Genomic DNA, 57,671 nt, shown 5'->3' with positions numbered 1-57,671 from the left:
TATTTTGCCCATCGAATGTACCGGTATGAAGGCGCCCGACATGCGCAACTGGTAGTGGGCGACATGTTCAGAGCGGAATCGATCAAGCTCGCTCTGACCGCCGTTTTTTTTACGGCCGTTTTCATCTTGATAGAGCCGGTACACGTATTGGCTCTGTTATTCACTTTTGCTGTGATGGTTGTAGTGAACCCGCTGATGCGCTGGTTCATTCGGCCAAGACCGCAGCGATGACTGGACGAGAGCAGTATGGCAGCTGGTACCCCAGTAGAGTATATAAAGCACCACCTCACTAACCTGACTTACGGCAAGTTGCCGGCAGGCTATGAGCGGGCCGACGGAACCGTCGTCGAGGAAGCAACCTGGACCATGGCCCGGACCGGGCAGGAAGCTATGGACATGGGTTTCATGGCGATCCACGTTGACACCATGGGCTGGTCTATAGCCATGGGCCTGCTATTTATCGGGTTGTTCCGGTATGTCGCCAAAAAGGCGACCACCGACACGCCCAGTGGTCTGCAGAACTTTGTCGAAATGTCGATCGAGTTTATCCAGGGCGTGGTGCGGGACGTTTTCCACGGTAAGAACCCGATCATTGCCCCGTTGGCTTTGACTATGTTCGTCTGGATCTTCCTGATGAACTCTCTCAAACTGATTCCGGTTGACTATATTCCGTCGATTGCACACGCAATGGGGCTGGAATATTTCAAGATCGTGCCTACCACCGATCCGAACGGAACCTTTGGTATCGCGCTTGGGGTTTTCCTCCTGATCCTCTTTTACAGCTTCAAGGTAAAAGGCCCGGTCGGCTTCGCCAAAGAGCTTTCATTTACACCTTTCAACCACTGGTCACTGGTGCCTTTCAACCTGGTGCTGGAACTGCTGGCATTGATCATCAAGCCGGTCAGCCTTGCACTGCGTCTGTTCGGCAACATGTATGCCGGTGAGGTCGTATTCATCCTGATTGCCTTGTTACCATTCTGGATCCAGTGGACGCTGAACGTGCCCTGGGCCATCTTCCACATCCTGGTAATAACACTACAGGCCTTTATCTTTACAACGCTGGCTGTGGTCTACCTCAGCGCCGCGCACGAAGATCACTGATAAACGATTTAGCAAACAAACCCTTAACTATCTGAGAAAACTGAGGAGTCTTCAATGGAAATGGTATTTATCGCAGCCGCACTGATCATCGGACTGGGCGCCCTGGGCGCTGGCATTGGTTTCGGTCTGCTCGGTGGCAAGCTGCTTGAATCTACTGCACGTCAGCCGGAACTGGGCAACCAGCTTCAGACCAAAGCCTTCATCATGGCCGGTCTGCTGGACGCCGTTCCCATGATCGGTGTTGGTATCGCGATGTACCTGATCTTCGTTGTTGCTGGCTAATTCGGTCGCAAGGCGGGCGTTACGCTTCCTGAGAGAAGGGCGCCCGGTTTTTCGGACACCGGGATGCAACAAATAGCAAGAGGTACATTGCCGTGAATATAAACCTTACGTTAATAGGGCAATCGATTGCCTTCGCTATTTTCGTCTGGTTCTGCGTCAAATATGTATGGCCTCCGATTACCGAGGCCATGGCAGCGCGCCAGAAGAAAATTGCTGACGGCCTTTCTGCCGCAGACCGTGCATCGCTTGATCTGGAGCTTGCGCAGGAAAAAGCCTCAAAGGAACTGCACAAAGCGAAAGAAGAAGCTGCGAGCCTGATTGACCAGGCCAACAAGCGTGCCGCCCAGATCGTGGAAGCCTCAAAGGATGATGCTCGCAAAGAAGGCGAGAAACTCATTGAGCAGGCACAGGCGGAAATTCAACAGGAGCGCGTTCAGGCTCGTGAAGCACTCAGGGCAGAAGTAGCGAGTATCGCTGTTGTCGGTGCCGAGAGAATTCTGGAACGCTCCGTCGACGCCAAAGCTCACAGCGAGATGCTGGACAAGCTGGCCGCAGAACTCTAAGCGAGGGTCATCATGGCAGAACTGATTACGTTAGCCCGACCCTACGCGAAAGCCGTATTTGATGCCGCGAAGGAACAGAACGCCGTTGATCTTTGGGATCAGGCTCTGGCTTTCACGGCAGCGGTCGCGGCTGACCAAGAGGTAAAGAAAATTCTGGCCAAACCGGGCCTGTCTGAGCAGCGCAAGGCGGAACTCTTCGCAGACTGCTTTGAAGAGCCGCTGCCGGAAGCACTCAGAAATTTCCTGTCGATTCTCGCTGAAAACAAGCGCCTGGCTCTTCTGCCTGCCGTTTCGGAGTTGTTCAGCCTTTACCGTGCCGATCTTGAGCGCACGGTCAGCCTGAAGGTCAGCAGTGCATTCGAACTGACCGCCGAACAGCAGCAGAAACTGATCGACGCGCTGTCCAAAAAGCTGGAGCGCAAGGTAGAGCTTGAAACTTCAGTTGATCAATCATTGATCGGCGGAGTCGTTATACGTTCAGGCGACCTGGTTATCGACGCTTCAGTTCGTGGCAAGCTGGCCAGAATGGCCAGAGCCATGGGCTCCTGATTTCAGCACAAGGTTTGAGGACAAAGGCATGCAGCAACTGAATCCATCCGAGATCAGTGACATCATCAAGAAGAGAATCGAAAAGCTCGACATCTCTTCCGAAGCAAAAAACGAAGGTACGATCCTTTCCGTTTCTGACGGTATCGTACGGATTCATGGTCTGGCCGACGTTATGTACGGCGAGATGATCGAATTCGCCAACGGTACTTACGGCATGGCACTGAACCTGGAGCGTGACTCCGTCGGTGCGGTGGTACTGGGTGAGTACGAGGAACTGGCCGAAGGCCAGAAAGTTCGTTGTACCGGCCGTATTCTGGAAGTTCCGGTCGGCCCGGAACTGCTGGGCCGTGTCGTTGACGGCCTGGGTAACGCGATCGACGGCAAGGGCGAACTGGGCAACACCCTGACCTCGCCGGTCGAAAAAGTCGCACCTGGCGTTATCGCACGTCAGTCGGTTGACGAGCCGGTCCAGACCGGTCTGAAAGCGATCGACACCATGGTACCGGTAGGCCGTGGCCAGCGTGAGCTGATCATCGGTGACCGCCAGATTGGTAAGACCGCCGTCGCCATCGACGCGATCATCAACCAGAAAAACACCGGCATCAAGTGTATCTACGTGGCTGTCGGCCAGAAGCAGTCGTCTATCGCCCAGGTTGTTCGCAAGCTGGAAGAGCACGGCGCTATGGATCACACCATCGTGGTCGCCGCCGGTGCCGCCGATCCGGCTGCCATGCAGTTCCTGGCACCCTACGCCGGTACTTCCATGGGTGAATACTTCCGTGACCGCGGCGAAGACGCTCTGATTGTTTACGATGACCTGTCCAAGCAGGCCGTCGCCTATCGTCAGATTTCCCTGCTGTTGCGTCGTCCGCCGGGCCGTGAAGCCTATCCCGGTGACGTTTTCTATCTGCACTCCCGTCTGCTGGAGCGTGCATCCCGGATCAACGCCGACGAAGTTGAAAAGCTGACCAACGGCGAAGTGAAGGGCAAGACTGGTTCCCTGACGGCATTGCCGATTATCGAAACCCAGGCTGGCGACGTATCTGCGTTCGTTCCGACCAACGTGATTTCCATCACCGACGGTCAGATCTTCCTGGAAACCAACCTGTTCAACTCCGGTATCCGTCCGGCAATGAACGCCGGTATTTCGGTTTCACGGGTGGGTGGTTCGGCCCAGACCAAGATCATGAAGAAGCTCGGCGGTAACATCCGTCTGGCGCTGGCCCAGTACCGTGAACTGGCGGCTTTCGCCCAGTTCGCATCGGACCTGGACGAAGCCACGCGGAACCAGCTCGAGCACGGTCAGCGGGTCACCGAACTGATGAAGCAGAACCAGTACAGCCCGATGTCCGTTGCCGAAATGGGTACCGTACTGTACGCAGCGAACGAAGGCTTCCTGGACGATGTTGAAGTCAATAATGTCGTCAAGTTCGAAGCACAGCTTCTGGACTGGATGCGCGCCGAGCAGAAAGACCTGCTCGATAAGATTGGCGCCGAAGGCAAGTATGATGACGACATCATGGCCGGCCTGAAAGCTGCTCTGGAGAAATTCAAGACCACTCAAAGCTGGTAACACGAGAAAGCCCGCAGGCGCGGGTTTTCTGGTCCACTTGAGTGTCTAACTTGAAAAGGCAGTGACATATGGCCGCAGGAAAAGAAATACGCAACCAGATCGGCAGCATCAAGAGCACGCAGAAGATCACCAGCGCCATGGAAATGGTGGCTGCGAGCAAAATGCGCAAGGCTCAGGAACGCATGAAGGCTACCCGCCCTTATGCGGAGAAGATGCGGCAGGTAATCGGACACATCGCGAAGTCCAACAAGGATTACGTGCATCCGTTCATGCGTGATCGCGAAGTGAAGCGCGTGGGTTACATCGTGGTCTCCTCTGACCGGGGATTGTGCGGTGGCCTGAACGGTAACGCCTTCAAACTGCTCGTACGTGAAATGAAGCAGTGGAAGGAACAGGGCGTTGAGACTGATCTCTGCGCCATCGGGCAAAAGGGTGCCTCGTTTTTCCGCAGTTACGGCGGAAACGTGGTGGCAGCCCTGACTCACCTGGGTGACAACCCGAACGCGGAAAAGCTCATCGGCAACGTCAAGGTCATGCTTGATGCATTCGAAGAAGGCAAGATTGACCGTCTTTTTGTGATTTACAACGAGTTTGTAAACACCATGACCCAGCAGCCGAAATCCGAGCAGCTTCTGCCATTGCCGGAAGGCCTGGACGAAGAAGTCGGTCACCAGTGGGATTACATCTACGAGCCTGATTCACGCCCCATCCTGGATGGGCTGCTGCCACGCTATATCGAATCCCAGGTGTATCAGGGAGTGGTAGAGAATCTGGCCTGCGAGCAGGCTGCGCGGATGATTGCCATGAAGAGCGCGACAGATAACGCGGGCAGCATCATTGACGAGCTCCAGTTGGCATACAACAAGGCCCGTCAGGCAGCTATTACGCAAGAAATTTCGGAGATTGTGAGCGGCGCGGCTTCGGTCTGATCCTGCCCACAATCCTACTGGTTTTATTGACTATCAAGATAACGAGGAACCGAGCATGAGTAGCGGACACATCGTTCAGATCATAGGCGCGGTTATCGACGTGGAATTTCCACGTGACTCCGTTCCGGGCGTTTACGACGCACTGCTGCTTGAAGGTGGTGAGACAACTCTGGAAGTCCAGCAGCAGCTGGGCGACGGCATTGTCCGTACTATCGCCATGGGCAGCACCGAAGGCCTCAAGCGTGGCCTGAAAGCCGATAACACCGGCAAGCCGATCTCCGTCCCTGTGGGCACCCAGACACTGGGCCGCATCATGGACGTACTGGGTCGCCCCATCGACGAGCAGGGCGACATTGGCGAAGAAGAGCGTTGGGCTATCCACCGCAAAGCACCGGGCTACGCAGACCAGGCAGCGTCTGCCGACCTGCTGGAAACCGGCATCAAGGTTATCGACCTGATCTGCCCGTTTGCCAAGGGCGGTAAAGTAGGCCTGTTCGGCGGCGCCGGCGTTGGTAAGACCGTCAACATGATGGAACTTATCAACAACATCGCCAAAGAGCACTCCGGTCTGTCGGTATTCGCCGGTGTTGGTGAGCGGACCCGTGAAGGTAACGACTTCTACTACGAAATGAAGGACTCCAACGTCCTTGATAAAGTAGCGATGGTTTACGGCCAGATGAACGAGCCCCCCGGAAACCGTCTGCGTGTGGCCCTGACCGGTCTCACCATGGCAGAGAAATTCCGTGACGAAGGTCGTGACGTTCTGCTGTTCGTCGACAATATCTACCGTTATACCCTGGCTGGTACTGAAGTATCCGCACTGCTGGGCCGTATGCCCTCTGCGGTAGGCTATCAGCCGACACTGGCCCAGGAGATGGGTGAGCTGCAGGAGCGTATTACCTCCACCAAAGACGGTTCCATCACCTCCATCCAGGCGGTATACGTACCGGCGGACGACCTGACTGACCCGTCACCGGCCACCACCTTCTCGCACCTCGATGCGACCGTGGTACTGAGCCGTGACATCGCTTCCAAGGGTATCTACCCGGCGATCGATCCACTGGACTCCACCTCGCGCCAGCTCGATCCTCTGGTGATCGGGCAGCAGCATTACGACGTTGCCCGTGGCGTACAGAACGTACTGCAGCGTTACAAAGAGCTGAAAGACATCATCGCCATTCTGGGTATGGATGAACTGTCAGAAGAAGATAAGCTGACCGTATCCCGTGCCCGTAAGATTGAGCGGTTCCTGTCGCAGCCTTTCCACGTAGCGGAAGTATTCACCGGTTCCCCCGGTAAGTACGTGTCTCTGAAAGAGACCATCGCCAGCTTCGAAGGCATTCTCAACGGCGAATACGACGATATGCCAGAGCAGGCGTTCTACATGTGTGGCGGTATCGAAGAAGCGATTGAGAAAGCGAAGGCCATGAAAGAGAAGGAAGGAAAGAAGAAGTAATTCTTCCTTCTCGTTCAGACCCAAGAGGCATCAGAAATGGCTATGACCGTACATTGTGACGTGGTAAGTGCCGAAGAGAAGATCTACTCCGGGCTGGTCGAGACACTGACAGCGACCGGTACCGAGGGTGAGATGGGTATTCAGTACGGGCACGCGCCCCTGCTGACCGCGTTGAAGCCTGGCGCCGTGAGAATTGTAAAGCAGGACGGGAAAGAGGAAATACTGTACGTTTCCGGAGGTTATCTGGAAGTGCAGCCGAATCTGATTACCCTGATGGCTGACACAGCAGTCCGTGCCAAGGATGTGGACGAAGCTGCGGCGCTGGAAGCCCAGAAAGAAGCCGAGAAGGCACTGGCGAACAAGACAGGTGAATTTGAATATTCGCGGGCAGCAGTCGAGCTTGCTGAAGCTGCCGCCCAGCTGCGAACCATTCAGAAACTGCGCAACCGGTCCCGCTAATTCCATTAGCCTCCGGTTCGCCACCTGAACCAAGAAGCCGCATCCTGAACAGGCGGCGTAGGGGAAAATTCCGCTGCGCCACTCAAACAGGACGCGGCTTTTTTATTGATACTGACCCGATTCGTTGGAGCGCGACGCTATGAAGCCGCTGCACGTTGTAATTCTGGCCGCCGGTCAGGGTTCCCGCATGAAATCCTCCCTGCCCAAGGTTCTTCACCGCATCGCCGGCAAGCCCATGCTTCACCATGTGATGGACACGGCGCGGCAACTGGGCGCCGAGCGGATCCACGGAGTGATCGGGCACGGCGCCGACCAGGTCCGGGAAATCACCTCGGCTGAGGACGTTCAGTGGGCCTTGCAGGAGCAGCAGCTGGGCACGGGCCATGCGGTGGCGCAGGCCCTGCCCAATCTTCCGGACAATGCCAGCGTGCTTATTCTCTACGGCGACGTGCCACTGACCCGTCGGGAAACCCTGGAAGAACTGGTCTCTCGGGTGAGTGACCAATCCATTGGGTTGCTTACGGTGACCCTGGACAACCCGGATGGTTACGGCCGTATTCTCAGGGATAACCAGGGGAAAGTGACGGCGATCGTCGAGCAGAAGGATGCCACTGACCAGCAGAAGACCATCACTGAGGTAAACACCGGCATCCTCGCGGTGTCTGCAGGCCATCTCAAAGCCTGGCTGCCGCAGCTCTCCAATGCCAATGCCCAGGGCGAGTACTATCTCACCGACATCATCGCCATGGCTGCCGAACAAGGCATCGCCGTAGAAGTGGCCCAGCCGGAAACCGAGTACGAAGTGCAAGGCGTCAACAATCGGCTCCAGCTCGCCGGCCTTGAACGCTGGTACCAACAGCAACAGGCCAACCGGCTGATGACCGAGGGCGCCACCCTGGCCGACCCCGCACGGATTGATGTTCGTGGCGAGCTGATTATTGGTCAGGATGTGCTGATCGATATCAATGCCGTGTTTGAAGGAAAAGTCACCCTGGAAACGGGCGTCAGCGTCGGCCCCAACTGCCTGTTGCGCAACTGCCACATCGGTGGGGACACCCATATCGAGGCCAACTCGGTCATCGATGGTGCCAGGGTGGGGCGGAATGCCCAGATTGGCCCGTTCGCCCGACTGCGGCCCGGAACCGCGTTGGCGGACCACACCAAAGTGGGCAACTTCGTTGAAACCAAGAAAGCGGTTGTGGGTGAAGGAAGTAAGATCAACCACCTGAGCTACGTGGGTGACGCTACCCTTGGCCGCAATGTGAATGTGGGTGCAGGAACCATCACCTGCAATTATGATGGGGTGAACAAACACCAGACCCGGATGGGCGATGGCGTTTTCGTGGGTTCCAATACCTCACTGGTGGCGCCGGTTTCCCTGGCAGACAATGTCACGATTGGTGCCGGCTCGACCATCACCCGCGACGTAGAGAATGGCGAACTCGCCGTTGCCCGGGGCAAACAGCGCAATATCGCCGATTGGCAACGGCCAACACGGAAAGACTGAATCAGCGGCGAGCCGACCCGGCAAATTATCCGAGCCGGTCTGGCAAATTATTTAAGGTGCGAAAGTTATGTGTGGAATCGTAGGGGCAGTATCGGAAAGGGACGTTCAGGGCATTCTGCTGGAAGGCCTGCGCCGGCTTGAATATCGCGGTTACGATTCCGCCGGCATGGCCATTATCGACAGCAACAGCGCCATCAACCGGGCCCGGGAAGTGGGTAAGGTGGCGGCTCTCGACGAGGCAGTCACCGCCACCCCCATGAGTGGCAGCACCGGCATTGCCCACACTCGCTGGGCTACCCACGGTGAACCCTCACAGATCAATGCCCATCCCCATATGTCCGGCGACCGGCTAGCCATTGTTCATAACGGCATCATCGAGAACTACCAGGAACTGCGGGAAGAACTGAAGGCCGACGGCTTCGAATTCACCTCACAGACCGATACCGAGGTGGTCGCCCACCTGATTGAGCAGCAGTATCGAAAAGCGGACGTCCAGACCCTTTATGACGCGGTAAAAGCGGCAATCGAACACTTGCGCGGTGCGTTTGCGCTTGCAGTGGTTCACGCGGACGAGCCGGATCACCTTGTGGTATGCCGGGAAGGAAGCCCGCTGGTGGTGGGTGTGGGCATTGGCGAAAATTTCATCGCCTCGGATCAACTGGCCCTGCTACCGGTAACCGACCGTTTCATGTTTCTTGAGGAAGGCGATATCGCCGATATCCACAAGGGCAGCACCAAGATCCACGACCGCGAAGGCAACCCGGTTGACCGCCCGGTGACGCGCTTTGAACACAGTGCCGATGCCGCCGAAAAGGGCGAGTACCGCCACTTCATGCTCAAGGAAATCTACGAGCAGCCCCGGGTGATTCAGGCCACCACTGAAGGTCGCATCACCCAGACGAGGGTGCTGGAGCAGGCTCTGGGCACCCAGGCGGGCAACCTGCTGGACAACGTTCGCCACGTACAGATCATTGCCTGTGGCACCAGCTACCACGCCGGCATGGTGGCTCGCTACTGGATCGAAGACCTGGCCGGCGTGCCCTGCTCGGTGGAAGTCGCGTCCGAGTTCCGGTATCGCAAGCACGTGATCCAGCAGGACACGCTGTTTCTCTGTATTTCCCAGTCCGGCGAGACAGCCGATACCCTGGCCGCTCTGCGCCAGGCCAAAAAGGCCGGATTCCGTGCTGCCATGGCCATCTGTAACGTACCCGGCAGTTCCCTGGTGCGGGAGTCGGATCTGGTAATCATGACCCAGGCCGGTCCGGAAATTGGCGTGGCCTCCACCAAGGCGTTTACCACCCAGCTTACGGCCCTGCTGATCTTCACCCTGGCCCTGGCTCGCCACAACGGCCTGGATGAGGAAAAAGAAGCTGAAATTGTGCAGGCCATCCGCCTGGTGCCCGGTCAGGTGGAGCAGATGTTGGCGCTGGACCCCCAGATTGCCGAGATGTCCCAGTCCTTTATGGACAAGCACCACAGCCTGTTTCTGGGCCGTGGCGCCATGTTCCCAGTAGCCCTGGAAGGCGCGCTCAAGCTCAAGGAAATCTCCTACATTCACGCCGAAGCCTACCCCGCCGGCGAACTCAAACACGGCCCGCTGGCGCTGGTGGACAGTGAAATGCCCGTAGTGACCGTGGCGCCCAACAACGATCTGCTGGAAAAGCTCAAATCCAATCTTGAGGAAGTCCGCGCCCGCGGTGGCCAGCTTTTCGTATTCGCCGATAAGGCGGCCGGTGTTCGCAGCGAGGACGGGCTGAACGTGCTGGAAGTGCCGTCAGTGCACGCCATCACGGCGCCCATCGTATACACCGTGCCACTGCAGTTGCTGTCCTATCATGTGGCCGTTCTGAAGGGCACGGACGTGGACCAGCCGCGGAATCTGGCGAAGAGTGTAACGGTCGAGTAGAGTCCCTGGCCGGCTGACGCTAATTGTGGGATCATAATAAAGTTGGTAACAACATAAAAAAGTCGGTAACTTTTTAATAAAGTTGGTAACTTTCGGGCGTTGTGGCAAAGTCAGGTCATTCTTCTCAGGAATAATAGGGAATGACCGACTACAAGCTCGACAATCGCACCCGCAAGTGGATCAAAGAAGAGCGAGGCAAAGGAAGTGGTAGGGACTATCACCCTTGGCTCACTGTGAGGGATCTACCTTCCCAAGGCCGTTCACATCGGGTAATGGGCCATCTGACGCAACGGACCCATCACCTCCTCTCCGATATGGAACTGGCGGCCTTCCTCTTGCTCGAATGGAACCCGGCCGTCACTGACATCCGCGAGCAATTCCCCCTGCGTCTAGAAGACACTCTGGTTCTCGCTGAAGAAGCCAACATTCGGCATCCCGAAATTGGCGGATGTACACAAGTCATGTCCACTGATTTCGTTATTGATATCTCGGCACCGTCCGGGCCCGGGCCCCAGCGGATGGCTATTCAGGTTAAAGCCTCCTCCGATCTCAAAGACCCACGTACGGTCGAAAAGCTGGAACTTGAGCGCCGCTATTGGCAAAGGAAAGAAGTTTCCTGGTATTTAGTCACCGAAAAGCAGATCCCCAAAACCGTGGTGAACAATCTGGAGTTGCTCTACTCTGCCAGAGTCCAAGGCGAGAGCCCTGAGGTACTCTTCAATAGCCTTCCTACGTACCTAGCCTCTCTGAACGCGAATCCGAACTCGAGACTCCCCGAAGTCGGGATGTTGATTGACCAGTCTTATTCTCTGGAGCCTGGCACTGCTCTGGCACGATTACGGGCCTTGATGGCTTTACGGGCACTGACATTTGATATCTCAATTCCATGGAATCAATTGGTGGCTGGCGATATCCAGGTTGTTGAGGACATAACATTGTTGAGGGCGAGTTATGCTGCGAATCAATGATGTCGTTCAGATAAGGGAAGAGCGATACCGGGTCCTGACGATCTCAGGGAAATTTGTTATCTGGATCGACATTGATTCAGCCAAAGCTTTTCCCGAAGTCGTTACAACGTCCCATATTGACCAATGGATGCGTGATGAAGCCCTCAGGCGGGCAGACGATCCTTTCTCCTATCTGGCATTAGTTTTTGTTGAGCGAGGGACAAAAGCCCAGAAAATACGCGACGAAAGACACCAACTAATCGCTCCGTTGCTTGCTGACGAGGAAATTTACTATCGCAGTGGCAGGGGCCAGTTGGTACAAGCCCGCAGCGACCTTACTGGCACACCAAGAAAAACCCTCTACAAGCACTTGCGACAGTACTGGCAGCGAGGATCGATACCAAACGCACTGTTACCGGATTACAGCAAATCCGGAGGAAAAGGCCAAAAGAAAACTTCCAAGAAGAAACTGGGTCGGCCGCGGAAAACCTCCCCGGGTACTGGTATTACGGTTGATTCGTCCATTGAACGAATGTTCCGAATCGTGCTTGATCGTCACTACGTTAACGACAAGGGGCACTCGATGCCCTATGTCCACAGAAGATTTATCGATATGTTCGAGGTGGGAAATTCCAATGTGTCACGAGAGGATTACCCAACGGTTCTTCAACTGAGATATTTCTACGAACGTGAATACAAAAAAGCAGACCGGATTCGCTTGCGGGCCAACAGAATCTCCTACCAGAAAGACATTCGCCCATTGATTGGTACCGCTACGGCGGGAGTCCCGGGGCCAGGCTCAAGGTATGAAATCGATGCGACGATTGCCGATATCTACCTGTTATCCGCTGACCGACAGAGCGTAATTGGGCGGCCCACACTATATGTAGTGGTTGATGTTTTCAGCCGCATGGTGACAGGCTTTTACGTGGGGTTGGAAAACCCATCTTATGTGACGGCCATGAGTGCTTTGAACACCTCTGTGTCTGACAAGACTGAGCTGTGTGGCCGGTACGGCTTTGAGATTACCGATGACCAGTGGCCCACGGTTGGAATCCCCGATGCTATCCTGGCAGACCGTGGAGAATTGCTGGGTCACCAGATAGAGTCACTGGAAAAGGCTTTCGGCGTGCGGATTGAAAACACGCCGCCTTACCGGGGCGATGCGAAAGGCATTGTCGAGCGTTACTTCCGTACCCTACAAGCTGAATTCAAACCGTTTGCGCCCGGTGTGGTGACAGGTTCAAGAATCAGAAAGCAGGGAGGCAAGGATTACCGGCTGGATGCAACGCTGACTCTGGATGATTTTACCCGCATTATGCTCGCCTCGATTCTGCACCGGAATCAGTACGCGGTATTGCCAAAATATGATCGTGATGCGGATATGCCCAATGACATGGCACTAACCCCGCTCAACATCTGGAACTGGGGCATACAATACCGGACTGGTCGATTGAGGAATGCATCTGAAGAAGGTCTACGAATTGCTATGTTGCCGAGGCAAAAGGCCTATTTGTCCGATCTGGGTGTGAGCTGTTTTGGTGCTTACTACACATCCAAGGAGTTATTGGCATCCGGTTGGCTGCATCGCAACGGGGATCGCAGGGTAACCAACCTGTATGCGGCCTATGACCCCGCAGTTGCTGACCATATCTATGTTTTTCCCGAAGAAAGGAGCCCGGAATACTGGGTGTGCTCTCTGACAGATCGTTCACGCCAGTATCGAGGTAAGTCGATGTGGGAGTTGTGGGCCAGTCAGGAACAGCAGCGGCAAGCTGCCAGCGCCGCAAAGGTTGCTGAAACCACAAGCAAACGAAATCTCGAAAACCTGGTCAGCCAAACCATCAAGGACGCTGAACGTTCACGTCCCACGGTGTTCAAGCAATCCAAAGCAGAGACCGTCAGGGGTATACGCGACAATCGAAAGCAAGAGCGGGATGCCCAGAGGGCCGAACAAACGAAAGCAAGGCAGCCTGACAAGACCAAACCAAAGTCTGAGGTAACCTACCTGCATGGCAAACCGGATGACGGCGGTTTCCCGGACTTTATCGACGAGCTGTTTGGAGATGACGAATGACTCTACTCTCAGGGATGGTGAAGGCGGTATACCGGGAGACGGGCGTGCCCAGCTACCAGGGAAATCCGTTGATCGAGGCGTTGCCACCGATCCTTGAACGCAAACAGCTAAAGGCCGGGCTCGGCGGAAGCATTAAGCTCCGCCCGGCGGATATATACCTTGATGGTGAGACCAGAATTCATATCATCTCCCAGTTGCTCGATGGCTTTTTTCAGCCGTTAGCACGCCATATTCAGCTGGAATCCAAAATCTCGGTCATGCTACGCGGGGGTTACGTTGGCAGAAATCTGGCCACCGGAGACCTCTCTGCGCATATACAGAATGGCTACGAGCGCATCATGCGCGGAGACCTGTTAGATTTTCGGTTTGACCATGTTGAATCGACCGCGAAAAGCCTGGCGTTCATTGGGTGTTCCGGGTCTGGAAAAACGAGTTCGCTCAATCGCATTCTGGCAACCTACCCTCAGTTGATTCACCACCCAGAACATAACTTCACTCAAATCGTATTCCTGAAAATCGACTGTCCCCACGACGGCTCCCTCAAAAGTCTGTGCCACAATTTTTTCCGGGAAATCGATTCCATCCTCGCCACAAATTATGTCAGGCGCTACGGTGAAAAACGCCACAGCGTGGAGACAATGATTGCTCTCATGTCGCAGCTGGCAAACACCTATGCCATCGGTTTGCTGGTGATTGATGAGATTCAGCACTTGAGCGTTCGCGCATCCGGGGGTGCGGAGAAGATGCTGAACTTTTTCGTAACCCTGGTGAATGAGATCTCGGTGCCGGTCGTCATGGTGGGTACGCCAAAGGCCAGGCCGGTCTTTGAAACAGACTTGCGTTCTGCACGTCGTGGAGCGGGGTTTGGCTCGATATTATGGGAACCCTTGAGCAAACCCTCAGCTGAAGAAAACGTGTTGCGAACCGAGTGGGGGGCGTTTACGCAAAAGCTGTGGAAATACCAGTGGTTGACCAAAGCCAGTGAAACCGTTCCGGATGAACTGAGGGAGCTGTGGTTCGATCTTTCTCAGGGCATCATGGATGTCGTCATCAAGTTGTTTGTGCTTTCCCAGATTCGAGCAGTAGTGACCGGTACGGAACGAATCACACCCAACATCATGAAAGCGGTCTACCAGGATGAGCTGAAACCGATTCATCCCATGATCGAAGCATTGCGTTCCGGTGATCCAAGCAAAATTGCCCGCTATTCAGACCTCACGATCCCGGATATCGATAAGAAAATCCTCGAGCTCAGTAACCTGCTGGAATCCAGTAAGGATCAGATTCGAAAATCGGTGCAGTATGGAGGTAACGATCAGGCAATCCGGTTACACAACATGCTGGTTGATATGGGTTACGAGTCGGATTTGTTGGAACCGCTGGTTCAAAGAGCATTCGAAGAATATACCGACTTACAGATCAAAGACCTGATGCCTATCATCCTAAAATGGTATCAGTCCTCTGAGCAATCACCACCTGTAAAAAGAAAGCAAAAGCCCAAATCGATCAAGGCAAAAGACTGGCATACGCTGAATTCAGACGACCTTCGATTCATGCATTCCCAGGCAGCCAACGAGGAGCGGATGCTTGGCGCAGTTCAGCAATCGGGCCTGGTTTTTAACACCGATCAGTGGCTAGCTTCCGTTGATTAGTCGATAAGCGATATGCTGAACTTCCCAATACCTTACGATAAAGAACTGCTTTACAGCACAGTAGCCCGGGCGGGGATTCGGCAGGGCATTATCAGCCCCAAGCAGTTGCTGGATGAAATCTATGGCAACCGAAAGGTCATAGCAACGCTGGATTTGCCCAACCAGTTGGAGAAGGTTACTCGCTGGTTGCCGCCCGCCTACAATGTTGAGACTCTAGCATACCGCCACACCCTGTTCCCATTGTATGCCCCGTTTATCCCCGAAGAGCGCCGTAAACGTTGTCTGGCATGGATGGCTGGTGAATCCCAAGGTGCGATACACCTCGCGATGGGCGTAGCAGCATCTATTGTGAAGGTGCCGAGCCACGTTCGATATTGCCCGGGATGCCTTAAAGAGCAAGGACGTGCTGTTGGAGAATATTTTTGGCAGCGTGAATGGCAAGTGGCGGGTGTTGAATGCTGCGAAAGGCATGGTGAGTTGCTGAATACCGCTATTCCCCGCCCGCTGGTAGAGCGACACCGCTATCATGCAGCTTCACCTGAGGTATGCCTCTTGTTCCCGCAAAAGTCAGTTTGTGCCCAGTCAGTAAAGATTCAGGTTCAGATCCGACAACTACTGCAGCAAATGCCGGCTGTATCTCCGAGCTTTGCGCAGTGGTCAGTCCATTACCATTGGCTGGCCCAACAGTATGGCTTTATCCGCGGGCAGTCCCAGATTGACCACACCGCTATATTCGAAGCCGTGTTAGCCAAATGGTCCTCAAAGTTTTTGCGTCGGTATGGGTTGGGGATAGGGGAACCGGCAGGTAACTTGTGGCTGCAAGCCATATTCCGAAAACATCGGAAATCCTTCAGCTATCTCCAGCACATTATTGTTCATGAAGCGTTGTTGCCGGAGTTCTGGCATATTGGTGAAGTTATTGATCGTGTTCGGGATTTGCTAGTGCAATCAATGATAGCAATGCCTAAAAGAGCAAAGGTTGAAGCCTTGCTCGATTTAACACAAGATCAGCAGGGTTGGATGAAGATGCTGGAAGAGTGGCCACCGAAGGTAGCCAGGGCTGCCAAACCGGCGCTCTATGCAAGGCTGTACCGATACAACCGGCTTTGGCTGAAACAGGTAAATAGCACTCGACAACGGGCAAAAAACGTAAAAAGAAAACCAAGAATTGACTGGCAGCAGCGAGATCGGCAGCACCTGGCAAAATTACGAGAGATTCTCCGGTTCTTACGAGCGAGTACGTCTGGGCCCCGGCAGTCGCAAACCTTTATGCTCAAACAATTAGGCAAGAGCTCTACGCTGGAGAAGAAACTTCACCGGTTGCCCCGAACCAGGCGGCTTCTGTTGCGATATTCCGAAAGCGTTGCTCAATATCAGGTGCGGCGGTTGCGAAATGCGTGGAAGGAACTCCGGGAAAACTTTGTGTACCCGCCTCGCTGGCGCTTATTGCGCTGTGCTGGTCTCAGTGAAATACGGCTTACCAATGAAGCATGGGACTATTTGAATGGCCTCGAAGACAGCCACACCGCCCATCAAGGGAATCAAGGATAACAGTCGGGTTAAAGAAATCGGTTCCGTTCATCGGCGCCTGGGTGGCTCTGATTGGCGCATCAATATCAAACTGGATCCTGGCCAGGGCAAAAAGAACTTCAGTATTTCACAGCTGGCATTGATGCCCAGACGACGAGTTCTGAATGCAACGGAGCACTTCAAACCAGCCGGGTACCCCTGGACGATACACATAGAAGATGCCATAGCCTGGTCGCATCGAAGAATACGAGAGTGCCCGATCAGAAACGTCAGTGAACAAGAAGACCGAGACCAGTGGTGTTTCAGTTTTGAATCCGACGGCATCGAGTTCTTCTTGCCCCAGATAGAGCTGGCCCGCGTGCTCTTTTTTCACTATGCCTACGTGGCCCGACTGGCGATGATTCCCAACGGATTGAACGAGGAGTTCGATATCCAGCCGGGGGATGATCCAGACAAAACGGAAATTCATATCCTTCCGACCAGCACACTCCCTTTGAAAGCGCGTGGGAACAACGAACAGCGGCGATTGCTGGCCTGGGTGCTGTTAGACGAGGAAGCTCGCCGGTCTTTCAGCAGCATTGCTCAACACCAGCTGAGAGAGGGGGATGAGAGGAATGGCCACAGGGTCTGGAAGTTTCGATTTGACCCGCCGGCATTGCCGAACGTGGAACTCTCGGTACGGGGTCAGTTCCACAAGGAATCCCAGGTTTTCTTTGTGTATGAGGTCTACAGTGCAGAGAACTTGAGCACGCGGAGCTCGAAAGTGGTTGAGTTTTTTGATCCCCGATTTGCTGAGCCACAGGCAGGTAAAGGTGGGGGCGTTCAAAAAGCCACAGTGCCTGCAAACCAGGCACTGATTAATGATGATGAGTTGCCAATGGTGGATTCCGAGGAACACATTCTGGATGTTCCGCCGGTAACACTGTCGTTTTCCCAGCCTGTTATGACAACTCGTAAAGCTTCTAATGGCCGTCGGCGATCTGGGGCCGCAAAAGGGTTGGAAGAAGGTAGTGAAACAGGCGACGGTCAAACAGAAGTCAGTACCGACGAACCGACAATCTGGGGTCAGTTACCGGCTGCAGGGTTCAACGCCATTGATGATCAAAGTGATGACTTGCACCTATATGCACATAAGTTTGAGGCGTTTGCTGCCGTTGTTGAGCTACTCAAAACAAAGGACTGTCGACAGGTCGTTGGAGGCATTAGAAAGTTACCGGCGCTTTCAGGTTACTCCAAACATTTACTGAAGGACGGTAACCCGCGGTGTATATCCTTTAACCTTTTGAATAAAAATGGAAAACGATATGCTCTTCTGGAAGTCGATACATCTGACTATAAAAATCGGTTATCAACGCTGCTCTTGAAGCAACCCAACCGCGACTTTGATTGGCAGGCTGCGCTTGACACTTTAGAGCAGCGTTTATTGCAAAACTCATTGAACTGGCCAACCCCTTATATCAACCTTATATTTCCTGGCCACCATAAGCGCATCTCGCATCCCAGAACATCTTCAGACAACAGGGCATTTATAGAGGCTAGTTCATTGCAACATTGGGCAGATCGGATAGCTTTGGCGATGTGCTGAGATTGACCGTAGTTCTTTTTTCGAACGGCAGGCAAAGGACTACTTCCTGACCTAAACTGAAGAGGTCGACTCAAACAGCGGAGGCAACCCCATCTCTACTGTTCAGTACCTCGGAATTGATCTGGCAAAGAATGTCTTCAGCTGTGCGGGCTTTCCAAATCCGGAAATGTCTTCCTCCAGAACCGCCTGTTTTAATGGCAGCTACATATTCGGATAATTCGGACCGCCGCCGCCTTCCGGCGTTACCCAAGTGATGTTCTGGGACGGGTCCTTGATGTCGCAGGTTTTGCAGTGAACGCAGTTCTGCGCGTTGATCTGGAACTTCTTGCCACTGCCATCATCCGCCTCAACCACCTCGTACACACCCGCCGGGCAGTAGCGCTGTGCAGGCTCGTTGTACTTCGGCAGATTGTCCTTGATGGGAATCTCCGGGTCGGACAGCTTCAAGTGAATCGGCTGGTCTTCCTCGTGGTTGGTGTTGGAAATAAACACCGAGGAGAGCTTGTCGAAGGTCAGCTTGTTATCCGGCTTGGGATAATCAATCTTCTTCGCCTGGTCCGCCGGCTTCAAGGTGGCATAGTCCGGCGTGGTATCGTGGAACGTGAACGGCAGGCTGCTCCGCAGGATGTTCTGCTCGAAATAGGCGATACCGCCACCCACGATGTTGCCAAACTTGTGCATGGCCGGGCCAAAGTTGCGCTCGGCGTAAAGCTCCTTGTACAGCCAGCTGTCCTTGAAGCGCTCCTCGAAGCTGGTGATTTCTTCACCACTCTTACCGTCCTTTAGCGCCTCGAACACCGCTTCCGCACCCAGGATGCCGGACTTCATGGCGGAGTGGGAGCCCTTGATCTTGGAGCTGTTCAGGGTGCCGGCGTCACAGCCCAGCAGCAGACCGCCGGGGAAGCTCATTTTCGGCAGGGAATTGAAGCCACCCTTGGTAATGGCGCGGGCGCCGTAGGACACTCGCTTGCCGCCTTCGAGATGCTTGCTGATTTCCGGATGCAGCTTCAGGCGCTGGAATTCATCAAACGGGCTCAGATTCGGGTTGCTGTAGGACAGATCGGTGATCAGGCCAACATACACCTGGCCGTTTTCCAGGTGATAGAGGAAAGAGCCACCAGTGGAGCCGGATTCGTTCAGGGGCCAGCCGGTGGTATGGATAACCAGGCCGGGCTCGTGTTTGGCCGGGTCGATGTCCCACAGTTCCTTGATGCCGATGCCGTAGTGCTGGGGGTCTTTGCCTTCGTCCAGCTTGAAATCGTTGATCAGGCGCTTGCCCAGGTGGCCACGGCAGCCTTCGGTAAACAGGGTGTACTTCGCGCGCAGTTCCATGCCGGGCATGTAGCCGTCTTTCTCGGAGCCGTCACGGGCCACGCCCATGTCGCCGGTAATGATGCCTTTGACCTGGCCATCTTCAACAATGGTTTCAGATGCGGCAAAACCGGGATAGACCTCAACACCCAGGCCTTCGGCCTGTTCAGCGAGCCAGCGGCACAGGTTGCCCAGGCTGATAATGTAGTTGCCATGGTTGTGCATGTTCTTCGGCACAAAGGCATTGGGGATCTTGTTGGCGTTTTCCTGGTTCTTCAGCAGGAAAATGTCATCACGAGTGACCGGAGTATTCAGCGGTGCGCCTTTCTCTTTCCAGTCCGGGAACAGTTCGTTGAGGGCAGTGGGCTCGAACACCGTGCCTGCCAGAATGTGCGCCCCGATCTCGGAACCCTTCTCAACGACACAGACGGTCAGTTCCTGTTCGGCTTCCTGAGCCATCTGCATGATGCGACAGGCTGCCGACAGGCCAGCAGGGCCACCGCCGACGATCAGCACATCAAATTCCATCGATTCGCGTTCCACGTTGGTCTCCTCGGTTTGGTTCCAGTAATGGTTTACACACGCTCAAAGATGGCAGCGATCCCCTGTCCACCACCAATGCACATGGTCACGAGTGCATATCGACCTTTCGTTCTGTGAAGCTCATAAATAGCTTTGGTAGATATGATGGCGCCAGTTGCCCCAACGGGATGGCCGAGAGAAATTCCTGACCCGTTAGGGTTGACTTTGGCAGGGTCCAAGCCAAGCTCTTGTATCACGGCACACGCTTGGGCTGCGAAGGCTTCATTCGCCTCGACTACATCTATGTCATTCAGTGAAAGCCCTGTGAGTTCGAGGACTTTTCGGGTTGCTGGTACCGGTCCGATTCCCATGTAATCTGGACTTACACCGGCATGAGCGTAACCAACAAGGCGAGCGATTGGTGTCACGGCTAGCCGGGATACGGCTCGTTCACCAGCGAGAACCAGAGCTGCCGCTCCATCGTTCAAGCCAGAGGAGTTGCCAGCCGTAACGGTTCCTTGCTCTCGAGTAAACACAGGCTTCATTTTGTTTAGCGAGAAGACGGTTGTATCCGGTCTAACGTGTTCATCTGTGTCGAAAACGGTTTCACCGTTTTTGACAGCTATTGTCAAAGGCGAGATCTGGGTTGTGAAATATCCAGCGCTGATTGCGTGCGCTGCTCGCTTTTGGCTTTCCGCAGCAAGTTCGTCCTGTTGAGTCCGAGTAATTTTGTAACGTTTTGCCACATTTTCAGCGGTAATCCCCATATGGTTCCTTTTCCAGGGATCGTGGAGAATGCCGTTCATGTAATCTGTGACACCGTTATCCCCTAGCCGAGCTCCCCAGCGCATGGCTGGGAGGAGGTAAGGCCCACGGCTCATATTTTCGGCACCTCCCCCTACTGCAATCTCGGTATCGCCGAGCATGATGGATTGGGCTGCCGAAATTACTGCCTGAAGCCCGGAACCGCAGAGCCTGTTAACATTGAATGCAGGAGTTTCTTCCGGAATTCCCGAGTCCATTCCGGCGACTCTGCTTAGGTATGCATCGCGGGGTTCGGTTGGAATGACGTTTCCCATCACCACGTGGCCAACTTCGTGAGGTGCAATTCCGGAGCGCTCCAAGGCGGAACTCACCGCATGAGTGGCCAGGTAGCTTAGAGACTGATCCCGGAGTGAGCCACCGAAACTGCCAACGGCGGTACGTGCTGCACTGACTACATAGACCTGATTGTGTGACATACCCGTGTCCTCGCTGATCAATCCGGGTGAAGGAGACTGTTAGCCCTCCTGACTATCCCGGTAAAAGTTCTGAATACTGGAAAAGTCCAGCCGTCCGTTACCCTGTTGACCATGAAACTGAAACAAGTTTCGGGCAAGCGATCCCAGCGGAATGGCTGCCTGGTTGGTGACTGCATTGTCGAGTGCCAGCCCAAGGTCTTTGCTCATCAAGTCGACCAGGAAACCGCCCTGATACCCTTTGCTTGCGGGTGCATTCTCCATAACGCCCGGCCAAGGGTTGTAGCCGTTAAGCACCCAGTTTCCGCCTGAGCTCTGTTTCATGACTTCAGAAAGCACTTTGGGGTCGAGTCCGTTTTTCTCGCCCAGAGCCAGGGCCTCGCTGGTACCGCACATGAGTATGGAGAGCAGCATGTTGTTACAGATTTTTGCGACCTGTCCGGCCCCGTTGTCACCGGCATGAAAGATGTTTTTGCCCATCGCTTCCAGAATGGGCCGTGCCTCGTTGTAGTCTCTCTCTGCTCCGCCACAAATAAACGTCAGCGCACCGGCTGTCGCGCCGGCAACACCACCGGAGACCGGTGCGTCCAGGAACCGGATATCGGAACCCCGAGCCGCTTCGGCAACCTTGCGCGAGGTTTCCGGGGCGATCGTGGAAGAATCGATAACCAGCGTTCCGGGGGCGATTTTCTGGAACAAGCCTCCTTCACCAAGGTAAAGAGATTCCACATGCTGCCCTGCTGGCAACATGGAAATGACAATGTCGGCACCGTCGATTGCTGCGGTGGCCGAATCGCTTTTCTTTGCACCAGCGTCCGTAACCGTTTTCAGGGCCGAATCAGAAAGATCAAAGGCGTTGACCTGGTAGCCAGCCTTGACCAGATTGCAGGCCATTGGTCCGCCCATATTGCCCAGGCCGATGAATGCGATAGTGGTCATAACAGGTTCCTTTTACTCGAAGAAGTTGTTTATCCAGGATGACTCAAGGTCCTCTACAGACGCATAGCGCCATCGTGGCTGTTTGTCCTTGTCAATGAGCAGGGCGCGTATACCCTCTGCCATCTCGCCTTTCTCCAGGCATCGAAGGGAGAGCTTCCGTTCTTTCTCGAAAACCTCCGACAGGCTGTTGTGACGGCACTCGTGATATTGCCTCCAGACCAGGGCTGCCGATGTCGGAGAGCCGGCGGCCAGGGTTGAGGCCGCTTTTCTCAGCGGCTTGGAGTCGCCTTCATAAGAGGTGATCTGTTTGTAGATGGCCTCAAGAGAACTACCGTCAGTCAGGCTTTCAATTGTGTCCAGTTCCTCACGGATCACCGAGGGCGATAAAACCGACTGGCTCCGCTCTTCTGCGTCACGAAGGTGTGTGTCGATGCATGCACCCGGGTCATTGGCAAGAGCGCTGTCCGAGGTAATGGCCTCCATAATCGTGTCTCGAAGGCTATGCTGTACGCAGCGGTCGGCCAGGCCAACAAAACGGGCATCGTTTGCATTCAGATGCATTCCAGTCAGCCCGACAAACAGCCCGGTCCGCCCCGGCATGCGCCCCAGAAACCAGCTGCCACCGACATCCGGATACAAGCCAATGGAAATTTCCGGCATCGCGAGCCGGGAACCTTCGGTGGCGACTCTGTGGGAGGCCCCGGACATCAGCCCCAGGCCTCCTCCCATAACGAAACCATGACCCCAGACAACGACTGGCTTCCGGTAACGATGAATCAGGTGGTCCAGTTCGTATTCTTCGGTGAAAAAGCTGACCCCGTCATTGATGCGGTCTTCATAGATCATGGATTCGTAAAGGAATACCACATCTCCACCGGCACAAAACGCTTTGTCGCCTTCCCCTTCCAGCCAGACCGCAGCTATATCGTTGTCATCCTGCCAGCGCTCCAGCTGTGGCTTCAGCAGCCTGATCATTTCCAGAGACAGCGCATTGAGCGACCTGGGTTGGTTTAATCGGGCTACGCCAATTTTCTTTCCACCGGATGTATTGTGTTCTTCGAAAACGACTGATTGATCTGACATAGAGGCTCCAGCACTTAACGGTTTTTCCACTCGGGTTTGCGTTTCTCCAGGAAAGCGTTAACACCTTCTTGCTGGTCATCGGTACTGAACAATTCGACAAAAAGTTCTCGCTCCATACGCCAGCCGTCCTGATGGCCACGACCCGTGCGCGCACTCATGATCAGTTGTTTACATCGGGTAGTCGAAGAAGGGCTTTGATTGCAAGCCAACTGGGCCATCTCCATTGCCTTGTTAAAGGCTTCGCCTTTGTCGACAACCTGTTCGACCAATCCGATTCGCTCAGCGGTTTCAGCGTTTATTCGTTCGCCGCACAGAATCATTCGTTTGGCCCATCCTTCACCGACCAGCCAGGGCAGATTCTGTGTTCCCCCGGCACAGGGGAGCAGCCCTACACCGGCTTCGGGCAATGCCATTTGTGCATGTTGTTCTGCAATACGAATATCGCATGCCAGTGCGCACTCAAGCCCGCCACCCATGGCGTAACCGTTGATAGCGGCTATGGATACACCTCTGAATCCCGTGAGTGCGCTGAAAGCATTGCCAAAGGCCTGGGCCATTGTAGTTGCCGTACTTATATCGCCTTCAGCAAAGGTCTTCAGGTCGGCCCCGGCAGAGAAGAATTTCTCGCCCTCGCCGGTAATGACCAGCGCGTAGATGTCCGGATCCTGGTTCAGGCGCTTTACGGATTCTGCTAGCTGGCTCAGCGAAAATTCCGTCCAGGTATTAGCTGGCGGGTTGGCGATGGTCAACACCGCGATATGCCCCTCTTTTTCGAGCCTGACTTGTGCGTTCATAAACATTGTCCTTACTGGATGGCTTCAACCACGCCGGGCTCAAGCAGCCGTCTTGCTGCAATCAGCCGCATGATTTCATTGGTTCCTTCGAGGATCTGGTGAACACGAAGATCCCTTACATAGCGTTCTAGTGGGTATTCGCGGATGTAGCCGTATCCACCGTGCAACTGCAATGCGTCATTACAGACGTCGAAGCAGGCATCAGTGGCAAAACGCTTGGCCATTGCGCAGTGAAGTGTCGCTTCGGGGTCCTGCTGGTCCAGTTTCCAGGCACCGAGCCTGACCATCTGGCGGGCAGCAACCAAGTGGGTTGCCATGTCCGCGAGCTTGAACTGTAAAGCCTGGAAAGCGGCCAGCGGTTTGCCGAACTGCTGGCGTTCATGCATGTAGTTCCTTGCCCGTAACAGAGCAGCTTGTGCGCCCCCCAGCGAGCAGGTGGCAATGTTGAGGCGTCCGCCATCAAGCCCTTTCATGGCAATGGCAAATCCTTCACCTTCCTCACCCAAACGATTGCTGGCAGGAATGCGAACCTGATCAAAACTGACCAGACGGGTAGGTTGGCTATGCCACCCCATCTTGTCTTCAGCCTTGCCGTACTGAATACCTTCGGCATCGCCGGGAACGACAAAAGTACTAATGCCCTTAGCTCCGCTATCTGGTCCGCCGGTGCGTGCCATTACCACCAATGCCTGCGTGGACCCAGCCCCCGAAATAAACATCTTGGAACCGGTAATCAGGTAGTCATCACCGTCGCGTTCAGCGCGGGTTCGCAGGCTGGCTGCGTCTGATCCGGCGCCCGGCTCCGTCAGGCAATAGGAGGCCAGAGCTTCCCCTGTTACCAGATTCGGCAGAAACGCATTTCGAACCTGGTCACTGCCAAAGCTGGCAATCATCCACGTGGCCATATTGTGGATGGTGATGAATGCAGCGGTTGATGGGCATGCGGCAGCCAATTCCTCAACAACTATCGAGGTGTCCAACCGGCTCAGCCCCAAACCGCCATATTCTTCTGGAACATAGAGGCTGCAAAAGCCGAGGGCCCCGGCTTCGCGGATGACATCCACTGGAAATATATGCTTTTCATCCCACTCCGCTGCGTGCGGTGCCATGCTTTTTTCGGAAAACGCTCGGGCCGCATCGCGGAAAGCGTGCTGATCTTCCGTCAGATTAAAATGCATTGATTTCATCCTAAATATATTTCTAATTACAGTATGCTAGCATAATACAGTCGATAGGAGAAAGCAGTCTAGTGTGGCGTGACAGGTAATATGCAAATTAACAATTGGTTAACCGATTGATTTAAAATTTTATTGGATTTCTTCCTGAGAAGGATCTCACGCTTCCCGTCCACTCTTGTCAAATATTCAGGCATGCGGTATGGTACCATACAATATTGATAGAACATAAACGGGCCCTTATGTTGGTGGGCTGTTGTTGAAGAGAGAATGCTATGAACTTCGCACTAACTGAAGACCAGACAGCTATCCGCTCAGCAATCGAGGATGTCTGTAAAAACTTCGACGATGAGTACTGGACCCATAAAGACAAGGTTGGAGGTTTTCCCGAGGACTTCTATACCGCAATGGCAAGTGCCGGCTGGTTGGGCATTGCAATGCCCGAAGAGTATGGCGGAGCGGGGCTGGGTATCAGTGAAGCGTGCCTGATGATGGAAACAGTGAGTGGGTCCGGCGCGGGGTTGTCTGGTGCATCGGCCATCCATATGAATGTTTTCGGTTTGCACCCGGTGGTGGTTCACGCCAACGACGAGCAGAAAGCGCGCTGGTTACCGCCGATCATCGAAGGTAAGCAGAAAGCCTGCTTCGGTGTAACGGAGCCTAATACCGGGCTCAATACCCTGAAGCTGAAAACTACTGCCGTGCGCAAGGGTGACAAGTATGTGGTCAACGGGCAGAAGGTGTGGATTTCAACGGCTCAGGTAGCTAACAAGATTTTGCTGCTGGCTCGTACCACGCCCATCGATCAGGTGAAATCCGCAGCCCATGGTTTGAGTCTGTTTTACACGGATCTGGACCGCAGCAAGATTGATGTCCACGAAATCGAAAAGATGGGCCGGAAAGCAGTGGATTCCAATCAGCTATTTATTGATGGCCTCGAGATTCCGGTGGAAGATCGTATCGGTGAAGAGGGTGAAGGTTTCAAATACATACTTCATGGCCTCAACCCCGAGCGTTTGTTGTTGGCCGCTGAAGCAACAGGCCTTGGTCGGGCAGCGCTGAGACGGGCGGCGAAGTACGCGGGCGAGCGGATTGTCTTTGACCGTCCGATTGGTAAGAACCAGGGCATCCAGCATCCCCTGGCTGAGCGGTGGATCGATCTTGAAGCAGGCACTCTTCTGTATCAGCGAGGCGCCTGGCTATATGACCAGGGGCTGTCCTGTGGTGCCGAAGCCAACGCCGCTAAGTTTTTCTGCGCCGAAGCCGGCTATCGCGCCTGCGAAACGGCGGTGATGACACATGGCGGTATGGGATACGCCAAGGAATACCATGTTGAGCGGTATTTCCGTGAATCGATGTTGCCGCGTATCGCTCCGGTATCTCCCCAGTTGATCCTCTGTTTCATCGCCGAGAGAGTTCTGGGTTTGCCCAAATCCTACTGATCAATATCCGGGAGAACTAACGTGAAACCGTTCTGGGGACCAACGTCTGAACGCCGAGCCAATGCTCGTATCAACCATTACGCCCAATGGCTGTCGGAGCGCTCTGAAAACACCACCTTCAGTGACTACGATTCACTCTGGCAGTGGTCCGTAAGCAATATTGAAGAGTTTTGGGAGAGTGTCTGGGACTACTTTGAAGTAGAGTCCCCGGTGCCTTACTCAAGTGTTCTGGATGGCCGCAAGATGCCGGGCGCCAAGTGGTTTTCGGGCGCACAGGTGAACTATGTAAACCAGGTATTCAAAAATGCGGGGCGTGATAGTCCTGCCATTATTTTTGAGGACGAAGCGGGCAATCAGCGGGATATCTCCTGGCAGGATCTGGAGCAACAGGTTGCATCCCTGGCCTCGTCCCTGAGGGCTCTCGGTGTTGGCAAGGGCGACCGCGTTGCGGCATTCCTGCCCAACCGCCCTGAAACCATTGTGGCTTTCCTGGCCTGTGCCAGCGTTGGCGCTGTCTGGTCTGTATGTTCTCCGGATATGGGGGCCATAAGTGTCCTGGATCGTTTCCGCCAAATCGAGCCTAAAGTGCTGATCGCGTGCGATGGCTACAGCTATAACGGAAAGGTTTACGATCGCAGAGAGGTTGTCAGGGAGATCCGGGAGCAACTGCCTTCCGTGCGGCATTTTGTGCCTGTTGACGTATTGAAAGCTGAAGGCGCACCTGTCAGGGAGGATGAAGCTCTCAATTGGGCTGAACTGGTTTCTGACTCGGTTGAATTCCAGCCAGAGTGGCTGCCATTCGATCACCCACTCTGGGTTGTTTATTCATCCGGAACAACCGGCAAGCCCAAGCCGATCGTCCATGGCCATGGTGGCATCATCCTTTCAATGTCTGTGAGTCTGGGGTTCCATAACGATCTTGGTCCCCAAGACCGATATCACTGGTACTCCACTACCGGTTGGATTATGTGGAATTGCCAGGTTGGCGGGCTGCTCGTTGGTAGTACAGTCTGCATCTATGATGGCAACCCAGGCTATCCGGATCTCGGCCGGCTCTGGCGATTCGCAGGCGACGCCGGTGTCACGCTTTTTGGTGCCGGTGCCGCTTTTTACGAGTCCTGTATGAAAGGCGGCGTCCAGCCAAAAAAGGAAGCTGACCTATCCAGTCTGCGCACCATCGGGTCTACCGGTTCTCCGTTGGCACCGGATTGTTACGAATGGATACAGGAGCAACTGGGCAAGGATGTGTGGATCGCGCCTATGTCTGGTGGGACCGACCTTGCCGGTCCCTTTATCGGGGGCAATCCGACCTTGCCTGCTTACAAAGGGGAGATGCAGTGTCGGGTACTGGGTGCTGCCGTCTATGCCTTTGATGATGCCGGGAAGCCGGTTATTGATGAAGTCGGGGAACTGGTCTGCACTGAGCCCATGCCCTGTATGCCATTGTACTTCTGGAATGACAAAGGCAACGAGCGTTACTACTCGAGTTACTTCGATACCTTTCCGGGAGTCTGGCGCCATGGTGACTGGATGAGCGTCACGACTCGTGGCGGGGTTGTTATCTACGGTCGTTCCGACGCCACGATTAATCGTCATGGTATCAGGATGGGTACCAGTGAGCTGTATCAAGCGATAGAGGTGCTGCCCGAGGTGGTGGACAGCTTGGTGGTGGACCTGGAGTTTCTTGGCAAGCAATCCTACATGCCTCTTTTTGTCGTGCTAAAAGAGGGAGCGGTACTCGATCAGAGCCTCCGTGAGGACATTAAATCTCGTATCCGCAATGCGCTGACCGCAAGGCATGTCCCCAACGATATTTTCGCCGTACCAGCGGTGCCCAGAACCCTGTCTGGCAAGAAGCTTGAAGTGCCGATTAAGAAAGTACTTCTTGGTCAACCCCTGGAGCAGGTGGTTAACCGGGATTCGCTGGCCAATCCGGACAGTCTCGAATGGTACAGAAAATTTGCAGAGCGATTTCTGAGCAAGGCTCAAGGCCAGGGTTGATTTGTTTGTTTCTCAGAACGTTTCCACAGGATTGTCAAATTTCGAAAGGTGAAAAAGTATGTCAGAAACTAATATTCCAACGGTAAAGCTGCTGATCGATGGTGAGTTTATTGAATCTCAAGCTGATCAATGGCGCGATGTAGTTAATCCGGCCACTCAGCAAGTGCTGGCCCGGGTGCCGTTTGCGACCAAAGATGAAATTCAACGTGCCGTAGAAAGTGCGAACAAGGCGTTTCAGAGCTGGAAACAGACTCCAATTGGTGCCCGAGCAAGAATTTTTCTGAAATACCAACAGCTTATTCGTGAAAATATGAAGGAGCTGGCGGCTCTACTTACCGCTGAGCAGGGCAAGACTCTGGCTGATGCCGAAGGCGATGTCTTCCGTGGTCTGGAGGTGGTGGAGCACGCTTCCGCTGTTGGTAACCTGCAGCTGGGCGAGCATGCAAACAATGTCGCTGGTGGGGTGAACACCTATACGCTGCTCAAGCCCATCGGTGTCTGTGCCGGTATTACACCATTCAACTTTCCGGCGATGATTCCGCTGTGGATGTTCCCGATGGCCATCGCGACCGGTAATACGTTCGTCCTCAAACCGTCAGAACAGGACCCCATGGTGACTATGCGCCTGGTTGAGTTGGCTCTGGAGGCGGGTATTCCGGCTGGCGTTCTGAACGTGATTCACGGCGGTGAAGATGCGGTTAACGGTGTCTGTGATCACCCTGATATCAAAGCTGTTTCCTTTGTTGGCTCGACCCATGTAGGGACTCATGTCTACCATCGTGCTTCCCAGTCCGGTAAGCGAGTGCAGTGCATGATGGGGGCCAAGAACCATGGTGTGGTTCTGCCAGACGCGAATAAAGAGCAAACCCTGAACAACATCGCAGGTGCGTCTTTTGGCGCTGCGGGACAGCGTTGTATGGCGTTGCCTGTCATGGTTCTTGTCGGTGAGGCCCAGAATTGGCTACCAGATCTGATTGAAAGAGCGAAGTCACTGAAGGTTGGCGCTGGCGTTGAGGATGGGACCGATGTTGGCCCTGTTATCTCAAGGTCCGCGCTGGATCGCATTCATAGTCTTATCCAAAAAGGAGTGGATGAGGGTGCTGAGCTCGTTCTCGACGGTCGTAATCCAGAAGTTGAGGGCTATGAAAACGGCAACTTTGTTGGCCCCACAATATTTGCCAATGTAACGGCGGATATGACGATCTATCAGCAGGAAATTTTCGGCCCCGTATTGTGCGTGGTAAATGTAGACACCCTGGACGATGCCATCGAGTTTGTTAACCGTAACCCGCACGGCAATGGCACGGCTGTATTTACCCGTTCCGGTGGCGCGGCTCATCGTTTCGAAGAGCACATTGATGTAGGGCAGGTAGGTATCAATGTCCCAATTCCCGTGCCAGTTCCACTTTTCTCTTTCAGCGGCTCGCGAGGTTCGAAGCTTGGTGATCTTGGCCCATACGGTAAACAGGTTATCCAATTCTATACCCAGGCCAAGACTGTTACCGCACGCTGGTTTGATGAAGATGATGTGGGTGCTGGAGTGAATACCACCATTACCCTGAAATAACGAAAGGTATCCGTTTATGAAAGTGCTAGTCGCTGTTAAACGAGTGATTGATTACAACGTGAAGGCGAGAGTTAAGCCGGACAAGTCAGGCGTTGATCTGAACAACGTCAAAATGTCCATGAATCCCTTTTGCGAGATTGCGGTGGAAGAGGCCGTCAGGCTCAAGGAAAAAGGCATAGCATCTGAAATTATTGTGGTTTCCGTGGGTAGCAAGGCGTCTCAGGAGCAGCTTCGCACGGCAATGGCTTTGGGAGCGGATCGCGGTATTTTAATTGAAAGCGAAGATAGCCTTAGCGCCCTGCCGATCGCCAAGCTCCTCAAAAGTGTGGTCGATAAAGAGCAGCCTGACCTGATCTTGCTGGGCAAGCAGGCTATCGATAGCGACAACAACCAGACGGGGCAGATGCTGGCGGCGCTTGCCGGTTATCCCCAGGCGACGTTTGCCTCCGAGATCGACATCGTGGATGGCAAAGCAAAGGTTACCCGCGAAGTAGACGGTGGACTTCAAACGGTAGAGTTGACTCTGCCAGCCATCGTGACGACGGATCTTCGCCTGAACGAGCCGCGTTATGCCTCTTTGCCCAATATCATGAAAGCCAAGAAAAAGGAATTGGACATCGTAACTCCGGAAGATCTGGGCGTGGGCACCGGTTCCACGTTGCAGATCGTGGAGGTTGAAGCACCTGCGACCCGCACCGCCGGTATCCGGGTTGCGGACGTGGACGAGCTTGTCGATAAACTCAAAAATGAAGCCAGGGTGATCTGAATGAGCATTCTTGTTATTGCGGAGCACGATAATTCCGAACTTAACGGGGCGACGCGTAGCGCCCTGGCGGCTGCGAAAGAAGTAGGGCCAGAGGATATCTCCGTACTGGTGGTCGGTTACAGTTGCGGTTCTGTCGCAGAGCAGGCAGCCCGATGCGATGGCGTGAACACAGTCATTGTTTGCGACGATGCGGGCTATGAGCACCAGCTCCCGGAGAATATGGCCGACCTAGTGGTTCAGTTAGGTAAATGTGCCAGCCATGTTCTGGTGTCTGCCACTACCTGGGGCAAAAGCTTCATGCCTCGGGTTGCAGCGATGCTGGATGTTGATCAGATCTCTGAGATTATCTCAGTGGTGGATGAAGAAACCTTCAAACGTCCGATATACGCCGGCAATGCTATCGCGACGGTAAAATCCTCTGCAGCTGTAAAAGTGATTACAGTAAGGGCAACGGCGTTTGATCCGGTATCTGTGAAGGACGATCCGGCCACCATCGAAAATTGCGACTTAGTTTTGAATAACGATAAAGCCCGGTTTGTTAATGAGCAGCTTACAACATCAGATCGGCCAGATTTGGCAGCGGCGGACATTGTCGTTTCAGGTGGTCGTGGTATGCAGAATGGAGATAATTTCAAACTGCTTTACGGTTTGGCCGATAAGCTTGGGGCGGCCGTAGGGGCATCACGGGCAGCTGTTGATGCAGGGTTTGTCTCCAATGACCTGCAAGTAGGCCAGACGGGCAAGATCGTGGCGCCGAAACTGTACCTGGCAGTGGGTATTTCTGGCGCCATTCAGCATCTGGCAGGCATGTCTGACTCAAAGGTTATTGTGGCAATCAATAAGGACGAAGAAGCACCGATTTTCCAGATAGCGGATTATGGGTTGGTGGCGGACCTTTTTGAGGCTGTCCCTGAATTTGACAGCAAGCTCTGAGTACCTTGGCCCTCGACTCCGAGGATTATTAGGGCATAGTAATAGGAGCTTGTTGTCATGCCCCGGCTTAACCGGTTTCGTATCAGTTTTCGGATTCTGGTCTCAATTCTTTTTCCTGTCCTGCTCACTGCATGTTCCATTGCATGGGTATCGATCGTTCAGATCAAGGCAAACGGTGAAACAGAAATTGATAGGCTCGAAACACGCCTGCTGGAGAGCCGGCGGACAGGGTTGCGAGATACAGTGGATGTCGCTCACTCCATGGTTATGGAAATCAAGGAATCGCCGGGCATTTCGGACTCTGAGGCCAAACAACGAGCTCGCAGTGCATTAAGGTCAATATCGTTTGGCAACGATAACTATGTTATCGCATTCGGTCCTGACCTTGAGAATCTGGCGTATCGGCCAGATCCTTCCATGGAAGGGCCCACCGAAGACCCGAAGCTCAGGAAGCTGCTCTCTGCACTTGTCCAATCAACTAAAGGCGACGGGTTTCATACTTATACTTATATGAACTCAGAGTATGGAGAAATTCAGCCAAAACTTTCGTATCAACGAATGATCACAGGATGGGATTGGCTGATTGGAGCAGGGGTCAATATTACTGATATCACGGCTGCATTGGAGCAGGCGAAACGGGACATTGCGGCGAAAATTTCCAACATATTGATGCTGATATTCTTGGTAAGTATAGGGATCGTTGTGGTCGCTGTTGTGATTGGGATGCTCGCCAGTCGTAGCGTAAGCGCTCCCATCGCCAATATCAGTGTAATGATGCGAGAGATTGCCAGTGGGGAGGGCGATCTGCGGCACAGGCTTCCAGATGATGGAAGCGATGAGTTGGCAGAGCTTGGGCGGTGTTTCAACGCATTTGTGATAAAAATACAACAAACAATCGGTGAAGTGGGGGTGACAACGGACAAGGTGGCAGATTCAGCAAAGGAGCTGAGCCAGGTTGCCGATGAAACCAGTCGTTCTGTTCAGGAACAGGGAGTTGAGACGGATCAGATTGCGTCGGCTATCAATGAAATGGCTGCGACTATTCAGCAGGTCGCAGGAAATGCCAACGGTGTAGAGACCGCAGCAGCTGACGCTGACCATTTGGCGCGAGAAGGCGGGCAAAGTGTCGCCGAAGCGCAAGACGCAGTGAGAAAACTGACGTCAGAGATACAGGAAAGCGCAACGAGCATTGAAGCGTTATCGGAAAAAACAGAGGGTATCTCACAGATACTTGATGTCATTCATGGCGTCACTGAACAAACTAATTTACTTGCCTTGAACGCAGCAATTGAAGCGGCCCGTGCGGGTGAGCATGGGCGAGGATTTTCTGTCGTCGCGGATGAAGTGCGTCAACTTGCGCGCCGCAGTGCGGAATCTGCTGATCAGATCCGTGAGATGCTTGACGGCTTTGTTGAGGAGTCCAGCAATGCTGTTGAACGAATGAAGGCATCGAGGGAAAGTGCTGGTGAAACCGAAGAGCGGATTAATGGTGCTGCTGGAACACTTGGTACGATTGAAAAATCAGTTGGTAACATTCACGAACAGGTTTCCCAGATTGCAACTGCGGCTGAACAGCAGAGCCAGGTGGCGGAGGAGATCAATCAGAATATTGTGCGGATTGTAGACGCGGCCCAACGCAGCGATTCGGGCGTCGTGCGTACGAATGAAGCAAGCAGGGAACTCGCGCAGCTGGGTGATAATCTGCGCGGACTTGTCCAGCAATTCAAAACCTGACTCCTGCAAGGTATGTTTAGGTGACAAGTAAAAACTGGATGGTAGCGGCGGCGATTGGGTGGTCAGGGGATTCCTGAAAAGCGATCACGCGAACATTGGCAAACCGCCGGCTAATTGAGGAAATCGAAGCACTTGCAAATGTATTCCTGGTGAGAGGGGAACCAAGGTACTCGAGACTGCAGCTCAGCATTTTCGGGGGCATAGTGGCAGACGTCTCTCGCATAAGTACCAGTTTTGCGGTGGCGTGTAGGAGAGATGCAACAGCACCGCCGTGAATGGCCGGAACATAGGGATTACCAATTAGATGTTCGCGAAAAGTCATACAGCCGTCGGATCTTTCACTATCGTCATCTGGCCGGATGCCCATCATTTGTTCGTAGGGATTGTCGGAAATTGAATTATCGATCCTTGAGGCTGATTTGGCGTCATTGCGAAAGCGGGTATCTCCCTCGCCAAATCTGTGGGGCTCTGCCTCGCCCTGAAATATAGCAAAGGTTCCCGTTGCAACCGCAATCGGACTATCCTCATCACTGTCGTGTACCTTTGCATGGGTTACGCCAACATTCCGGCTGACCTTTAAGGATTTTGCCTGGCAACTTACCCCTTCGCCCGGCCGACAGCGCCTCAGAAAATCGATTCGCAAGTCCAGCGTGGCGGTTCTCCGGAGTTCTTTTCGCTGCGTCAGTAATACAGAGCCGGCGGAGGCGTCTATCAGTGAGATGATGCCGCCCTCGTGCAATATCTCGGATGCCCGCGAGTCTGTAAGGTAATCTGCAAAAGGCATATCTACGGAAAGATGGCCGTCCAGGCATTCAGTCACCTGAAGTCCCAGCGCACTCTGGTGTGGCACACAGTCGACGAAAAAATCCTGGAGGTCTCGAATAGGCCAGCGCAATAGTGGGCTCACAATCTAATCCTCCAGTATTCCAACAATACTGATTGCCGCAATACTGTTATACGGTACGCCGCCGAGGTTGTGACTGAGCCCCATGCTCATATTTTTGAGTTGCCGCTCCCCCGCACGCCCCTGCAACTGGAGGTAATTTTCGTACACCATTCTCAGGCCGCTGGCACCCACGGGGTGGCCGAAACATTTGAGGCCCCCATCGACCTGGCAGGGTACCTCGCCGTCCGCGTCGAATTTGCCTTCGAGCACATCACGCCAGGCCTGACCGTCTTCGGAAAGACCCAGGTCCTCCATGGTGACCAGCTCCGTAATGGAGAAGCAGTCGTGCACTTCCGTCATGCTTAGTTGGGAAACAGGATCATTGATACCCGCTTCTTTGTAGGCCGCCTTTGCAGCAAGCCGGGTGTTCTTCACGTAGCTACCATCCCAGCCACCGGTTGACGATTCCCAGCCGCTGCTGGCGGAAAGCTGCAGTGCCTTGATCGTCACCAGATCGTGTTTACCCAGGCTGCGGGCAATTTCGGGTGTGGTAATGATGGCGCAGGCTGCTCCGTCACTGACGCCACAGCAGTCAAAGACTCCTAATGGATCGGCAACGATCGGGGCGCCGACAATGGTTTCCAGATCAATGGCTTTTTGCAGGTGGGCCTTGTGGTTTTTGGCTCCGTTCTGGTGGCTTTTCCAGGAAACACGGCCGATGGCCTGCTTCAGGTCTTCTTTGCTGACACCGTATTTCTTACGATAGCCGGAGGCTAACTGTGCAAAGCCGGCCGGGGCAGAAGAATAGGGCATCCACAAATCATTGAGCGTGCCCTTAGTCGGGACAGGCAGTCCACCGAACCCTGTGTCTTTGAGCTTTTCGACCCCAACGGCAATAGCGATGTCTACAGCGCCTGAGGCAACGCCATAAGCTGCACCCCTGAGGGCTTCGGTTCCGGTGGCACACATATTCTCAACCCGTGTAACGGGGATGCCGGTTAAGCGCAGGGATGTGGCCAAGGGAATGGCGGAGTTTCCGATATTGACTTGATCCAGGGCTGAACCCAGCCAGGCAGCTCCAATCTGTGAGCGTTCAACACCTGCATCCAGCATTGCCTCGTTGAAGGCCTCGTTAATCAGCCCATCAGTATCTGTATCCCAGCGCTCACCGAATCGTGAACACCCCATCCCGATAATCGCAACTTTGTCTTTAATACCTGAAGCCATTGTTTAACCCTTACTGAATATTCTGTCGCTAGCGTGTGTTAGTCGTTCGTGGGTGTCGCTTTCCAAAAATACCGGCGATAGTTCCGCAGGTTATCCTTGGCCTTGACCCTGAACACCATTCGCAATGGCATACCGACGTCCAGCTCCTGTTCACCAACATCCACGATCTCCATCAGGACCCTTGCCCCGGATGTAAACTGTACAAGGCCAACGTAGAGTGGGGGCGCTGGGCAATACTGCAGCCAGTCAGCACTGTAAGTAGCGATTTCGGCGTTATCGTTGGCAAGCTGAAACGGCTTCTGGGTGTCCGGAGTGCCGCACTCTACACAGTTGGTTGTGCTTGGAAATTGCACTGCACCACAAGAGTCACACTTGCCGCCGGTAAAGCTGAGGATCTGGTCGGCGGCCCGGTATTGCTGCGGGAATGAAGCTTTGGTATCAACTTCTGCTCTGGGGCCCCAGTCGATATTGAGCTCGCCGTCGAAGGAGAGCATTTTGAGGTAGGAGGTTTCCGGTATGCGGTCTTTAAGGGTTCCTGCCAGACCCCTCTCGGGTTTCCGACTGCCATTTTCCTTGCGGAATACTGCCACATCGCAGCCTGCGCCAAAAGCAGCAACAACAATGATGTCTCCCGGGCGGGCTCTTTCAAATGCTGCCGAGAGCTGTAACAAAGGATGCGCGGTTCCGGTATCTCCGACGTTTTCCTGAAAATCCGGCAGGAGGTTGGCGGGGTTAATGCCGAGTTTTTTGGCAACGATTTTGTCGCTGCCTTTGGGGGCACCTGACAGCCCGAAATAGGCCACCGCAGCCGTCTCGGTACCTGAACGTTCAAGCAATGCTTCTATCGTGGCAGGTACCAGTTTGACCACGCCCTCATCACGTATCCAGCGCTCTTCACCGTAGTAATCGTATGGTTGACCGCTCATCCGGTAATGATCCATAAACGGAGTCGCCAGGTGCTCTCCGCCGAGAAAGGACGCAATCAGGTCGCCTTGCCCGACAAGCATTGCGGCAGCACCAGAGCCATAGCGCATTTCAGCAGGGCTTGCCGGCTGTGCCCGGCGGCGGTCGCTGGCAATCACCAACTGATCTTGCTCTGATGTGTTTACGAGATCATTTATAAGGCTGTTAAGGCCCGCGCGCGTTGAGCCTCCAGCATCCAGGCAGCCAGTTCGTTGATTCAGATTCATAGCGGCTGCAATAATTCCGGAATTCTGAAGATCAGCAAAGGGCGCAGTGGTAGAGCAAAAAGTGACCTTGCCAATTTTATCCTGGTGGTTGCCGAGGCAATCACGTGCGGCTTCTACGCCCAGAGTGATGGCATCCTCGTCCCATGAGCAGATGGCTTTCTCGCCCTTTCCCCGAATGGACGGAAAGGCCCAGGAATGCGCTTTGGCAATTGCTGCGCGATCCAGCCGTAACCTGGGGATGAAGGCGCCAAAAGCCTTGATGCCAACCGTACTGGTATTGCTCATATCAGGTCTCCGTTGTATCCATCGCTGAGGGGAGGTCGTCTTGGCTCGCCCTTGGTGTTAAAAATAGTCTACAATATAGTATTGCAGTATACTAAATTGGTTAACTTTCGTTGGCAATTCAGAAAGAAGGTTTTTTATGCCTATCCCACAGACGGATTCCCCGAGTATCATTCGCTCCATTTTATTTGTCCCTGCTGACAGCGACAGAAAACTGGTTAAATCCATTGATCTCGAGGCCGATGCAATCGCCTTTGATCTTGAGGATTCTGTCATGCCGGCAAACAAGCCCCTGGCCCGGAACAAGCTGGGCGAGTTCCTTAAGACTAACACCTGCAAGGCCGAGCACTGGGTGAGAGTGAATGATGTTCGTTCCGGTGAGTTGCTGAAGGACCTTGCCGCCGTTGTTCCGATGCAGCCGGTAGGCATTGTGCTGCCAAAGATATACGGGCCAGAGGACCTTGATCTGGTGAGTCACTGGTTGGAAATGGCGGAAGCCATGGCGGATGTAACCGTCGGCCAGACTAAAATCCTTGCGGTTGCCACGGAAACCCCAGAAGCGGTCTTACGTTTGTCAGAACTGGGGAACCGGCCCAGGCCACGACTGGCAGGCCTGATCTGGGGAGCAGAGGACCTGAGTAGTGCAATTGGTGCAGGTAATCCGCGCCATGAGGATGGGTCGTGGCGTTTTCTCTATCAGCAGGTGCGTGGCCAGATGCTGTTGGCAGCCCATATGCTGGATGTTCAGGCAATCGATACGGTGTACGTGGACTTTAAAGATCCGGAGGGTTGCCTGGCCAATGCCAGAGAGGCCCGCCATGACGGGTTCACCGGAAAGGTAGCGATTCATCCCGGACAGGTCGAAACAATCAATACCGCGTTTACGCCATCCGAGGACGAAATCGCGTTTGCCAACCGGGTTGTTGCGGCGTTTGAAGAAGGGCAGGGGGCAGTGTCTCTGGACGGTAAAATGCTCGACATTCCGCACTTGAAAGCGGCGCAGCGATTGCTGGCCAGTGTTGGACGAGGTTGAGTGCTTGCAGATAACTGAAAGGAGCCCGGAGGCTCCTAAAAATAACGCTCTTTGCGTTACACCGGGTCCCAGGTAAAGACTTCACCCGAACGATGCAGGGCATAGAAATCGCTTTCGAACATCGGGAACACCCGCTCCAGGATGGTTTCCGGTGTCCAGCCATCAGAGGTATGGGCGGTCCGGATTGGTCGTGGCTGGGAGAAGAGATAAATCTCGTTATTCCTGACGCCAAAAATTTGGCCGGATACATGGGCGGCCTGATCGCTTGCCAATGCTGCTACGAAAGGTGCAATTTTCTCCGGAATCAATTTCTTGAGGCCTTCCACACGCTTCTTCTGTTCCGGGGTTTCATCCGGAATTGAGCTGACCATACGGGTCCAGGCAAAAGGAGCAATCGCGTTGGAGCGTACGCCAAACTTCTGCATATCCAGGGCAATGGCTTTGGACATCCCCACGATACCCATTTTGGCGGCACAGTAGTTCACCTGGCCGAAGTTCCCGATCAAGCCGGATGTTGAGGCCATGTGGATGAAGCAACCGGACGCCTGTGCCTTGAAATGCGGCGCTGCAGCTCGACTGACGTTGAAGCTGCCTTTGAGGTGGACGGTAATCACTGCGTCGAATTCTTCTTCCGACATCTTGTGGAAGATCACGTCCTTTAGATTACCTGCGTTATTAACAACGATATCGATCTGGCCAAATTTGTCGACAGCGGTTTGCACCATTTGCTGAGCCTGACTCCATTCTGCGACGGAATTCTTGTCCGCAACAGCCTCGCCACCGGCATTCTGGATTTCGGTAACCACGGCATCGGCTGGCGATTCGTTGGTAGGGTCACCATCAAGGGCAACGCCGAGATCGTTCACCACGACTTTGGCACCTGCGGCGGCAAGTTCCACGGCTATGCTACGGCCAATGCCGCGTCCGGCACCGGTGACTAACGCTACTTTTCCAGCCAGTACACCCTCTGATCGGTTACTCATATTCCCTCCTTACTTGGCTTGGGGATGATTAGTGGTAGATTGTGGGGGCGCTACAGTCCCCTGATAATGGCCTGCCACTCCTCGAACAGTTCATCTCTTCTTGATGGAGCGGCAATGGAAATCAATGCTTCGGCGCGTTTATGTATGGATAGCCCGCGCAGGCTGGCGACTCCGTATTCGGTAATAACGTAGTCGGCGTCGTGTCTGGGCAGGGCGGTGCAGCACTTGCTGGAGAGCGCGGGCACGATGCGGGTGTATTTCTGGTTGTCTGTCATAGAGGGCAGGACGATGATTGAGCGTCCTCCTTGAGACAGGCGCGCACCACCGACAAAACTGGGGAGACCGCCCACACCGGCAAGTTGGCGGCCCTTTACAGAATCGGAGTTCACCTGCCCGAAAAGATCGACTTCCACGGCGGAATTTATGGCACAGAAGCCAGGAATTTCTGCAATCCTCTGGAGGCTATGGCTTTCGCTGACCGGCTGGAAATAGAAAGTGGGATCTTCGCCAAGTCGCTTGTAAAACTCCAAATCACCCAGGGCAACGCCAGCCCGCACAGCTCCCCATCCTTTTATGCTGCCGCTATCTATCAAATGGGTGACACTGGGCAAGACCATTCCCGAATAGACCTTCAGGTCTCGATGGGAGGTGAGGCCCTCCACAATGGCAGAGGGAAGTTTGCCGATTCCCAGTTCCAGTGTGTCGCCATCGTTAACCAGGTTCACTACATGGCCGGCGATATCGTGCTGGAGCGATTCAGGAACTGCTTTGCTGTAGGTGACCAGATCGGATGGTTCCTCACAGCAGACATCCGCATCACGAAAGCGGATACGGAATGAGCCCTGTGTTCTGGGCAAGGCAGGGTTGATGTGAAGCACCTTGATCTTGGCTTTGCCCCAGACAGCAGGTATGAAGTCCTGCGAGAGCCCCAGTGAGCAGAACCCTTGGGCGTCCGGAGCCGTTACCTGGGCAATGGCCACATCAATCTCGACGTTTTGTTGGAGGTCACGAAAAATGCCGGGATAGTCCAGAGGCAGGATTTCTGCGCGGCCATCTGCCAGTCCTTTACGAAGACCGGGGAGCATAAAATAATTGCGCTGACAGGCCTCGGGATGGAGGCCCAAGTAATCTGACTGGTTTATCCCTGGGAACAAGGCGCCAACAAAGCGCACTCCTCGGCAAGCCTCCGGTGCTTCTTTAAGCGCTTTGTAAAAGGCCAAGCTTTCACCTGAAACACCGGGCACGTAGACCGTCATGCCTGGTCGCAGTCGTTGGACGACATTACTCAGAGTTTCTGACATTGGCATAACGAAATCCTTTTCAGGATGCAACAGGAAGCGATAAGTCGGCTGAGCCGGTAATCACTGTTTTATCGGTACCGTCAATGCTGGCTTCGAGTTTGAGAACAACAGCGGTGGCACTTTTTTCCACCATTTCAGCACGGCACAGAATTATGCTCTCCACTGGCATGATCGACACGAACCGTGAACTGAATCGTTTTAGGTTATCTTGCGGGAAAGCATCGGTTAGCAGGTTCCCAAGTAACGCCATTCCCAGCATGCCGTGGATAATCACATCGTCGAAACCCGATTTACGAGCGATGTCACGATCCAGATGGAGTGGATTACTGTCACCAGAGGCTTCGGCATACGCAACAAGCATGTCTCCGGTAATCGGGCCAAAAACACGCTCTGCGACCAAATCTCCTGGTTTTAGTGCTTCCAAACTTAAAGACATACCCGGTCTCCGTGTTCTTAGATTTGGCGAAGAATAAGGACCTGACGGGATCTTCCTACCAGGATTTGGGGCAAGAGCGCCCTGCGAATTTCAGACTCGACAACCAGAAACTCACGGGTACCATTCTTTTTGAAGTAGTGATCCGACACCCTTCGTGAAACCTCTAACCGGTCACCGGCAGTGATGGGCTCCAGATAGTCAAACTCTTGCTCTGCGTGCAGCACCCGCTTAAGGTCAATGCCGAGATTCTCGAGGATCTTGCGGGAGCTATCGCCCTTACCCTCGATAACCTTTTGATAAGTGGGGGGGGCTACCGGCGTCGTTGCTGATGAGGGTTGTCTCCCTATGGCGACCATGAAGCGATTCAAACTCTCTTCCGTGACGGTAAAGTCGTACGTTGGGTATTCATAGCCAACATAATTATCTTCAGTCATGCACGATCCTCCATGCTTAGCCTTTCTGTTCCCGGTATTTGAAAGGGCCACCACTCCACGCCGGAAACAGTCCAGCCAACACGCAGGCCACATCAACAAAATCGGGATCGGCCTTGCTGCTGGTTTCAACATAATCGGAGGCGATTTGCGATGCTTTATCCAGAGAGTTGTCACCGGATGTAGCCAATTGGACGGTCTCTGCGAGGATTGGCATCAAGGCGTGGGAATGTTGTGTCAGCAGTGGAGCTGCACCCAGCTTTCGAGCGATCAGAAGTGCAGCGTTCAGCGCTCGGCTATCTTTGGGCTGGCCCTTGCAAAAAATTTCCGCGCTTTGTCCGTCAGTCGTTTTCGGGGAGAGCCAGAGGCCAACCTCGCTGTCAGCTATCGGTGTTGAGCTTGCAGTGATTAGCCTGACCGGGATTCCTTTGTGGAGACTCTCGCCGTTGGCAATCAAAACCAGGTCATCATCGGTAAGTTCATCGACGTTGATAATGTCGAATCGAGCTTTTTCGAGCTGGCGAATCAGCTTCGATGTATCCGAATGGCCAATAATGGCAAGGCGTTCTGCCGGGCTTTCGACACCCGCAGTTTGTTTCTGTGCGCGCTGACGGTCGAGGAACAGCGTCCGCACCATGTTGGCGGCGACCCGATCCTTGATCAGCTTGACGAAAACATCCATCTCCCAGGATACGGCCTTGTCCATGGGCATTTTCAAGCCCTTGGTGACACAATCCATAATGGCGTCGTAGGCGGGGTAGTGTCTGTAAGTGTCAGGCTGGATATCGAGTCTTTCGTAAACAGAACGGTAGGGGTTTCCGTCGTTACCATCAAGGCTGATGTCTTCAGCACGGAAATCGTCGTTGTACCAGTTTGCCTTCGTTCGAACGGGCGACAGTGCCAGTTTCCGGGCTTCGTCGATCAAGCGGTTCGCTTCGACAACGGTGTCCACCAATCCGATTTCAAGTGCTTTCTTCGGGTTTACGGGCTGACCTGTCAGCAGCATATGGATGGCCGTGTCATTACCAACCAGCCGTGGCAGGCGTTGCGTCCCTCCCGCACCTGGCAGCAGCCCGAGCTTGATTTCGGGCAATCCCAGCACAGCCCGGTCGTCGTCTATAACTACGCGCTGGTGGCAGGCCAGTGCCAGCTCCAGACCCCCGCCCAACGCCAGACCGTTAAGTGCGGCGACAGTGGGCTTTTCAATCTGTTCAAGCCTTAAAAACAGGCGGCCAAGCCGACCGCAGAGATCATGGAGCTGTTCGTCCGAGTCGCCTGCTGCTCTTTCCGTAAAGACCTTGATCATGCTCAGATCAGCGCCGGCAAGGAAAGTACTTTTGGCGGACGTAATCACCAGGGCTCTGATATCCGGATTCTGTTCAACCTCTATCATCAGGTTTTCCAGTGAGTCCATCATATCGGCAGAAAACACATTCATGGAGCGGCCTGGCATGTCGATGGCAGCAACCATAACGCCTTCGGATTTCAGTTCTGCTTTGAGGTTCGGGTCGGTAAACATGGCTCGGCTTTTTTAGGTTCCGTGGGAGGAAAGGCTGCACCGATCATAGTGCAGCCTTTGGACTGTTTTGAGAGTTACACGTACTTCTTGAAGTCAGGTTTGCGCTTTTCGTTGAATGCGCGAACTCCTTCCTTGGACTCCTCGCTCATGTAGTAGTGCTTAACCGATTGCACACCCATAAAGCTTATGCCGCGGATGTTTTCGCTGTCGGCGTTAAAGGAGCGCTTACAGATTGAAATAGCAGAGGGGCTCATCTGATTTATATCGGCAGCCCATTCTTCAACTTCCTCTGCGAGCTTCTCATGGGGGACAACCTTGTTCACCAGCCCCATATCGCAGGCTTCCTGCGCGCTGTATTTTTTGCAGCGGAACCAGATCTCGCGGGCCTTCTTTTCACCAACGTGGCGGGCAAGCAATGCGGTGCCCCAGCCGGGATCGGCCGAGCCGACTTTAGGGCCGACCTGGCCGAAAACCGCCTTTTCAGAAGCGATGGTCAGGTCGCAGAGAGTGGCGAATACGTTGCCGCCACCGATTGCGAAACCCTGAACCTGGGCAATGGATACCTTACGCAGATCGCGAATGGCGGTTTGAAGCTCCTCAATTGGCAGGCCCACGGTACCGCGAGGGCCGTAGAGACCATCTTTCGAGAGATGCGCTTTCTGGTCGCCGCCAGTACAGAATGCCTTGTCGCCAGCGCCCGCAAGCACAACGGTGTTGACCGACTTTTCCTCATTGGCGCGCTGAAACGCAACAATCAGCTCTTCCACGGTCTGTAAGCGAAAGGCGTTAAACACTTCCGGGCGGTTGATGGTAATACGAACGGCATTTTCACCAACTTCGTAAAGGATGTCTTTGAATTCGTCGCTCATGGTTATCTCCAATTAAAGTGGGAGTGGAATGGCATTAGCCATGCATTGTCAGGCCGCCGGACACGCTGATGGTCTGGCCGGTCATAAAGGAAGCATCGTCACTGGCGAAGAACGCCACAAGTCCGGGGTAATCTTCTGGCTCACCAATCCGGCCCAGGGGTACACCTCTCACCATCGCGTCGCGAATTTTCTGGCCTTCCTCGCCGGTGCCTACAAAGGCGTCCATGGCCGGCGTGTTGGTGGGGCCGGGGCACACGCAGTTCAGCAAAACGTTCTTGCGGGAAACTTCGCGGGAAAGTGCTTTGGCGAACGCTATGGTTGCGCCTTTACACCCGGAATAGACAACTTCACCAGATGAGCCGACGCGGCCGGCGTCGGAAGCAATAAAGACAATACGACCCCCGTTGCGTTCAACCATGCCGGGCGCGACGGCACGGGTCATGTGAAGTGGGCCGAGATAATTAATATCGACCACCTTGCGCCAGAAATCCGGTTCGGTTTTCAGGAATGGCATTGGGCGATCCCAGCCGGCATTGTTGACGAGCAACCAGGTGGGCCCGATACGGCCTTCAATAGCGGCAACTGCGGTGGTGACATTATCAAAGTCAGTGATGTCACACTTCTGGTGGTCAGCAGTACCGCCTGCTTTTTTGATTTCAGCAACGACGGCCTCAGACGCTCCCTCATCAATATCAAGAATACCGACGTGCATGCCTTCCTCAGCCAGGCGTAAGGCAATGGATTTTCCGATACCGCTGCCTGCTCCGGTTACCAGGGCTACTTTATCCTTCAATCCGCGCATGATGGGTCCTCTTTGGTTGTGTGGATATCAAGTAAGCATCACTAAAGTATGCATACATACTACATTTTGGTTGATCATAATGCAAGAAATAATGCCGGGGCTACGGGTGTCTTCTTCTGGGGATAAATGGACTCTGAATCTGTGTTAACGTATTGCTATATTGATAAAAGTTTTTTAGAAGATTTCTTAGCATCAAGGGCGGGCGGAAGTTTCAGTGTTAAAAAGATGGGCCTGAGTTTAGGGGACTTGTTGGTTTAAAGCATGCAGGTCTATTAACAACTCCAGTGATGCAAAAAGGCCGGGGAGAGGCCTACTGTGGAGACGGCAGGTAACTATTCTGACTTGGTTTCTGTCAGCTCCCCGGCAAAAGGGCTTACGCCCGACAACAACAGTAACGTCAAACGTTCAGGATCCCGTTGGCTGTCCCCTCCTTTTCTTCGCTTCCTTGATTACGTGTCGGCCAATAATATGTTTCATGATTTCGATTGAGCCACCTGCGATCTTCACGATGCGGGCATCGGCAAATGCTCGGGAAATAGGGTACTCCCACATGTACCCCCAGCCACCAAACAGCTGCAAGCACTCGTCTGCTACTCGACAATGCAGGTTAGACAACCACATTTTCGCCATGGCGGCATCGACCTGGTCCAGTTCGCCGTCAATGAATTTCTTGATGCACTCATCAGTGAAGACGCGTCCGATAACTGCATCTGTTTTCAGCTCGGCGATTTTGAATTGGGTGTTCTGGAAGTCGGCGATGGTCTTGCCGAACGCCGCACGGTCAGAGGTGTAATCCACAGTAATATCGATCAGGTGCTCCGCCACGGTGGCAGACCGGATAGCCTGTGCCAGTCTTTCCTGGGACAGCTTGGTCATCATGAGGTCGAAGCCCTTGCCTTCTTCGCCCAGCATGCAGTTGGCAGGTACTCTCAGGTCCTCGAAAAACAACTCGGACGTGTCCTGTGCTTTCATACCCAGCTTGTCCAGGTTTTGGCCCCTCTGGAAGCCGGGCAGGCTGGTATCAACGAGAAAAAGGGTAATGCCGTTGTTGCGGTCTGTCGCGTCGGTTTTAGTTGCTAGTACCAACACGTCACAGAGTTGGCCGTTGGAGATGAAGACCTTCTGCCCGTTTATGACATAATCATCACCATCCCGCACCGCTCTGGTGCGAATGTTCCGCAAGTCCGAACCGGCATGGGGTTCTGTCATGCCCAATGAACCGATAGCCTCACCGCTGACCATTTTCGGCAGCCATTGTTGTTTCTGTTCCTCGGTACCAAAAGACTTGATGTAGGTTGCCACCAAATCACAGTGTATTAGGAACCCTGGGCCTGTGAAGCCACTACGAGCCATCTCTTCAAAGACCACGACATCGAACAGGTAGTCTAATTCCAAGCCGCCATATTGCTCGGGAACGGTGCAGCAAAGCATGCCTGCTTCGCCGGCCTTCAACCAGAGATCACGAGGAACAACACCATCTGATTCCCACTGATAGTGGTAGGGAGCTATTTCCTTATCGATAAACTTCCGTACGGTATCTCGGAACATTTCATGTTCCTGGTTAAAAAGCGATCTCTTAAACATAGTGTCACCACATATTCAGTTGGTTTCAGTAAAGGCGTAATTCGTCAGTTGTCTTCGTTACAGATCATGAGGGCTTGTCGCTTGCACCGACAAACCACCTCGCCCTTTTGGTTAAACCCTTCGTGCATGAACGTAACAATGCCTGCGTTCTTCCTAGACTTGCTCTTTCGGGTGTCGACGACGGTTGTTACGGAATTGATTGTATCGCCGGTAAAAACCGGATTTGGAAAAGTGACATCACTGAAGCCAAGATTGGCGATGGTTGTTCCGAGTGTTGTATCCTGAACGCTGACACCGATGACGAGTCCAAGCGTAAATACGGAGTTAACCAGGGGCTTCCCGAACTCGGTATTCGCACAATAGTCAGCGTCGATATGAATTTGTGCCGGATTGTAGGTTGCTGCGCAAAACCAGCTGTTGTCCGATTCGGTAACAGTCTTCCTCACTTCATGCTTGAAGACGTCATCAACGTTCAGTTGTTCAAAATATCGACCCGCCATAGGAAGTCTCCGGTAGCCAATGAATCAAAGATATCTTGAAATCAGCTCTCGCATGATTTCAGAAGTGCCGCCATAAATACGCTGCACGCGCGCATCATTGAACAGGCGACCGATCTCGTACTCCTTCATGAATCCGTAACCACCGAAAAACTGCAGGCATTGATCAACAAGCTTGCCTTGCAGCTCGCTACACCAAAGCTTGGCAATTGAAGCGTTAGCAGGCGTAAGCTCACCAAGTTCATGTTGTTTTATGCACTGATCTACAAATGCCCAGCCCACAGCAAGGTCTGCTTTCAGGTCTGCCATTTTGTGGCTGTTGGCCTGAAATTTTATAATCGGTTTTCCAAATGCTGTACGTTCTTCCATATAGTGGCGCGTGATGTCGAATGCGTACTGTGCAGCGCCAATTGATGCTACCGCGATGGTTAGTCGTTCTTGCGGAAGTTCCGACATCAGTGCCCCGAACCCACTACCTTCGGAGCCGAGTAGATTTGATGCGGGAACTTCCACGTCGGAAAAGAAAAGTTCGGAGGTGTCGGCGGAATGATGGCCAATTTTGTCAAGGTTTCTTCCTCGTTCAAAACCTTCTCTTGTGCTCTCGACGAGAACTAGGCTGATTCCCGCCGCGCCGGGCTCTTCTCCGGTTCTGGCAACAACAATAACGAGATCTGCGTGCTGGCCATTGGAAATGAAGGTTTTGGAACCGTTGATAATGTAACTGTCACCCTGACGTTTTGCCCGAGTTTTTATAGCTTGAAGATCGCTGCCTGTGCCTGGTTCTGTCATGGCAATGGCGCAGACAGTTTCGCCAGAGACCATCCTGGGGAGCCATTTTTTCTTCTGTTCTTCAGAGCCGTAGCCCAGCAGATAGCCGGCGCACACATCACTATGGACTGAGAAATTATTCACTGGGCCGATAAAGCCTTCGCCAGTAAACTCTTCGACCACCATCGTGTTGTACTTAAAACTGCAGCCAGGACCTCCATACTCCTCGGGTATTTGTGGGCAAAGCAAGCCGGCAGCTCCAGCTTTTTCCCAGAGTTCACGGCTCACAATGCCCTGCGCTTCCCAGTCCTGGAAAAACGGTCTTACTTCTTTTTGAATGAATCCCTGCACGCTGCTCCGGAACATTGAATGTTCCTCGGTTTCTTCAGTAAATCTGCCCATGCTGCCGGCCTCTCGAAGGTATCGGGTATACAATCACCTGTAACAATCAATGAATTAATGATAATATGCAGAGGTATAATATGCAACCATACAGAAATAGATAAGTCAGTCGACAACGATGAAGCGTGGCGAATGCGCTCCAAAGCTTAGGCTCCTTCAGGGGTGGTGGCAATGGGTGCGAGAGTATGGGGTTGGTTCGGAAAAAGCCATTGAAAGAGGGCGTTTAGAGAAACTGGTTCTGTTATAATAATGTCTCTTTGGATATCATATTGAAAAATACCTTGCTGCTGCCTCGTGGTTACCTCGTTCATGCGGAGGCGTGGGTAGGGGAGGAGGGAGCTAATAATGCGTGGAGCAATAGATGAATGAGATTTCGGAAGCAAATCTGGAGCTGGCTGCAGCGAACGCAAAACCGGGCAAGAAGAGCAGCCGGAAAACGAACGTGAAGGATGATCGAAATTGGGAATACCATTTGGGTTTTCTGATGCACGATGTCTCACGTTTGCGTCGGACCGTGTTTGATAACTTCATGCGGCCACTGGGCGTCACTCGTTCTCAGTGGTGGGTGTTAGCGTATCTCTCACGTCATGATGGAATGGTTCAGAGTGATCTGGCTAACCTGCTTGAGTTGGGTAAGGCGGCTTTGGGTGGTCTTGTAGATCGACTCGAGGCTTCAGAGCTAATTGTAAGGCGGCCCGATGTCGAGGATCGTCGAGTAAAGCGCGTCTTCCTGACCAGTAAAGGCAAGCAAGTCATCAAGGAAATGGCAGCCATGAGCCATGACATGAGTGAGCGTATTCTTGAAGGGCTTGATCACGATCAGAGAATGCATTTGTGCGAGATGCTGGAAACGGTTAAAAGCAACCTGGTTTCAATTAAGTCTCAAGAAGAGGGATAGATGTGATTTTGGGGCCAGTCGTTCTCAGCGCACACGGATTATCAACGGAGCGCTGTTGCCATTAGCCAGGTGGTGATTGGCCTGCGGTCATATAGTCTACGCCAATCCGAGCGAGCAACTGTCTGGACTTACCCCGATACGCATGACACACCCAGCCTCAAATTGAGGCCATTTCAAAGGCCTCGGGGCTGAGTAGATTCTGTGAGCAACAAGGTTCAAGAAGTGCATTTCATGCAATCTGGCACGCTGCGATTCTTCGGTTGAAACGCTGCTTCCACCTTGCTCTCTAGTGCTTCAATTTTTGCGGTGTCATATTCAGTGATCTGGCGACCGGTTGAAAGCTCCAGCGCTAATAGTGCAGCGCCATAGGCTCCCATAATTTGCGGGTCGTGGGGCACCTGCATTTCTTGCTTTAATGCCTTCTCCAAAAAATGCACTGCTGCAGGGTTTTTGGCCACACCGCCGGTCATGATAATGGTATTGCGCTTGCCCACTTGCGCGACCAGACCTAGAGCCCGTTGGGCGATTGCGCTGTGCACTGACGCGGCCACATCGGCGGGACTTTCACCTCCTGCCAGCAGTGAAATAATCTCGGTTTCTGCAAAAGTTGCACACATGCTACTCACTTCCAGGTCTTTGCGACCCTGCATTGCAAGCGTTCCCACTTCGGCAATATCGCACTCCAGTGCCCGAGCCAGAACCTCATAGAAACGACCGGTGCCACTGGCACAGCGGTCGTTCATGGCGAAGTTGTCCACTAAGCCTTGCTTATCGAGGGCGATGACCTTGCTGTCCTGGCCGCCTATATCGATCACTAGTTCTGCTTTGGGGAATAGGGCTGCCACGCCTCTAGCGTGGCAGGTGATTTCGGTAAAGGTGCGGCCGACTCCTTTTACCAGTCGACGACCATAACCCGTGCCAATAATATAGCTGAGTTCTTCTTGGCCGATGCCTGCGCTTTCGAGGGCACTTTCCACAGCCTGTTCCATACCTCGCTGGCTCACAGCGCCCATTTGTACAATGCAGGCGCTAAGGACTTTAGCGTTGTCGTCCAGTATCACTGTCTTGGCGGTAGTAGAGCCCAGGTCGACACCCATAAAATACGCGGTACTAGTACTCATAATGGAATCCTTTTTTCTGCAGCGGGTCTCAGGGGCGCTCAAAAGCTCAGTTCGAGGCGATAAAGTTGCGAGACCGGCGCACATCAATGGCTTCTAACATCGCTTCCAGGCGGCTTTCCAGTAGTTCGCCTTTGTAAAAAGATTCATCGGCAACATCACCTTCAAAGAAGATCGATGGTATGCCCATTTCTTTTTTCATGGCCCGAGCCAACATTTGCTGAGGACCGGTAAAGGCTCGGCAGGTGCGAGTAGAATGAAAGACGATACCGTCCAGTCCGTAGAATTCGCAGTCATTTTTGGTGAAATCCTTGATGGTCTGGAAGCCATGATTGGTGGGACACAACAAATAGTGTTGGGCCATACCGCGAATTGGGTCGTCGGTATCGATGAGTTGAGGTTCCTGCCAGAAGGGTTTGTGGGTGTAGCGCCCGGCGACAACGGCTACTTTGCGCTCGGCAAAGAGCTTGGCAAGGGTACCCAGTTTGTTCCAATTCATTATACCGTCGAAGTACAGTCGGTATTTCTCGTCTTTAATGGCGCTTTCACCGCTGGCAATACGCTGGGCAACCTCTTCGTGGATCTTGCTGAAATAGTCAACCAGCTCAGGCCCTGCCGGTAAAAAATTGATGTGGGCAACACTGGCAATCCAGTCCCAGAATGTGGCGGGGGCGGGCATGTTGGCGCACATGGCCATGGCTTCCCGGCGGATTTCCGCTGCCTGCTTAATGTGGGTCATACCTTCACGCAGGGCTTCCCAGTCGAAGGGCCGACCAGTTTGTACTTCAATGAAATCGATGAGTTTGTAGAGCTGGTCGGCAACATAATCAGAGGCCTCTTCCCACTCCTTGCCTTTCAGATAGCCGGCGTCTGCCCTGTTACCCCATAGAAATGGCAGCGACACGTTAAAAATTGGTATGTCTTTGCCCAACAGCCGGTGCGTAAAATCATCCCATTGCTGCCCGGTGCTGCAGCCGGCGTAGCAGTTAACAATAAAGTTGGGCATGGGCAAGCGGGCGGCCAAATCGTCCCGGTCAGCGTTATCAACAATACCTTTGTCAAACTTCTCCCGGGCCTGCTTGGCCAATAACGCTGCACCTAAATGTGTGCGAGCGTAGGAGCAGAGCTCGCCGACATAACCAAATTCTTGAGCGGCAAGCTGGGCAGACTTCTCAAGCCTTTGCGCAGAAAGTCGGGCCGCAAAGGCCTCTCCGTGTGCCCATTCAAGCCCCGCAGCCTGAAAAATAGGATTTAACGCAGCGCCGTTATACCAGACCACTTGGGCATTACGCTCATTTGCAGTAAAAATACGGTCCCAGTAATCGCTGATTAAATGCCGCCCGGCATCGTTACTTTTCAGGCGGTTTACACTGCTTTGTTTCGCGTTGCTCATTGTGCTAACTCCTTTGCAGTAGTGCGAGAGGACGATTTGCGGCGAATCCGCTCGATCATGGCTTCTACTCGCGTGCGGAATGTTTCCTCCGGCATACCTTCATGTTCGGTTTCGATGAGTAGGTGGGGTATGTTATTGGCTTCTAATGCTTTGCGTAGTTCCGGGTAGTAAAACATATGGGCTTCGCAGAATTTGGCCATTAACACGATAACGCCTTCCGCTCCGCTGTTTTCAAGAGCGTTGATAAGGTATTCGTCCCAGTTCACCGTTTTTTGAACGCGAGTAGGACAGGGGATGTTTTCGTTTCGAGCAAAGTACCAGTCCGCTAGCGCGGCTCTTGGGGCTAACGATTCTTTAACATCGGTAGATATATAACGAGAACCGGTATAAAGGTCGTCATCGACAATGACTGCACCGCATTCTTCCAGCAAATCAAATAACTCTACTCGTGGCGCGTGACAGAAGTGGCCGGAAAGGTGCAGGCGTACGCGGTTGTCCCGAGGCTTGGTGGAAGCTTCCGCCAACACGGTCTCCAGCAAAGCAGTGTGTTCGTCTTTATCCATAATCATGCTGGATACGATCATTGTCTGCAGCTCACCGGGGGAGAATTGGGCGTCGCCGTTCCGACGCGCCTCAAAAACCTGCCTCAAAAGCTGTCGGTTTTTGTTGTTTGACTCGATGCACCTTGTCAAAGCTTCATCGCTGATCGTTGTACCAGTAACTCGCTCAGCTTCCGCGATAAAGGCATGAATTTTCGTCTGTACCTGGTCCTTGGTCCACGAGTCGTCCATGGCGGCAATCAGATGCTCAAAATACACCGGTTTGTCCGACAGCATTTCTCTGACCACATCTACTGCCCCCAAAAGCTGAATGCAGTGATCGGCATTCATGAAAGCGTCAAAAATATCCAGCTGACCCTTCATGGTTTGATCGGCAATGCTGCGGGTAAAGCCGCAGTAAAACTCCGCAAGGATCGTATTGCCTTCAGAAATGGGCTCTCGACTGTCCTGAATGATGACCGGCAAGGCTCCAGTGGCGGCAATAATCTCCACCGGGAAGTTCATGGGGAAGATGCCAATAACGGGCTGTTGGTGCCGATTTTTCCACTGGGTCAAGTAGTCATCGGGGTGCTGCGCGACATTCTTCATCACCTGAAACGCTTCTACGCTGCTTTTACTCATGATTTCGGTGCTCTCGATTTGTAAAACAGCTCAGTGAGCGGTCATGACTTAGCATTTTTGCTCGGAGTGCTGTTCTTTGTTCATGTTTGTGGCCAAGGCGCTTTTGATGCGGCTGCCTTTTATGCCTCCAATACTAAGTGAGTTCAACTCAATAAGTCAAGCTCACTTACTTTGCTATAAGTGGAGAGGACGAGTCGGACCTTAGTGACTGTCCAAATTTGGGCTCACTTTAGTGTCTAACAGCTTACTCGTCGGGAGAAAAAATATGTTGGCGACAATCGACCACCGCTGCGAGTGTCATTCTCTATTGACTAAGTGAGTCAAACTCACTAGTCTTGATTCGCTATCGGGCTTGATAGCCAAGCAGGGGCTTTTATCGCAGAGGAGTGCGTGCATTGGCAGAGAGTCTGGCGGTTGTTGTGCGGAAGCGTTGGTCAGTTCGCTATGAACGACATTGCGACGCTGGAGGTAAGTTTCTGGAAGTGCTCTTCAGTGCGGTCAATGTCGAGTTAGTAGGCCGCTTCTGATCGCGATGGCCGTTTGGGGCCAGGGAGTACGTAGTCTGTTAATCAAAGCTGGAGCCATTGACGTGGGTGTATTGACTGGAATTCGGGTGGTTGAAATGGCTGGGATCGGGCCGGGTCCCTTTTGTGGCATGTTGTTGGCTGATATGGGGGCTGATGTGATCCGGGTTGACCGGATTGATCAGATAGATCGCGGGATCAACTTCCCTTCAAGGTACGACCTACTTAATCGGAACAAACGTTCCATTGCCATTGACCTCAAGTCGAGCCAGGGACTGGAAACCGTTCATGAGTTAGTCAAGAAAGCAGACGTTCTTATAGAAGGGTTCAGGCCAGGCGCAATGGAGAAGTTGGGATTGGGCCCAGATGTATGTCTCGGGCTAAATCCAAAACTTGCATACGGTCGCATGACCGGTTGGGGGCAGGATGGTTCGCTGAGTAAGGCTGCGGGACACGATCTCAACTTTATTGCTCTTACCGGTGTACTGGATTCCATCGGTAAACCCGGCGAATCTCCCACTATTCCGCTCAATCTGATAGGGGACTTTGGTGGAGGCGCTCTGTACCTTGCGATGGGGTTGCTGGCTGCGGTCATTGAAGCACAACGTTCCGGTGAGGGGCAGGTGGTGGATGCCGCTATCGTCGATGGAGTGTCCAGCCTGATGACCATGCAGTATTCGCTGAAGCAGATGGGACAATGGTCCGATAATCGGGGCACGAACCTCATTGACGGCGGTGCACCGTTTTACAACGTATATGAGACTAGTAACGGCCTATACGTATCCATTGCACCGGTCGAGGGGCGTTTCTATGGCGAAATGTTGAGTCGCATCGGGCTTGGGGATGAAGAACTTCCAAAGCAGAACGATCCCAAAGGCTGGGAAAAACTGAATTCGCGCTTTGCGGAAATTTTCAAATCACGCACTCGTGATGAATGGTGCCAACTGCTTGAGGGTACAGATGCCTGCTTTGCGCCTGTGCTCACAACGGCTGAATATGCCTCTCACCCGCACAGCCTTGAACGTGAGGCCTTTGTTGAAATCGATGGTGTCACAAATCCTTCTCCAGCCCCCAGGTTTAGCCGAACCCCTTCAAAGGTCAGTCGTGTACCTCCAGAAACCGGCGGGGATACGGCAGAGGTTTTAAAGGATTGGGGAATTGCGGACGAGCAGGTGGATGAACTCAGGGCCGCGAATGTAATTAATCACTGACTTTAACTCAAGTTCCATCATTTGGTGAGGTAGGCACGATGTCGGAAATGACAGTCCACGACGAATTCAGGAAGCAGGTCCGCCGTTTGGCTGAGTCTGAAATTCAATCGCATGCCGCTGTCGTTGACGATGAGAGTCAGTTTCCTGACAAGTCCGTTACCGCCTTTAAAAGCATGGAGCTTAATGGTCTGCCTTTTCCGGAGCGATTTGGCGGCTCCGAGGCAGATCTGATGTTGCAGATCATTGCCGTGGAGGAGGTTGCACGAGTATGCGGTTCATCTGCGTTGGTTCTGTTTATCCCCTGGGCGGCAATTACACCGCTGGCCTGGTTTGGTAGCGAAGATCTCAAGCAAAATATTATCCCCGAAATAGTCAAGGGAAACAGCGGCGCCAGTTTTTGCTTGACTGAGCCAGGGGGGGGGTCTGATTTGCCGGGTTTGAAAACCAGTGCCAAGAAGGTAGATGGTGGGTGGTTACTCAATGGCCAAAAGCGCTTTATCTCTAACGTAGGCTGGTCGAGCTGGTACGCAGTCTTGGCTCGCATATCCGATCGGGATTTTGGTGTGTTCATGGTGCACCGGGACGACCCGGGGTTCTCAATCGGAAAGCTTGAACGGAAAATGGGGATGCGCGGCAGCCCAACCGCCGACATCATGCTGGATGATTGCCTGATTCCTGAATCCAGAGTAGTTGGTGATCCAGGGAAGGGGTATGAGTACATGATGCAGACCCTGACTTACACTCGCCCTTTGGTTTCAGCGCAGGCCCTCGGTCTCGCCCAAGGTGCCCTGGAAGAAGCAATCAGCTACACCTCTGAACGAACCCAGTTCGGTAAACGGGTTTCGATGTTTCAGATGGTCAGGGGCATGGTTGCCGATATGACGATTGCCGTGGAATCCTCACGATCGATGCTTTATCGGGCAGCAGATCTGGCAGGGGATAATGATGATCGTGCGCGAGCCTTTGCGTCCATGGCAAAAACCTTCTGTTCTGATACTGCGATGTCCGTTACGACAGACGCGGTGCAACTTCTCGGTGGTTACGGCTACATGAAAGACTATCCGGTTGAGCGCATGATGCGGGACGCCAAGGTGTCACAGATCTGGGAAGGCACCAATCAGATCCAGCGACTGCTGGTGGCAAAGTATATGTATCAGGACTGAAGCAGGGGTATGAAATGACTGGATTTTCAATGTCTGAGCAAAAGAAGGCCTTTCAAGGATACAGGGCAACTCATTTTAAATGGAACTGCTCCGAAGATGGACGGATTGGGGTCATCACATTGAGCCGTCCGAAAAAGAAAAATGCACTGAACATTCCTGTCATTACTGAGTTGACGCAGCTGTTTGACGGGCTAAGTCAGGCGGATGATGTTCGAGCAGTTATCATTACGGGAGAAAACGGTGACTTTTGCTCCGGCGGTGACCTTTTTGAGGTTGTGGAGCCGCTAACAAAGATGGGCGCCGCGGAGTTGCTGGATTTTACCCGAATGATGGGAAGGCTCGTGCGGGTTATGCGCGAGGCCCCACAGCTTATCATAGCTGCGATAGAAGGCGCTTGCGCTGGTGGAGGCGCTGCGATAGCGTTAGCTGCAGACCTCAGGCTGGGTGCGCCGAGCGCCAGAACAGCCTACTTGTTCAATCAGATTGGCTTATCTGGTGCAGACATGGGCGCCTGTGGTCTGTTACCCAGAATCATCGGGCAGGGTCGAGCGATGGAACTGCTGATGACTGGCCGGGCAATGACAGCTAACGAAGGGCTGGCCTGGGGATTCTTTAATGCCCTGCATGAGTCTGAAGAGTTAGTTGAGCAGGCCCGAGTGTTGGCGCGAAGGTTTGCAGACGGCCCGTGGTTTGCTCACACTATGACGAAGTCGTTGGTGAATCAGGAGTGGACAATGAGTCTGGAGGAGATTCTAGAATCCGAAGCCAAATCGCAGGCCATTTGTTTGGCAACGGGTGACTTTCAACGGGCGTTCGCTGCATTTGCTAATAAGGAAAAGCCTGATTTCAAAGGTTACTGATCGGATTTAAATGTCCAGTATTTCAGGATTTATCATGCCTCGGAATATCACATTGGTGATGCCATCGGTGGTCTCGTCCACAGAGAAATCTCCTTCGTTCCTGAGATAAATCCAGGTCTGATGCTCGATACAGCCAAAGATCATGTCCCGCAAAAGGCTGACTGACACATCGTCACGGAATACGCCCGTATCAATTGCTTCCTGGAGAACATCATTGATCTTGGCTGTGAAGCGCTGGTTCAGCTTATAAACTTTCATCTTCCGGTAATTTGGGTCTGCTCTGAGTTCCATGAGAATAAAGCGCGTAAGCGAAGGCTCTTTTCGGACTATAGACAGACTTTGCCAGACAAGTTGTCTCAGTCGCTCGCGAATACTGCCGTTGTTTGCAGTTGAAGCGTCTACGAGGCCAAGAATTTCCTCAAACCATTCTTCTGAAACCCGAATCAATAGTTCCCTGATACTACCGAAGTACTTGAAAATGGTTCCCTCGGATATTCCGCAACGCTCTGCCACTTCAGCGGTGATGACTTTCTGGTAGCCTTTTTCGGCAAGCAACAGGCGCGTTACTGCCATGATCTCCGTCCTCCGCTCTTCCGGTGTCAGGCGTGAGCGGGTTTTCAGTGGAAGTGTGGGGTTAGCCATGGGAATACCGAATAAACATTGTATATCGATAGTGCCTAAATTCGTTTATGGACAGATTTGGCACTATCGGTGAGCTCCCAAAGTCTAACATAAAACTCGGATTGAGCCTTGGGGTAGCCCTTCCAGCAGTAGTATAAATGTAGAAAGGGTTATTGATTTAATGAGCCACCTAAAAACATTACGCCGCTGAAATGCCGCCATTGACACTAATGGCTTGACCGGTAATCTTTGCCCCTTGTGGGCTGGCAAGGAAAACGATCATGTTCGCAAGGTCTTCTGGCTGTACAACGCCAAGGTGTGCCATAGCTGCGGCTCGCTCGAAAATTCTCCAACTGAAGGGGTCGTTACGAATACGGTCGTACGTCATGGTGCCTTCGATAAGCGAGGGAGTCAGGGCATTGACCCTAATGCCCGTTCGTTTTGCCTCAATCGCGAGTCCTCGCGAAAACATGATGATGCTTGCCATGGCGGCTCCGATTACGGATTCGCCTGGTGTTGCTACTTTGCCTGCGTCGGAAGCGATATTGAGAATGACGCCACCATTGCGCTCTCTCATTCCCGGCATGACTGCATGGCTCATCACGATAGGTCCCAGTGCCTGCTGGGTCAGAATGCCAGCCAATTCTTCCCTGGGAATATCATGGAACAGTTGTGGTCCTGCGGAACCTACGGTGGAGTTGACTAGAATATCGACACTACCGAGGTCTGATGTCGCCTTCTCCACGGCCTCTTTTGCCTCGTTTACATCATTGGCATCGGCAGAAATAAATGAAACCGTGATGTCGGGATACTCTTTACATATCTTTTCTTTGGCGTTCTGTCCACGGTCCTTGTTCCTTCCAACAAGGCC

51 protein-coding genes (2 of these 51 cut by a window edge) are annotated in these 57,671 nt (G+C 53.4%); 27 read left to right on the top strand and 24 right to left on the bottom strand.

All coding sequences use genetic code 11. The annotated features are described in order from the left end of the window. The 16 genes from FPL19_RS07445 to FPL19_RS07370 all read left to right on the top strand — a co-directional run. On the top strand, positions 1–231 hold the 3' portion of the coding sequence (locus FPL19_RS07445; protein ID WP_150911822.1) for an ATP synthase subunit I. Its footprint begins 162 nt before the window's first position; 231 of the gene's 393 nt are visible here — the last part of the coding sequence; its start codon lies off the left edge, out of view; the stop codon is at positions 229–231. A gap of 15 nt (positions 232–246) precedes the next feature. Beyond that, on the top strand, positions 247–1,101 hold the full coding sequence (gene atpB, locus FPL19_RS07440) for a F0F1 ATP synthase subunit A (protein ID WP_150911821.1): 855 nt from the start codon (positions 247–249) through the stop codon (positions 1,099–1,101). Between the two features lie 54 nt (positions 1,102–1,155). Continuing rightward, positions 1,156–1,383 (top strand): F0F1 ATP synthase subunit C, encoded by a 228-nt coding sequence (gene atpE, locus FPL19_RS07435; protein ID WP_027830230.1) that lies wholly within the window; start codon positions 1,156–1,158, stop codon positions 1,381–1,383. 92 nt (positions 1,384–1,475) lie between these two features. Beyond that, positions 1,476–1,946, top strand: a complete 471-nt coding sequence (locus FPL19_RS07430; protein ID WP_150911820.1) for a F0F1 ATP synthase subunit B — start codon at positions 1,476–1,478, stop codon at positions 1,944–1,946. Positions 1,947–1,958: 12 nt separating this feature from the next. Continuing rightward, positions 1,959–2,495, top strand: a complete 537-nt coding sequence (locus FPL19_RS07425) for a F0F1 ATP synthase subunit delta (protein WP_150911819.1) — start codon at positions 1,959–1,961, stop codon at positions 2,493–2,495. A 28-nt stretch (positions 2,496–2,523) separates the two neighbouring features. Next, positions 2,524–4,068 carry a F0F1 ATP synthase subunit alpha gene (atpA, locus tag FPL19_RS07420; RefSeq protein WP_150911818.1) on the top strand — a complete coding sequence of 515 codons (1,545 nt, stop codon included), beginning with the start codon at positions 2,524–2,526 and terminating at the stop codon, positions 4,066–4,068. Between the two features lie 68 nt (positions 4,069–4,136). Next, the gene (gene atpG, locus FPL19_RS07415) at positions 4,137–4,997 is read left to right on the top strand and encodes a F0F1 ATP synthase subunit gamma (protein WP_150911817.1); all 861 of its coding nucleotides are present in this window, start codon (positions 4,137–4,139) and stop codon (positions 4,995–4,997) included. 55 nt (positions 4,998–5,052) lie between these two features. Beyond that, positions 5,053–6,453 carry a F0F1 ATP synthase subunit beta gene (gene atpD / locus FPL19_RS07410; RefSeq protein WP_150911816.1) on the top strand — a complete coding sequence of 467 codons (1,401 nt, stop codon included), beginning with the start codon at positions 5,053–5,055 and terminating at the stop codon, positions 6,451–6,453. Positions 6,454–6,489: 36 nt separating this feature from the next. Continuing rightward, entirely contained in the window at positions 6,490–6,912 is a 423-nt protein-coding gene (locus FPL19_RS07405; protein WP_150911815.1) for a F0F1 ATP synthase subunit epsilon, read from the top strand. A gap of 139 nt (positions 6,913–7,051) precedes the next feature. Then, positions 7,052–8,419 carry a bifunctional UDP-N-acetylglucosamine diphosphorylase/glucosamine-1-phosphate N-acetyltransferase GlmU gene (gene glmU, locus FPL19_RS07400; RefSeq protein ID WP_150911814.1) on the top strand — a complete coding sequence of 456 codons (1,368 nt, stop codon included), beginning with the start codon at positions 7,052–7,054 and terminating at the stop codon, positions 8,417–8,419. A 67-nt stretch (positions 8,420–8,486) separates the two neighbouring features. Further along, positions 8,487–10,325: a glutamine--fructose-6-phosphate transaminase (isomerizing) gene (gene glmS, locus FPL19_RS07395; RefSeq protein ID WP_150911813.1), complete on the top strand. Its 1,839-nt coding sequence runs from the start codon at positions 8,487–8,489 to the stop codon at positions 10,323–10,325. A 140-nt stretch (positions 10,326–10,465) separates the two neighbouring features. Then, on the top strand, positions 10,466–11,293 hold the full coding sequence (locus FPL19_RS07390) for a TnsA endonuclease N-terminal domain-containing protein (protein ID WP_150911812.1): 828 nt from the start codon (positions 10,466–10,468) through the stop codon (positions 11,291–11,293). After that, positions 11,277–13,349, top strand: coding sequence for a DDE-type integrase/transposase/recombinase (locus tag FPL19_RS07385; RefSeq protein WP_150911811.1), 2,073 nt, complete (start codon positions 11,277–11,279; stop codon positions 13,347–13,349). Before FPL19_RS07390 ends, FPL19_RS07385 begins: the two co-directional genes overlap by 17 nt. A gap of 44 nt (positions 13,350–13,393) precedes the next feature. Continuing rightward, positions 13,394–15,001: an AAA family ATPase gene (locus FPL19_RS07380; RefSeq protein WP_225314328.1), complete on the top strand. Its 1,608-nt coding sequence runs from the start codon at positions 13,394–13,396 to the stop codon at positions 14,999–15,001. Between the two features lie 12 nt (positions 15,002–15,013). Beyond that, positions 15,014–16,552: a TnsD family Tn7-like transposition protein gene (locus FPL19_RS07375; protein WP_150911809.1), complete on the top strand. Its 1,539-nt coding sequence runs from the start codon at positions 15,014–15,016 to the stop codon at positions 16,550–16,552. Continuing rightward, complete coding sequence (locus tag FPL19_RS07370; RefSeq protein WP_150911808.1) at positions 16,506–18,116, top strand: Tn7-like element transposition protein TnsE; 1,611 nt, start codon at positions 16,506–16,508, stop codon at positions 18,114–18,116. The genes FPL19_RS07375 and FPL19_RS07370 overlap by 47 nt, the downstream gene beginning before the upstream one ends. A gap of 201 nt (positions 18,117–18,317) precedes the next feature. Here FPL19_RS07370 and FPL19_RS07365 read toward each other — a convergent pair whose 3' ends face one another. From FPL19_RS07365 to FPL19_RS07340, 6 genes are read right to left on the bottom strand one after another with little or no spacing between them, the layout of a single operon-like run. Continuing rightward, positions 18,318–19,970 carry an electron transfer flavoprotein-ubiquinone oxidoreductase gene (locus tag FPL19_RS07365; protein WP_150911807.1) on the bottom strand — a complete coding sequence of 551 codons (1,653 nt, stop codon included), beginning with the start codon at positions 19,968–19,970 and terminating at the stop codon, positions 18,318–18,320. Positions 19,971–20,002: 32 nt separating this feature from the next. Beyond that, positions 20,003–21,190 (bottom strand): acetyl-CoA C-acyltransferase family protein, encoded by a 1,188-nt coding sequence (locus FPL19_RS07360; protein ID WP_150911806.1) that lies wholly within the window; start codon positions 21,188–21,190, stop codon positions 20,003–20,005. 39 nt (positions 21,191–21,229) lie between these two features. Then, positions 21,230–22,126 (bottom strand): 3-hydroxyisobutyrate dehydrogenase, encoded by an 897-nt coding sequence (mmsB, locus tag FPL19_RS07355; RefSeq protein WP_150911805.1) that lies wholly within the window; start codon positions 22,124–22,126, stop codon positions 21,230–21,232. Positions 22,127–22,138: 12 nt separating this feature from the next. Next, positions 22,139–23,209, bottom strand: a complete 1,071-nt coding sequence (locus tag FPL19_RS07350; protein WP_150911804.1) for an enoyl-CoA hydratase/isomerase family protein — start codon at positions 23,207–23,209, stop codon at positions 22,139–22,141. 14 nt (positions 23,210–23,223) lie between these two features. Continuing rightward, positions 23,224–24,003, bottom strand: a complete 780-nt coding sequence (locus tag FPL19_RS07345; RefSeq protein ID WP_150911803.1) for an enoyl-CoA hydratase — start codon at positions 24,001–24,003, stop codon at positions 23,224–23,226. Positions 24,004–24,014: 11 nt separating this feature from the next. Beyond that, positions 24,015–25,181: an acyl-CoA dehydrogenase family protein gene (locus tag FPL19_RS07340; RefSeq protein WP_150911802.1), complete on the bottom strand. Its 1,167-nt coding sequence runs from the start codon at positions 25,179–25,181 to the stop codon at positions 24,015–24,017. A 272-nt stretch (positions 25,182–25,453) separates the two neighbouring features. On the opposite strand from FPL19_RS07340, the gene FPL19_RS07335 reads away from it, so the two are divergent. From FPL19_RS07335 to FPL19_RS07310, 6 genes are read left to right on the top strand one after another with little or no spacing between them, the layout of a single operon-like run. Further along, on the top strand, positions 25,454–26,620 hold the full coding sequence (locus FPL19_RS07335) for an acyl-CoA dehydrogenase family protein (RefSeq protein ID WP_150911801.1): 1,167 nt from the start codon (positions 25,454–25,456) through the stop codon (positions 26,618–26,620). 21 nt (positions 26,621–26,641) lie between these two features. Then, positions 26,642–28,621: an acetoacetate--CoA ligase gene (locus tag FPL19_RS07330; RefSeq protein ID WP_225314327.1), complete on the top strand. Its 1,980-nt coding sequence runs from the start codon at positions 26,642–26,644 to the stop codon at positions 28,619–28,621. Between the two features lie 58 nt (positions 28,622–28,679). Next, positions 28,680–30,188, top strand: a complete 1,509-nt coding sequence (locus tag FPL19_RS07325; protein ID WP_150911799.1) for a CoA-acylating methylmalonate-semialdehyde dehydrogenase — start codon at positions 28,680–28,682, stop codon at positions 30,186–30,188. A 16-nt stretch (positions 30,189–30,204) separates the two neighbouring features. Next, positions 30,205–30,954, top strand: coding sequence for an electron transfer flavoprotein subunit beta/FixA family protein (locus FPL19_RS07320; RefSeq protein WP_150911798.1), 750 nt, complete (start codon positions 30,205–30,207; stop codon positions 30,952–30,954). After that, the gene (locus FPL19_RS07315; protein ID WP_150911797.1) at positions 30,955–31,887 is read left to right on the top strand and encodes an electron transfer flavoprotein subunit alpha/FixB family protein; all 933 of its coding nucleotides are present in this window, start codon (positions 30,955–30,957) and stop codon (positions 31,885–31,887) included. Positions 31,888–31,944: 57 nt separating this feature from the next. Continuing rightward, positions 31,945–33,621 (top strand): methyl-accepting chemotaxis protein, encoded by a 1,677-nt coding sequence (locus FPL19_RS07310; RefSeq protein WP_150911796.1) that lies wholly within the window; start codon positions 31,945–31,947, stop codon positions 33,619–33,621. 16 nt (positions 33,622–33,637) lie between these two features. Here FPL19_RS07310 and FPL19_RS07305 read toward each other — a convergent pair whose 3' ends face one another. Genes FPL19_RS07305 through FPL19_RS07295 form a run of 3 tightly spaced genes read right to left on the bottom strand, consistent with a single transcriptional unit; the run spans position 33,638 to position 37,209 of the window. Further along, positions 33,638–34,528 (bottom strand): PaaI family thioesterase, encoded by an 891-nt coding sequence (locus tag FPL19_RS07305; RefSeq protein ID WP_191965235.1) that lies wholly within the window; start codon positions 34,526–34,528, stop codon positions 33,638–33,640. A 3-nt stretch (positions 34,529–34,531) separates the two neighbouring features. Further along, positions 34,532–35,734: an acetyl-CoA acetyltransferase gene (locus FPL19_RS07300; RefSeq protein WP_150911794.1), complete on the bottom strand. Its 1,203-nt coding sequence runs from the start codon at positions 35,732–35,734 to the stop codon at positions 34,532–34,534. Between the two features lie 38 nt (positions 35,735–35,772). Then, entirely contained in the window at positions 35,773–37,209 is a 1,437-nt protein-coding gene (locus FPL19_RS07295) for a 3-oxoacyl-[acyl-carrier-protein] synthase III C-terminal domain-containing protein (RefSeq protein WP_150911793.1), read from the bottom strand. Between the two features lie 136 nt (positions 37,210–37,345). On the opposite strand from FPL19_RS07295, the gene FPL19_RS07290 reads away from it, so the two are divergent. Beyond that, entirely contained in the window at positions 37,346–38,239 is an 894-nt protein-coding gene (locus tag FPL19_RS07290; protein WP_150911792.1) for an HpcH/HpaI aldolase/citrate lyase family protein, read from the top strand. Positions 38,240–38,295: 56 nt separating this feature from the next. Here the strand turns inward: FPL19_RS07290 and FPL19_RS07285 are convergent, their stop codons facing one another. The 10 genes from FPL19_RS07285 to FPL19_RS07240 all read right to left on the bottom strand — a co-directional run bounded on the left by FPL19_RS07285 (position 38,296) and on the right by FPL19_RS07240 (position 47,831). Further along, positions 38,296–39,222 carry an SDR family NAD(P)-dependent oxidoreductase gene (locus FPL19_RS07285; protein WP_150911791.1) on the bottom strand — a complete coding sequence of 309 codons (927 nt, stop codon included), beginning with the start codon at positions 39,220–39,222 and terminating at the stop codon, positions 38,296–38,298. Between the two features lie 50 nt (positions 39,223–39,272). Further along, on the bottom strand, positions 39,273–40,523 hold the full coding sequence (locus tag FPL19_RS07280; protein WP_225314326.1) for an acetyl-CoA hydrolase/transferase family protein: 1,251 nt from the start codon (positions 40,521–40,523) through the stop codon (positions 39,273–39,275). Between the two features lie 19 nt (positions 40,524–40,542). Continuing rightward, positions 40,543–40,959: a MaoC/PaaZ C-terminal domain-containing protein gene (locus FPL19_RS07275; RefSeq protein WP_150911789.1), complete on the bottom strand. Its 417-nt coding sequence runs from the start codon at positions 40,957–40,959 to the stop codon at positions 40,543–40,545. A 17-nt stretch (positions 40,960–40,976) separates the two neighbouring features. Beyond that, on the bottom strand, positions 40,977–41,393 hold the full coding sequence (locus tag FPL19_RS07270; protein WP_191965234.1) for an FAS1-like dehydratase domain-containing protein: 417 nt from the start codon (positions 41,391–41,393) through the stop codon (positions 40,977–40,979). Between the two features lie 16 nt (positions 41,394–41,409). Next, positions 41,410–42,909 carry an enoyl-CoA hydratase-related protein gene (locus FPL19_RS07265; protein ID WP_150911787.1) on the bottom strand — a complete coding sequence of 500 codons (1,500 nt, stop codon included), beginning with the start codon at positions 42,907–42,909 and terminating at the stop codon, positions 41,410–41,412. Between the two features lie 74 nt (positions 42,910–42,983). Further along, positions 42,984–43,778: an enoyl-CoA hydratase-related protein gene (locus tag FPL19_RS07260; protein ID WP_150911786.1), complete on the bottom strand. Its 795-nt coding sequence runs from the start codon at positions 43,776–43,778 to the stop codon at positions 42,984–42,986. 34 nt (positions 43,779–43,812) lie between these two features. Further along, entirely contained in the window at positions 43,813–44,580 is a 768-nt protein-coding gene (locus FPL19_RS07255) for an SDR family NAD(P)-dependent oxidoreductase (RefSeq protein WP_150911785.1), read from the bottom strand. 405 nt (positions 44,581–44,985) lie between these two features. Further along, entirely contained in the window at positions 44,986–46,164 is a 1,179-nt protein-coding gene (locus FPL19_RS07250; protein ID WP_150911784.1) for an acyl-CoA dehydrogenase family protein, read from the bottom strand. Between the two features lie 44 nt (positions 46,165–46,208). Then, positions 46,209–46,664 carry a MaoC family dehydratase gene (locus FPL19_RS07245; protein WP_150911783.1) on the bottom strand — a complete coding sequence of 152 codons (456 nt, stop codon included), beginning with the start codon at positions 46,662–46,664 and terminating at the stop codon, positions 46,209–46,211. Positions 46,665–46,688: 24 nt separating this feature from the next. Continuing rightward, positions 46,689–47,831, bottom strand: coding sequence for an acyl-CoA dehydrogenase family protein (locus FPL19_RS07240; protein WP_150911782.1), 1,143 nt, complete (start codon positions 47,829–47,831; stop codon positions 46,689–46,691). A 361-nt stretch (positions 47,832–48,192) separates the two neighbouring features. Here FPL19_RS07240 and FPL19_RS07235 point away from each other — a divergent pair, with 361 nt between their 5' ends. Beyond that, a complete protein-coding gene (locus FPL19_RS07235; protein WP_150911781.1) occupies positions 48,193–48,729 on the top strand; it encodes a MarR family winged helix-turn-helix transcriptional regulator in 537 nt (178 codons plus the stop codon). Between the two features lie 215 nt (positions 48,730–48,944). Here the strand turns inward: FPL19_RS07235 and FPL19_RS07230 are convergent, their stop codons facing one another. The 3 genes from FPL19_RS07230 to FPL19_RS07220 are packed head-to-tail and all read right to left on the bottom strand — an operon-like array spanning position 48,945 to position 52,421. Next, entirely contained in the window at positions 48,945–49,850 is a 906-nt protein-coding gene (locus FPL19_RS07230) for an acyl-CoA dehydratase activase (protein WP_191965233.1), read from the bottom strand. Between the two features lie 46 nt (positions 49,851–49,896). Further along, a complete protein-coding gene (locus FPL19_RS07225) occupies positions 49,897–51,240 on the bottom strand; it encodes a 2-hydroxyacyl-CoA dehydratase subunit D (protein ID WP_150911780.1) in 1,344 nt (447 codons plus the stop codon). Next, the gene (locus tag FPL19_RS07220) at positions 51,237–52,421 is read right to left on the bottom strand and encodes a 2-hydroxyacyl-CoA dehydratase subunit D (RefSeq protein WP_150911779.1); all 1,185 of its coding nucleotides are present in this window, start codon (positions 52,419–52,421) and stop codon (positions 51,237–51,239) included. Before FPL19_RS07220 ends, FPL19_RS07225 begins: the two co-directional genes overlap by 4 nt. Before the next feature lie 589 nt (positions 52,422–53,010). Here FPL19_RS07220 and FPL19_RS07215 point away from each other — a divergent pair. The 3 genes from FPL19_RS07215 to FPL19_RS07205 are packed head-to-tail and all read left to right on the top strand — an operon-like array spanning position 53,011 to position 56,179. Next, positions 53,011–54,156, top strand: a complete 1,146-nt coding sequence (locus FPL19_RS07215) for a CaiB/BaiF CoA transferase family protein (protein ID WP_225314325.1) — start codon at positions 53,011–53,013, stop codon at positions 54,154–54,156. Positions 54,157–54,194: 38 nt separating this feature from the next. Then, positions 54,195–55,319, top strand: coding sequence for an acyl-CoA dehydrogenase family protein (locus FPL19_RS07210; protein WP_225314324.1), 1,125 nt, complete (start codon positions 54,195–54,197; stop codon positions 55,317–55,319). A 14-nt stretch (positions 55,320–55,333) separates the two neighbouring features. Continuing rightward, entirely contained in the window at positions 55,334–56,179 is an 846-nt protein-coding gene (locus FPL19_RS07205) for an enoyl-CoA hydratase family protein (protein WP_150911777.1), read from the top strand. Between the two features lie 6 nt (positions 56,180–56,185). Here the strand turns inward: FPL19_RS07205 and FPL19_RS07200 are convergent, their stop codons facing one another. Together FPL19_RS07200 and FPL19_RS07195 are read right to left on the bottom strand one after the other, a co-directional pair. Continuing rightward, positions 56,186–56,752 (bottom strand): TetR/AcrR family transcriptional regulator, encoded by a 567-nt coding sequence (locus FPL19_RS07200; protein ID WP_225314323.1) that lies wholly within the window; start codon positions 56,750–56,752, stop codon positions 56,186–56,188. A 247-nt stretch (positions 56,753–56,999) separates the two neighbouring features. After that, on the bottom strand, positions 57,000–57,671 hold the 3' portion of the coding sequence (locus FPL19_RS07195; RefSeq protein WP_150911775.1) for an SDR family NAD(P)-dependent oxidoreductase. Its footprint extends 126 nt past the window's final position; the window shows 672 of its 798 coding nt (coding positions 127–798); its start codon lies beyond the right edge, outside the window; the stop codon is at positions 57,000–57,002.

The sequence above is a fragment of the Marinobacter halotolerans genome, assembly GCF_008795985.1.
Lineage (GTDB): Bacteria > Pseudomonadota > Gammaproteobacteria > Pseudomonadales > Oleiphilaceae > Marinobacter > Marinobacter halotolerans.
Note: the sequence above shows the minus strand (reverse complement) of the source record. Positions and strands in the feature narration are given on the sequence as shown.

Bases quoted from the DNA above. Each gene is read 5' to 3' on its own strand.
- atpB (WP_150911821.1), top strand. From the start codon at position 247: ATGGCAGCTGGTACCCCAGTAGAGTATATAAAGCACCACCTCACTAAC.
- atpE (WP_027830230.1), top strand. From the start codon at position 1,156: ATGGAAATGGTATTTATCGCAGCCGCACTGATCATCGGACTGGGCGCC.
- FPL19_RS07425 (WP_150911819.1), top strand. From the start codon at position 1,959: ATGGCAGAACTGATTACGTTAGCCCGACCCTACGCGAAAGCCGTATTT.
- atpA (WP_150911818.1), top strand. From the start codon at position 2,524: ATGCAGCAACTGAATCCATCCGAGATCAGTGACATCATCAAGAAGAGA.
- atpG (WP_150911817.1), top strand. From the start codon at position 4,137: ATGGCCGCAGGAAAAGAAATACGCAACCAGATCGGCAGCATCAAGAGC.
- atpD (WP_150911816.1), top strand. From the start codon at position 5,053: ATGAGTAGCGGACACATCGTTCAGATCATAGGCGCGGTTATCGACGTG.
- FPL19_RS07405 (WP_150911815.1), top strand. From the start codon at position 6,490: ATGGCTATGACCGTACATTGTGACGTGGTAAGTGCCGAAGAGAAGATC.
- glmU (WP_150911814.1), top strand. From the start codon at position 7,052: ATGAAGCCGCTGCACGTTGTAATTCTGGCCGCCGGTCAGGGTTCCCGC.
- glmS (WP_150911813.1), top strand. From the start codon at position 8,487: ATGTGTGGAATCGTAGGGGCAGTATCGGAAAGGGACGTTCAGGGCATT.
- FPL19_RS07390 (WP_150911812.1), top strand. From the start codon at position 10,466: ATGACCGACTACAAGCTCGACAATCGCACCCGCAAGTGGATCAAAGAA.
- FPL19_RS07385 (WP_150911811.1), top strand. From the start codon at position 11,277: ATGCTGCGAATCAATGATGTCGTTCAGATAAGGGAAGAGCGATACCGG.
- FPL19_RS07375 (WP_150911809.1), top strand. From the start codon at position 15,014: ATGCTGAACTTCCCAATACCTTACGATAAAGAACTGCTTTACAGCACA.
- FPL19_RS07370 (WP_150911808.1), top strand. From the start codon at position 16,506: ATGGCCTCGAAGACAGCCACACCGCCCATCAAGGGAATCAAGGATAAC.
- FPL19_RS07360 (WP_150911806.1), bottom strand. From the start codon at position 21,190: ATGTCACACAATCAGGTCTATGTAGTCAGTGCAGCACGTACCGCCGTT.
- mmsB (WP_150911805.1), bottom strand. From the start codon at position 22,126: ATGACCACTATCGCATTCATCGGCCTGGGCAATATGGGCGGACCAATG.
- FPL19_RS07350 (WP_150911804.1), bottom strand. From the start codon at position 23,209: ATGTCAGATCAATCAGTCGTTTTCGAAGAACACAATACATCCGGTGGA.
- FPL19_RS07345 (WP_150911803.1), bottom strand. From the start codon at position 24,003: ATGAACGCACAAGTCAGGCTCGAAAAAGAGGGGCATATCGCGGTGTTG.
- FPL19_RS07340 (WP_150911802.1), bottom strand. From the start codon at position 25,181: ATGCATTTTAATCTGACGGAAGATCAGCACGCTTTCCGCGATGCGGCC.
- FPL19_RS07335 (WP_150911801.1), top strand. From the start codon at position 25,454: ATGAACTTCGCACTAACTGAAGACCAGACAGCTATCCGCTCAGCAATC.
- FPL19_RS07325 (WP_150911799.1), top strand. From the start codon at position 28,680: ATGTCAGAAACTAATATTCCAACGGTAAAGCTGCTGATCGATGGTGAG.
- FPL19_RS07320 (WP_150911798.1), top strand. From the start codon at position 30,205: ATGAAAGTGCTAGTCGCTGTTAAACGAGTGATTGATTACAACGTGAAG.
- FPL19_RS07315 (WP_150911797.1), top strand. From the start codon at position 30,955: ATGAGCATTCTTGTTATTGCGGAGCACGATAATTCCGAACTTAACGGG.
- FPL19_RS07310 (WP_150911796.1), top strand. From the start codon at position 31,945: ATGCCCCGGCTTAACCGGTTTCGTATCAGTTTTCGGATTCTGGTCTCA.
- FPL19_RS07300 (WP_150911794.1), bottom strand. From the start codon at position 35,734: ATGGCTTCAGGTATTAAAGACAAAGTTGCGATTATCGGGATGGGGTGT.
- FPL19_RS07295 (WP_150911793.1), bottom strand. From the start codon at position 37,209: ATGAGCAATACCAGTACGGTTGGCATCAAGGCTTTTGGCGCCTTCATC.
- FPL19_RS07290 (WP_150911792.1), top strand. From the start codon at position 37,346: ATGCCTATCCCACAGACGGATTCCCCGAGTATCATTCGCTCCATTTTA.
- FPL19_RS07285 (WP_150911791.1), bottom strand. From the start codon at position 39,222: ATGAGTAACCGATCAGAGGGTGTACTGGCTGGAAAAGTAGCGTTAGTC.
- FPL19_RS07280 (WP_225314326.1), bottom strand. From the start codon at position 40,523: ATGTCAGAAACTCTGAGTAATGTCGTCCAACGACTGCGACCAGGCATG.
- FPL19_RS07275 (WP_150911789.1), bottom strand. From the start codon at position 40,959: ATGTCTTTAAGTTTGGAAGCACTAAAACCAGGAGATTTGGTCGCAGAG.
- FPL19_RS07270 (WP_191965234.1), bottom strand. From the start codon at position 41,393: ATGACTGAAGATAATTATGTTGGCTATGAATACCCAACGTACGACTTT.
- FPL19_RS07265 (WP_150911787.1), bottom strand. From the start codon at position 42,909: ATGTTTACCGACCCGAACCTCAAAGCAGAACTGAAATCCGAAGGCGTT.
- FPL19_RS07260 (WP_150911786.1), bottom strand. From the start codon at position 43,778: ATGAGCGACGAATTCAAAGACATCCTTTACGAAGTTGGTGAAAATGCC.
- FPL19_RS07255 (WP_150911785.1), bottom strand. From the start codon at position 44,580: ATGCGCGGATTGAAGGATAAAGTAGCCCTGGTAACCGGAGCAGGCAGC.
- FPL19_RS07250 (WP_150911784.1), bottom strand. From the start codon at position 46,164: ATGTTTAAGAGATCGCTTTTTAACCAGGAACATGAAATGTTCCGAGAT.
- FPL19_RS07245 (WP_150911783.1), bottom strand. From the start codon at position 46,664: ATGGCGGGTCGATATTTTGAACAACTGAACGTTGATGACGTCTTCAAG.
- FPL19_RS07240 (WP_150911782.1), bottom strand. From the start codon at position 47,831: ATGGGCAGATTTACTGAAGAAACCGAGGAACATTCAATGTTCCGGAGC.
- FPL19_RS07235 (WP_150911781.1), top strand. From the start codon at position 48,193: ATGAATGAGATTTCGGAAGCAAATCTGGAGCTGGCTGCAGCGAACGCA.
- FPL19_RS07230 (WP_191965233.1), bottom strand. From the start codon at position 49,850: ATGAGTACTAGTACCGCGTATTTTATGGGTGTCGACCTGGGCTCTACT.
- FPL19_RS07225 (WP_150911780.1), bottom strand. From the start codon at position 51,240: ATGAGCAACGCGAAACAAAGCAGTGTAAACCGCCTGAAAAGTAACGAT.
- FPL19_RS07220 (WP_150911779.1), bottom strand. From the start codon at position 52,421: ATGAGTAAAAGCAGCGTAGAAGCGTTTCAGGTGATGAAGAATGTCGCG.
- FPL19_RS07210 (WP_225314324.1), top strand. From the start codon at position 54,195: ATGTCGGAAATGACAGTCCACGACGAATTCAGGAAGCAGGTCCGCCGT.
- FPL19_RS07205 (WP_150911777.1), top strand. From the start codon at position 55,334: ATGACTGGATTTTCAATGTCTGAGCAAAAGAAGGCCTTTCAAGGATAC.
- FPL19_RS07200 (WP_225314323.1), bottom strand. From the start codon at position 56,752: ATGGCAGTAACGCGCCTGTTGCTTGCCGAAAAAGGCTACCAGAAAGTC.